The sequence below is a fragment of the Variovorax sp. AC194 genome, assembly GCF_979257995.1.
Window position 1 is genome coordinate 2866706 of sequence record NZ_OZ409823.1, and the last position, 54654, is coordinate 2921359.

Genomic DNA, 54654 nt, shown 5'->3' on the forward strand with positions numbered 1-54654 from the left:
ACCAGCTTGCCGTCGTCGGGCATCTCGCGCACGTTGGGGTGCGGCCAGTCGGTGCCCCAGAGCACACGGTCGGGCGCGGCGGCGATCAGTTGCCGCGCGAACGGCACGGCATCCGCATACGGCTGGCCTTGCGTGGAGAGCGTTTGCGAAATGCGCTCCGCACCGCTCACCTTGACCCACGCGCGCTCGTCGCGCATCAAGTCCAGCATCATCGCGCAGGCCTGCTGCCCGAGGCCGTGCTCGACCATCGTGCGGCCCATGTGGTCGATCACGAAGGGCACGGGCAGCGTGTCCAGAAACGCGCGGTAGGTGACCAGGTCTTCCGCATCCAGGTGCAGCACCAGGTGCCAGCCCAGTGGCTCGATGCGCTCGGCCATGCGCAGCACGGTCGGCAGGTCGGGCGCGCCGCCCAGGTGCTGCACGAAGTTGAAGCGCACCGAGCGCACGCCGGCCTTGTGCAGCGCGCCGAGCTCGGCATCGCTCACGCCCGCGCCCACCATCGCGACGCCGCGGTAGCTGTCGGGCGATTGCGCGATGGCATCGAGCATCGCGCGGTTGTCGTGGCCGTGCACGCTGGCCTGCACAAGCACGACGCGCTCGATGCCCAGCAGTGCGTGCAGCGCGCGCAGCTTGGCGGCGGGCGCATCGGGCGGCGTGTAGCGGCGGTTCTCCGAATACGGAAACACGTCGCCAGGACCGAACACGTGGCAATGCGCGTCGCAGGCGCCCGCGGGCAGGCGGAGCGCGGGCGCGCTCGGGTGGGGGTGGGGTGGGGCGATGGTCTTCATGGCGGGGCTCATTGCCTGGGAATGCCGGCGCGCTGGATCACGCCCGACCAGCGCTTGATTTCGCTCTCCAGCAGCCGCGCCTGCTCCTGCGGCGTGCTGCCGCGCGGCTCCACGCCCAGGTTCTGCAGGCGCTTCTTCACTTCGGGTGAAGCGAGTGAGGCGAGCGCTTCCTGGTTCAACCGCGCGATCACCTCGGCCGGTGTGCCGGCAGGCGCGGCCAGCGCGTTCCACGAGGCGACCTGGAACCCCGGCGTGCCGCTCTCCGCAACAGTCGGCACATCGGGCAGGCCGCTCGCGCGCTTCTCGCCCATCACGGCCAGCGCGCGCAGCGCCTTGCCTTCGATCTGCGAGAGCACGGGGGAAGAATCTCCACCGCCACATCGACCTGGTTGCCGCGCAGCGCGGTCACCACGGCCGGCGTGCCGTTGAAGGGCACCACCTGCGCGTCGATGCCGAGAGACGTCTTGAGCAATTCGCCCGCCAGGTGCTGGGTGCTCCCGACGTTGATGGTGCCGATGTTGAGCTTGCCGGGGTTCGCCTTGGCGTAGGACACCAGCTCGGCCAGCGTCTTGAACTTGCCGTTGCCCGGCGCGAGGATCGCCATGTCGAAGTAGCCGAGCATCGAGATCGGCGCGAAGTCCTTCACCGTGTCGTAGGGCAGCGACTTGAAAAGGCCCACGCTCACCGCGTTGGCGTTGGACATCAAGAGCAGCGTGTGGCCATCGGCAGGCGCCTTGGCCACGGTGTCCGATGCCACCACGCCACCGGCGCCGGGCTTGTTGTCCACGACGATGCTCTGGCCCATCGATTCGGACATCTTCTGCGCGACGCTGCGCGCAACCAGGTCGGCCACGCCGCCCGCGCCGAAGGGCACCACGAGGCGAATGGGGCGGGAGGAAAGCGGCCGGGGCGCCGCGAAGGCGGCGGGGCTGGCAGCCAGGGTCAGCATCAGGCTGACGAAGCTGCGGCGGGAATGTCTCATGGGTCTCCTGGGAAAAGTGTGCAGGCCGGTCATGCGGTCATGCGGTCTTGCGCCGCGATGCCGAACTATTCCCGCTCGCCCGCCGCGGGGCAATATCGTGTGCGCACTGGGAGATATAGCGATCCGGCATGGCACCGGTTCGCTGCCTTGAGCTCAGTCCAGCCGAAGCGATCCGAGCCGCGCAACGACAAGGTCATGCAGCGTCTGCGCCGCCACCGACAGGCTGCCCTCGCGCCGCTGCACCAGGTACAGCGTGCGCGTGAGCGCCGGCAAGGGCAACGGCCGCGTTACCAGCGTCTCGCGCCGGAAGTGAAAGAGCGTGAGCGCAGGCACCACGCTGATGCCGAGCCCGGCTTCCACAAGGCCCATGACGGTGGCCAGGTGCTCCACCTCGAACACCGCGTTCAGCCGCAGCGGATGCAGCGCCGCATCGAGCGCCTGCCGCACGCTGCTGTTGCGCGCCATCTGGATGAAGGGCCACGGCGCGATCTTCTTGACCGTGAGGCGCGCCTCGTGCGCGAGCGGATGGTCCGCGCGGCACACCAGGTGAAAGCGATCGGTGCAGAGCTTGCGCGCGCGCAGGTCGCTGTCGGCCGCCGCGCCCGAGGCCGCGAGCGCGAAGTCGGCCTGGCCGCTGCGCACCAGCGCCACGCAGGCATCGGACAGCGCATCGTCCAGGTCGATGCGGATGCCGGGCCAGGCCTGCATGAACTCCGCGAACACCGTGGGCAGCCACCCCGCCGCGAGCGAGGGCAGTGCCGCGATGCGCACGCGCCCCTTGCGCCGCTCCACATGGTCGGCCAGGTCGCCCATGGCGCTGCCCATGTCGTCGAGCAGGCGCCGCGCCGCGCCCTCGAAGAGCAGGCCCTCGGGCGTGAGCTGCACGCTGCGCGTGTCGCGGTCGAAGAGGCGCGTGCCCACGGCATCTTCGAGCGTGCGGATCAACGCGCTGAACGCGGGCTGCGACAGGTGGCTGGTCTGCGCCGCGCGCGTGAAGTTGCGGTGCTCGGCCAGCGCGAGAAAGGCGCGCAGCTGCCGCGTGGAGAGGTCGGGCGTCTTTCGCATGTCGAGCCTTCGCTGGTGCCGGTTATTTGAAATGCAGATCAATCGATCCGAATTTCCGATTTTACGGATCACAGCCATTTGCCTACATTGCACCTCGATGAATGCCCAATCACTGCCCCCTTTGCTGATCGGCTGCGCGGCTGGTTTCTCCGGCGACCGCACCGATGCGGCCGGGCCGGTGGTCGAGACGCTGATCGCGCGGCTCGCCGACGGACCCACGGGACAGCGCGCCTTCCTGATCTTCGAGACGCTGGCCGAACGCACGCTGGCGCTCGCGCAACTGCGCCGCCGCGACAACCCCGAGGCCGGCTACGAGCCGCTGCTCGATGCGATGCTGCGGCCGGTGCTCGCGCGTTGCCTTGCGCACGGCATCCGCATCGTGAGCAACTTCGGCGCGGCCCATCCGCGTGCCGCGGCGCGGCACATCGCCCGCATGGCGCGCGAGCTCGGTGCCGATGCGCCGCGCATCGCGGTGGTGGAGGGCGACGACCTCTCGGGCGAAGCACACCGCGCGCTCCTGAAAGACGCACTCGGCGCGCAGGTCGAAGGCTTGCGCGTCGTGAGCGCCAATGCGTACATCGGCGCCGAGCCCATCGCCGCCGCGCTCGATGCGGGCGCGCAGATCGTCGTGTGCGGCCGCGTGGCCGACCCCTCGCTCACCGTCGGCCCGGCCCTCTCGCACTTCGGCTGGCGCGCCGACGACTGGCACCGCCTCGGCCGCGCGACCATGGCGGGCCACCTGCTCGAATGCGGCGCGCAGGTCTGCGGCGGCTACTTCGCCGACCCCGGCTACAAGGACGTGCCGGGGCTCGAAGCCGTGGGCTTTCCGATCGCCGAGATCGACGCCGACGGCCACTGCACCATCGGCAAGGCCGACCACACCGGCGGCCTCGTGAGCGAAGCCACGGTGAAGGAGCAATTGCTCTACGAAGTGCACGACCCGAGCGCCTACCTCACGCCCGACGTGGTCGCCGACATCGCCGAAGCCGAGGTGCGCGCGCTGCCGGGCAAGGACCGCGTCGAGCTCTCCGGCGTGCGCGGCCATGCGCGGCCGAGCCACTACAAGGTCAACGTCTGCCACGAAGGCGGCTGGCTCGCCGAGGGAGAAATCTCCTACGCCGGCCCGCGCGCCGAAGCCCGCGCCCGGCTCGCGGCGGACGTGCTGCGCCAACGGCTCGACGGCCTCGCGCTGCGCGTGGACCTCATCGGCGCGCTCAGCATCCTCGGCGACGACGCCGGCCGCGCGCTCGCCGACACGCCCGACATGGGCCTGCGCGATGTGCGCCTGCGCGTCGCCGCCACGCACGCCGACCGCGCACAGGCCGAGCGCCTGGCGCGCGAGGTGATGGCGCTCTACACCTGCGGCCCCGCGGGCGGCGGCGGCGTGCGCACCGCGCTCACGCCGCGGCTGAACACGCTCTCTTGCCTGCTGCCGCGCGAATCGGTGCCGGTGCGATTCGAACTGCTCGATGCGAAGGCGCTGGCATGAACACGACAGACGACATGATCGAAGTGCCGCTCTACCGCGCCGCGCACGGCCGCACCGGCGACAAGGGCGACCGCTCCAACATCAGCGTGATCGCATGGCGTGCCGAGTTCTATCCGCTGCTGCTCGAACAGCTCACGCCCGAGCGCGTGGCCGCGCAGTTCCGCCACCGCGCGCCCTCGCAGGTGCAGCGCTTCGAGTTGCCGAAGCTGCACGCGATGAACTTCGTGCTCGATGCGGTGCTCGACGGTGGCGTGAACGATGCGCTGAACCTCGATGCGCATGGCAAGGCGCTCTCGTTCCTGCTGCTCGACATGCCGGTGCGGATACCGCGCGCGCTCGAACCGCTGCTCGCCGGACCGTAGCCGCTGCGTTCCCCTTTTCCTTACCCATCCATCCGGAGACAAAACAATGAAACGATTTCCCCTCGCCGCTGTAACCGCGATAACCGCGGCCCTCGCGCTGGCCCCGCTGCTCGGCCACGCGCAGGCCTTCCCCGAGAAGTCCATCACCTTCGTCGTGCCCTTCGCGGCCGGCACCGCCACCGACCAGATCGCGCGCGCGCTCGGCAATGCCATCACGGCCGAGACCAAGCAGCCCGTCATCATCGACAACAAGGCCGGCGCGAGCGGCTTCATCGCCTCGCAGAACGTGGCCAAGGCGCCGGCCGATGGCTACACCGTGCTCATCACCACCAACACCACGCACGCGGCCAACGAGCACTTGTTCAAGAAGCTGCCCTACGACCCGGTGAAAGACTTCGCCCCCGTCGCCGCGCTCGGCAAGGGCGGGCAGATCATGGTGGTGAACCCCTCGTTCCCCGCCAAGACCGTGGCCGAGTTCGTCGCGCTCGCGAAGAAGGAGCCGGGCAAGTACAGCTTCGGCAGCGGCAGTTCTTCCAGCCGCATGGCGGGCGAGCTGCTGCAGCAGATGGCCGACATCAAGCTGCTGCACGTGCCCTACAAGAGCAACACGCTGGCCGTGACCGATCTGCTGGGCGGGCAGATCCACATGATGATCACCGACACCGCCACGGGCCTTCCCCAAGTCAAGGGCGGCAAGCTGCGCGCGCTGGGCATGTCGAGCGCCAGCCGCTCGCCGCTCGCGCCCGACGTGCCCACCATTTCCGAGGCCGGCGTGAAGGGCTACGAGATGGGCTACTGGTTCGCCGCCTACGCGCCCGCGAAGACGCCGCCCGCCGTCGTCAAGCGCCTGAACGAACTGCTCGTGAAGGCCGCGAAGAGCGAGTCGGCGAAGACCGCGTTCTACGAACCCACCGGCACCGAGGTGTTCACCACCTCGCCCGAGGAGCTGGCCAAATTTCAGGCCGGCGAATCGCAGAAGTGGGGCCGCATCGTGAAGGCGGCCGGCATCGAGGCCGAGTGATCGCCGCGGCGTGATGCACACGCCGTAGCGGAGACCGGCGCCGCGCGAACACAGAACACCACAACAGGAGACAAACCATGAAACGCTGGAGCCTCGCGGCTGCCACGGTGGCTTCGGCCGCCCTTTTTCTGAGTGCCTGCGGCGGAAGCGGCGGCGGCGGCGGGGGCTTCGTGCTGCCGCCGGTCGCCGGCAATCCACCACCCGCCACGCAACCCCCGGCCGCCACCGCGCCGAAATTCAAGCTCGCCATCAGCAAGACCGAAGACGTGCCCGGCACCTTCGGCACTGCGGGCACCTACGAGAAGATCAGCGGCACCTTCACCGGCGAGGTCGACCCGAAGGACGCGCGCAACGCCATCATTCAAGACCTGCAGCTCGCGCCGCTCAACGCCAACGGCAAGGTCGAGTACGCGTCGGACTTCGTGCTCTTCAAGCCCAAGGACATGACCAAGGCCAGCGGCGTGCTGCGCTACGACGCGCCCAACCGCGGCAACATCGTGAACCTCGATCCGTACTTCGCCGCGCGCGGCTACGTGTTCCTCACGGCCGCGTGGCAGGGCGACGTGCCCGCGGCCGCCGGCAAGCTCACGCTCAACGTGCCGGTGGCGAAGAACGCCGATGGCAGCAGCATCACCGGCACCTACCGCGCCGAACTGCTGCCCACGGTGGCGACGAACGATTCGCTGCCGCTCCCCGGCGGCCCCTTCAACGCCGCGATGCAGGCCTATGCGACCGCGAGCCTGGACAACACGAAGCCCGGCTACGTGCTCACGCGCCGCATCAACGAGGGCGACGCGCGCCAGCTCATTCCCGCGAGCGAATGGAAGTTCGCCAAGTGCGGCGCGGGCGCACCGTTCCCCGGCACGCCCGATGAGACCAACGTGTGCCTCAAGGACAAATGGGACCCGGCCTACATGTACGAGCTGGTCTACATCGCGAAGGACCCGAAGGTGATGGGCCTGGGCCTCGCGGCGCTGCGCGACATGATCACGTTCTTTCATCGCGATGCGAGCGATGCGGCGGGCACGGCCAACCCCGTGGCCGCAGCCATCAAGAACACCATCGCCTCGGGCGTCTCGCAGTGCGGCAACTTCATGAAGACCTTCGTGCACCTGGGCTTCAACGAGGACCGCGCGGGCCAGAAAGTGTTCGACGGCGTGTTCGCGCAAATCGCGGCGCGGCAGACCAACATCAACATGCGCTTCTCCATCCCCGGTGGCGGCGGCGGCGTGCGCAGCGACCACACGGCCTTCGGCCAGGCCGGCACGCGCGGCCTCTCGAAGGACTACGTGGACGACGTGGCCCAGCGCCGCGGCGGCATCCTCTCGCGCTGCGAGGCGAGCGGCACCTGCCCCAAGCTCTTCATCGGCTTCAGCGGCACCGAGTTCTATGTGCTGCAGGGCTCGCCGCTGCTCACCGACGCATGGGGCACCACCGACCTCGTGCAGCCGGCCAATGCGCGCGTGTACTACTACGCGAGCACGCACCACCTGCTGGGCCTGGCATCGCTGCCGGGCGCGAGCGCCGGCGCGCTCTACGCGACCAACGCGAACGCGGCCGTCATCCCCGTCGTGCGCGCCCTCTACCAGAACCTCGAGGAATGGGTCGTGAGCGGCACCACGCCGCCCGACAGCCAGGTGCCCAAGCTCGCCGATGCCACGCTCGTGCGCCCGGCGCAGGTCAAGTTTCCGGCCATTCCGGGCGCGAACTACACGGGCCTGGTCAACACCTTCTCGCTGCTCGACTGGGGCCCCGGCTACCGCCCGCAGGACGAGACCGGCATCGCCACCCAGGTGCCGCCCGCATACCTGGGCCGCGACTACGCGATCCTCGTGCCGCAGGTGGATGCGGACGGCAACGACATCGCCGGCATCCGCAGCCTCGACGTGGCCGTGCCCGTGGGCACCAACACCGGCTGGAACTACACCAACAAGCCCGGCACCATCGACCAGGCGGGGCTCTTCGGCGCGTACTTTCCATTCGTGAAAACGGCCGCGCAGCGTGCGGGCACGACGGACGCGCGGCTCTCGCTGCAAGAGCGCTACACCGACCAGGCCGGCTACGTCGCGGCAATCACGAGCGCCGCCAACGACCTCGTGGCCAGGCGCTTCATGCTGCGCGTGGACGCCGATGCGGCGATTGCGAACGCCACAGCCAACCCCGTGCTGCCCTAGTCAATCCGCCGCGTTCGCAACGTGCGCCGCGAACCCCGTGCGGCCCGGCGCAATGTCGGGCCGCAGGGTGAGATCGGGGATCTCGTAGTCGCCCGCGTTCTGCGGGCGGAACGCGATGGGCTTAGTCGTCCACAGCGCATCGAGCCGGCCGCCGAGGTCTTCGGTGATCCGCGCATAAGCCGCGCCGTCGACCTTGCCCGTGCGGTGCACCACGAAGGGCGGCAGCACCTCGAAGCCCGGGTAGTAGAGGATGCCGTGGTGGATGGGAAACAGCAGCTCGTCCATCGGCCCGTTGATGCCCCGCGGGCCGTAGTGCGGCGCCCAGCCGCCGGTGGTGACCACCAGCATCGCGCGCTTGCCCGCCATCACGCCCTGGCCGAAGCGGTCGCCCCAGTGCGTGTCGGAGTGCTCGCCCACGCCGTAGGCAAAGCCATGGGCATACACGCGCTCGACCCAGCCCTTGAGGATCGCGGGCATTGAATACCACCAGAGCGGAAACTGGAAGATCACCGCATCGGCCCACAGCAGCCTGGCCTGCTCGCCGGCGATGTCGGCGGGCTGCGTGCCGCCCTCGAACGCGCGCTGCGAATCGAGCACCGGATCGAAGTGCGCGCCGGGCGCCAGGTGCGCGAAGTCCGCCGCATCGAGCGGCGCCTTCCATTGCATCGCATAGAGATCGGACACCCGCACCTCGTGCCCGGCTTGCGTGAGGCGATCGACCATGAAGTTTTTCAGCGAACCGTTGAGCGAACGGGCTTCGGGGTGGGCGTGGACGAGGAGGACTTTCACGATGGATTCGCCTATGGAATGAAGAACATGCACGCAGGTTAGGAGCGGTGGCGATATATTGGAAATGAATAGATCGAATTCCAGCCATTGCCATGAACAATTTCAGCCGCCTCGACCTCAACCTGCTCTTGACGCTCGACGTGCTGCTCACCGAGCGCAACGTCACCCGCGCCGCCGAGCGCCTGAACCTCTCGCAGCCTTCGGTGAGCGTGCAGCTGGCCAAGCTGCGCGAGGCTTTTGCCGACCCCCTGCTGGTGCCCGCGCAGCGCGGCATGCGGCCCACGGCGCGCGCCGACGAATTGCGCGGGCCCCTGCGCGAAGCGCTGGAATCATTGGGCCGCGCAGTGGCGCCCACCAAGCCCTTCGACCCCGCCGAGGCGACCACCACCTGGCGCGTGGCCGCGGCCGACTATGCGGAGTCGGCCATCCTGCTGCCCGCGCTCGCGGGCCTGCGCAAGGCCGCGCCGAACACGCGGCTGGCCATGGTGGAGGCGGTGCCCTCGCGCATGGCGCGGCAGCTGGAGCATGGGGAGATCGACCTGTTCTTTCACACCAGCGTGGGCGCGCCGCAGGGGCTGCACCGCCGGGTGCTGTTCAACGAGCGCTACGTGCTGGCGGGGAGGGCGGGGCATCCGCGCCTGAAGCGCCGCCCGACGCTCGCGCAGTTCTGCGCGCTGGAGCATGTGGTGGTGTCGCTGGCCGGCGGCGGCTTCGCCGGGCCGACGGACGATGCACTGGCGCAGAGGGGCTTGACGCGGCGCGTGGCGCTGTCGGTGCCGCACTTTCTTTTCATGATGTCGGTGCTGGCGCAGACCGATATGGTGGCGATGCTGCCGGAGCGATTGGCGCGTGGCGCTGCGGGGCTACGGGTGGTGGAGGCGCCGCTGGAAGTGCCGGGGTATGAGATGGCGATGCTGTGGCATGAAAGGCGGCATCGGGATGCGGGGCATCGGTGGGTTAGGGAGCGGATTGCGGGGAGTTGTGGAGGGGCGAGGTGAATGCGATCGACGAGGACGGGTTTTCGAGCGACATGCGGGCTCATCCGTTCGCAGTTTTTCGTTATCGTCAATGGGTGAGATGATGGAAAGAGTACGGAGTTTTCTATTTTTTGAGGCACTGTTCCAGCTGTCACTCATTCCGCCTCACCTACCTTCTTCGTGGTCAACATGCGCTTGCTCCATTTCAGTTCTTCGGGTTTGCAGATCTGGCAGCATGGCCATTTGTATGGGCAAAGTGAGCCGGGCTCGCGAAACGTATGGTTCGGACCGCGGGTTCGGAAGATCGCTTTGCAAGGTACTGTTTGCGTCCTAAGGCGGATCGCCGAGACTGCCAAACCTTTCTGATTGCGGAACTCGCTACATGCCTGCCGCTTTTCCACTCGTCGATCGCAACCACCACATCAGCACCGCATCTAAGCACGTGCTGGACAATGCCCACCCCGTGACTTGGATGCTCGATTCCAGGGAGGGCCCCAATGACTTCGGGTATGACTTTGAGGTGCAGGTCGCGCCCGACAATCAGGTACAAAGGACCTTCCGCCTGCAACTTAAGGGCACGCAGTCACCCACGATTTCCGCCGATGGCGGCACCCTTTCCATTGGTCTAAAAGTCAGGACCCTTAATCTATACGCTCAATCGGCCGATGAGGTGATGCTGGTGGTCGTTGTAGTCTCCCTTCAGCCGAACGGCAAGGTCGACCACGCAAGCAGCAGGATCTACTGGACTTGGATTTCCGATGAGATCGAGCGTCTGCGGGGCAACCGATATGCAGTGGACCTCGACGGTGGGCAGGAAGAGGTGACCCTAAAACTATCTGTGGCCCAAGTCCTGACGCCCGATGTCGATGTCACTCCGTATCTGGGCCAGCGTCTTCGCAGCGCACGAGCCATGGAGGACCTGACCGCCCTTGCCCTGGAGACCAGACCATCGTCGGGTGGCCAGGCTGAGCCACTTGAGCAATTGCTTATCAACGTTCGCAAGCACCCCGAGTTGCTGTCGATCTCCTTTGAAGGCGAACTCGAGTTGCCACGTGATGGCGTGGGCAAGGAGATCGCCGAGGGTCTGGCCTATGTGCGCGCTGGGCGAACCACGCTGGCTGAAGGCGTGGTGCGAAGCATTGAACGCACAAGACTATCGGGATCGCCAAACCTGACGGCCGGGTTTTTGAGTCTCGAAGGAAAAATCGCGGTGCAGCGGAGGCAACGTGAACACGCGTTGTCACTTTTTCAGCAGGCCTATGCCGCGCATCCGATCGAGAGGCATCTATTGCCGGTTGCCGAGCTTCAGTTTTTTGATGCCATTGATCGGGATGACAAGGTGGGGATTGAAGCGGTCGCCGCTTCACTGAAAACTGTGAAAACCGACGATGGATTGAGCCTGTTGGTGCGCGTTTGCACGTGCGTAGGGGATCACGAAGCAGCTCAGAATGCTATCGAGAGGATTTCGATCAAGGTCAAGCGGGTTCAGGCGGAATTGGTTTTATGGTCCAGTCAACGCAAGTGGGCTGAGGTTAGAGGTGCCGCTGAGACGGCCATCGGGTCGTGTTTGACAAGTAGCCCCCATGATCTCGTCGGCCTGCAGTTGCTCGCTGCGCGCGCTGCATGGCAACAAGCCTTGGCCAATAGCCCTAAAGGGGGCGACGTTGTTGAAACGCTGCCGCTTACGGGACTGCCGGGCCTGGATTGGGGGGCTGCGACCATTGCCTGGGAGCACGCGTTAGCGTGTCTGCGTCAGCTCCAAGAGCTTGGGTGGCCCATCAATGTGGAGTTACTGGCACCCATCGTTGTGGTTGTCGCGGGGGCCATCGGTAAACATAGTGAAGCGCTGCCCCTTTTGCGAGAGGCCGCATCCGCGCGGCCGGAATACCTCGACCTCCAGGAAAACTTGGAACTACTGGCCATCGGTGCCGGAAATTCTGGTGTTGCCTTCGAGGCCAATATGCGTCAACCGGACGGGCACGCCGTGCTGGTGCGACGTACTTGCATCTTGTTCCAGTCCAAGGACTACGCGTCATGCTTGACTGCAGCGCTTCTAGTTTTGGATTCGATGCAGATGCCGGTGTCGCAAACCCCAACGGCGTTAGCACTCGGGGCGGCGGCGGCTGCCAAGCTGTCTCGTATCAGGGATCGCGACCGGCTTCGCGCACCGTTACAGGCTGAATTCCGCTATCGAGAGTTCGCGTTTTTGGCAGACTTCGCCACCGCCTCGTTGCTGCCCGGCAGTAGTTCGTCAAGCCCGTTAGATGTCCTGCGCAGCGGTATCGCGCTGTGTCCAGACTCTAAGGTGTTGGCGTCGAATCTCTTTTCCAACCTCCCCGTCGACGAACCGGATGCAGCCCGAGAAGCCATTGACCTGGCCCGACGGTTAGGTCAGGACGTAGCGCTGTCCGTAGCGGATCAGGTCCGGCTCATAAACGCTCATTTTGCGCTCGAACAATGGCAAGAAGCCGAGTTGGAGGCAGATGCCGCGCTCACCCAGTTTGGCGCTTCCGAAACGCTCTACGGCATGCTGGCGATTGCGCTTGAAATGCAGGGCCGAACGGGTGATGCGGTCACCGCTTTCGAGCACGCACTCAACCTCGGATCCAATCGAATCTCAACACTTCGGAACTACCTCAGTATTTGTCTGCGTCTTGGAAGATTGAAAGAGGCGCGCGGAGCAATTGAACGACTGCTTGCAGTGGACACTGACCGCGAAGAGCGTATAGAGCTTCTACGCTTGAATGCCTTGCTCTTGGTTCAGTTGGGATTCGTGGACGATGCACTCGGTGTTGTCAAAGCAGTTGGCGCCTTGGTCAACACGGAGGTCGAGGCCGAAGAGGGGATGTATCTAATTCTCTTCGCTGGGTTGACGTTGGTTCATCCAAGCCTAAATAAAGAGGAACTGAAGGCCTTTGATGAGCGCGCGACCCGCTTCGAGCGCGCTTGGCCTATCTCTCAGATCTTCCGCCGTGTTACCGCACCAGTGCAGGGAACTCAGGGTTTCAGCAACTTGCACGACTTGGTCGATGCCGTGACAGGCGGTGATTCGCGCGCTCGCATGCGCGAATACACCGAGAGAGAGCGCGGAATTCGTACTGGCGAGATGCCCGTACCGTTCGTCATGCGTCCGTCCTATGCGCTGCATTACATCGGTGATGTCTTTACGCTTTGGCATGCAGCCAAGCTTTCAAAGCCTGACGACGTGCAGTTGCATCTATCGATGCACCGGCCAAACGAGTTTCAATCGACTCAGATTAGGCAAGACGTGCCGCTGCTTGATCTCACCGCGCTGCTTGTGCTCCATGATCTGGGGCTTTTTTCGGTGCTTTTTGGGCTATTTAGGCGAATCGCGATCCCAAGGCGAACGATTAGCTACATCAGCCAATTCAGTCGAGGTTGGCTTGTGAGCGCAATAGCGAGCGAGAAGGCCACAGCATTGCTGGGGGTTATCAATGCCAATCTTGAACACATCGATCAGCCATCTTCTGAACGGGTGGTCGCGAAGACGGTCAGCCAACGGGACGTGTTGCTCGACTATATGGAGTTGGCTGCCACAGGGAGATGGGTAGCTTATTCCGACGATGTAATAGCACGAGCCATGGCTACTCTTGATACGCCGAAATTAAAGGTTTTTAGTACGTTGGAACTGATGCGACTCGCCGATGAGGAAAAACTCCTTTCTGAGTTCGAGGTGGCTCAACTATTGGCGCAACTCGCGAGATGGAATGTCGGCATCTCAGTGCAATCGCGGTACTTGATTGCTGCTCTAGATGGTGCGGTATCTGATGCAGAGAGAATTTCGCCGTACGAGCGTCTGGAGCGCTTTCGCCGGCACGAGCCATTTGTCACCCTGGCAAGGGCGATCTGGTATCCGGGTAAGCAGCCTGCAGAACTGGTCTTGCACATGGCGTCCGTGATCGCCGAGGCCTTGCGCACAGGGCGTTCAGACGAGGACAGCGTTGCAGCCGTTTGGGCGTTCTGGTTAATAAGACTTCGGGTCATGTCAAACGTGGAGCCGGAGCTTTTGCAAGATCTCTTTCCGTATTGCCTTATCCAAGTGGTGAACCTTCTTCCAACTGGCGCAGAAACACGGGCGGTGCATACGGCGCTGCGTACGCTTGAGCTGGCGGCGGAGACTGATCGGATGTCGCAAGATCAAGAGCAGCACTTCATCGGACGTGTGGGCGTGAGCTTGGCTTCGTTGGCTGAAAAGAACTTTACGATGGTCGATGGAGTGCGGAACCGGTTGATGAGCGTCTGGCCGCGCGGCACACGAAGCGGTGACTTGTTTGAGTCCTCCTACTTCTCTTCGCTCCAGCAACAAATTGCCGGTCCAGAAACGGCCCATTCGTGAATAGATCACCGGCGTATTGCTGCAGCACATCTGGCGCAGCCGGCTGAGTACTGGCTGCTGACGTGACCTCGCGAGTCGCTGCAGGCTTTGGCGTATAGGTGTCCTTTCGGCGAGCGCCTCGTGCACTGGAGGTTGAATTCCAGTACAGCGTTCACCTAAAGTGACTGCCTTAACAACCGGGCATCTTCTGCCCGGCGCAGGCGATGGATAGGATTTTCGGCTTCCTATCCCTCGAGACAACAATCAATGAAGAAGCGCTTCCTGGCGATCGCAATGGCGATCTCGGCCATCGCCGCACTCCCTGCCTTCGCCGAGTATCCCGACAAGCCGATCACGCTCGTGGTGCCGTTCGCCGCCGGCGGGCCGACCGACAAGGTGGCGCGTGACTTCGCCGAGGCGATGCGCAAGCAACTTGGCAACGTCGCCATCGCCGTGGACAACAGCGGCGGCGCGGGCGGCACGCTCGGCGCGGCCAAGGCGGCGCGCGCGGCCAACGACGGCTACACGCTGCTGCTGCACCACGTGAGCATGGCGACCTCGCCCGCGCTGTACCGCAAGCTCCCCTACGACACGCTCAACGGCTTCGAGTACCTGGGCCTCATCAACGAAGTGCCGATGACGGTCATCAGCAAGAAGACGCTGCCGGCCACCAACTTCGCCGAGCTGCGCAAGTGGCTCGAAGCCAACGCGAGCAAGACCAACCTGGCCAACGCGGGCATCGGCTCGGCCTCGCACCTGTGCGGGCTGATGCTGCAGAGCGCGCTGAAGATCGACGTGCAGACCATCCCCTACAAGGGCACGGCGCCGGCGATGACCGACCTCATCGGCGGCCAGGTCGACGTGATGTGCGACCAGACCACCAACACCACCGCGCAGATCGAAGGCGACATGGTGCGCGCCTATGCGGTCACGACGCAAAAGCGCCTGAAGACGCCCGCGCTGGCCGCGCTGCCGACGCTGGACGAGAGCGGGCTGAAGGGCTTCAACGTGAGCATCTGGCACGGCCTCTTCGCGCCCAAGGGCACGCCCAAGGCGATCACCGACAAGCTCAACGCGGCGCTGAAGGTGGCGCTGAAAGACCCGGCCTTCGTCAAGAGCCAGGAGGGCCTGGGCGCGGTCATCATCAGCGACGCTCGGGTCAATGGGCCGGAGCACAAGAAGTTCGTCGAGGCCGAGATCCAGAAGTGGGGCGCGGTCATCAAGGCGGCCGGGCAGACCGCGGAGTGATGCGCATGAAAAACGTCATGTCGAATCCGAATCGCCTCCGGGTGCAGCTTCTCGCGCTGGCCGTGCTGGCGCCGTTCGCGGGCGCCGCCCTGGCCGCTTCGCCGAAGTTCTCGGTCGAACTCGTGGGCGGCCGCATCAAGGGCGACGACACGCTGAAAGTGAAGCAGGGCGACCAGGTGCAGGTGAGCGTGGTGAGCGACCAGCCCCTGGTGCTGCACCTGCACGGCTACGACATCGAGACGAAGGTGGCGCCGCCCGCGCCCGCGCTCATGGCCTTCAAGGCCGACCTGGCGGGGCGCTTTCCGGTGCACGAGCATCGCGAGGGGGCGGGCAATCACCGCGCGGTGATGTTCATCGAAGTCCACCCGTAGGCGCGCTCTGAACTCCTTTCGATCCGCCTTCGGCTTCGCCGCGGCGTGCGTGGCCGGACGCGCCAACGCGCATGGCTTCGGCCAGCGCTTCGACCTGCCGCTGCCGCTGTGGCTCTGGCTCACGGGGGCGGGCGCGACGCTCGTGCTGACCTTCGTGGCGCTCGCGTTGTTCGCGCGGCGGCGCGACTTCGGCGCGGCGTTCCTCCGCAGCCTCGACCTGCTGCAATTCGCGGCGCTGCGCCGCGCGGCGCATCCGCTCGCGGTGGTGCTGCGCATCATCAGCTGCGCGGTGTTCGCGCTGACGCTGGCCACCGGCTTCCTCGGCAACGACGATGCGTATGCGAACCTGATCGTCACGATGGTCTGGGTGTTGTGGTGGGTCGGCATGGCGTTCTTCTGCGCGCTCGTCGGCGACCTGTGGGAAGTCGTCAATCCGCTGCCCACGGTGTACCGCGCGGTCGCCCGCGCCATCGCACGCGTGACCGGCCGGCGCGAATCGCTGAACCTGCCGTGGCCCGCGTGGCTGGGCGCATGGCCCGCGGTCATTCTGTTCTTCGCGTTCGCGTGGGCCGAGCTGGTCTGGCAGGACAAGGACGTGCCCCGCGCGCTCGCCTCCGCCTTGCTGGCCTACGCGGCGTTGAGCTGGTGCGGCATGCTGCTGTTCGGCGTGGAGGCGTGGCGCAGCCGCGCCGATGCCTTCGCGATGGTGTTCCGCGTGCTCGGCCGCTTCGCGCCGCTCGAGCTGCGCAGTTCGACGCCGACGGAGCCCGCACGCTTGCGCCTGCGTCCTTACGCCGCGGGCTTGCTGACGGAGGGGGAGGTGCCCAACTCGGTCGCCGCGTTCGTGCTCTTGATGCTCGCCACGGTCACCTTCGACGGCTTCCACGAAACGCCGCTGATGGACAGCATCGGCACCGCCGCGCAGACTGCGCGCCCGGTGGCCGAAGCGCTGTTCGCGCTGTCTTCCGCCACGGGCATGGACGAGACGCAGTGGCTCAACACCGTGGTGCTGCTGCTGTTTCCGCTCGCCTTCGTGCTGATCTTTCGCATCGTGAGCGCGTGCATGCTGCGCCTGGCCGGCAGCTCGGCGCATGCGGACCTGAATGCGATGGTGTGGAGCCTGGTGCCGATCGCCGTGGCCTACCACCTCGCGCACTACGCATCGCTGCTGCTGACCACGGGGCAGTTCATCGTTCCGCTCGCGTCGGACCCGTTCGGCTGGGGCTGGAACCTGTTCGGCACGCGCGGGCAGGCCGTCAACCTGGGCATCGTGAGCCCGGCCGGGTACTGGTACACGGCCGTCACGCTGATCGTCGTGGGCCACGTGCTGGCGGTCATCGTCGCGCACATCGAGGCGACGCGCCGCTTCGCGAGCCATCGCGCGGCGCTGCTGAGCCAGGTGCCGATGCTCGTGCTGATGGTGGCTTACACGAGCCTGAGCCTCTGGATCATGGCGCAGCCCATCGTGGGCTGATCGCCGTCTTTCGCTTCATCTGATATCGCCCTTTCGCCGGGCACCTCGCCGCTGATGCGGCAGGTGCCCGGCGCTCAGCGCTCTTTGCCGTTGCGCCAACTCAGGGCTCGCGAACTCCAATCGTCGATCGCAGCCATGTCGATATCGCCCGGCCCATGGCTCAGCGCGAGCCATCGCGCAATGAAGCAGCGGCCGCAGCACGAAGCGAGAGCGGCAAACCTCCGGCATCGACAAAGCAAGCGAGCCGGCCGAAGCCAAAAGAAAAGCCCCCGGCTCATCGCGAGCCAGGGGCTTTTTAGGGGGAGGGCCGCCGATGCGACCCGGGATCTGGATCAGCTCTTCACATTCGCCACCGACAGCTTCCCGCCGCCCTGCAGATAACCGTTGGTCGTGAACGAGCAGCCCTCGGTGCAGGTCAGCGAGAAGAAGCCCTTGTTCGCGCCGTTGTCGGTCACCTGAAGGCGGAACTTCGCCGGCTGGTCGTTGAAGGTGCCTTCGCCGTCGATCTGCACCGAGTTCTTCGTCGCCGTGACCTGCGCGCCATCCGCATCGATGGCCGAGCCCAGGCGCGTGACCGAGGTCAGCTGCACCTTGTTGCCCACGCCGTCGATGGCGAGGCTGGCGGTCGGGCCGTTCTTGCCGCGGCTGGCTTCCAGCGAAACCGTGACGTCGCCCTGTGCCGTGGCCACTTTGCCCTTGACGCTCGCGCTGCGGCTCATGCACGCGTTGTACTGCGGGTTGGTCAGCTCGATCGACACCAGGCCGCCCTGGTTCCAGCCCGTGTAGTACAGGCAGTTCTCGGCGTCATAGCGCGGGTCAGGGCGCGAGAAGTCCATCTTGCTGGGCGTGTTGCGGCGTGCGACGTAGTAGCCGATTTCCTTCGGGCTCGTCGGGTCGGTCCAGTCGGCGAAGCGGATGCCGCCCGAGGCCGCCGCGTACACCGCCACACGCATGTTGTTGCGGTCGTCGAAGTTCAGGTAGTGAACCATCGGCACGTTGCCGCCTTGCGCCACCAGCGTCGGGCAGACGCTCGCCTTGTTCGCGTCCTGCTCGAAGGTGCCGACGATCTTGGGGTGCTTCTCGTCGGAGATGTCGATCATGCGGCCGAAGCTCTGCTGCTTGCACTGGTTGGGCAGGCCGTTGGTGTCGCTGGTCGTCAGGGCATACGACTCGTCGGTCGAGACGATGTATTCCTTGCCGTTGACGTGCCGCACCCACTCGGTCGCATGCGTCGCCGAGGTCGAGGTCATGCGCGCATAGCCGCCTTGCTCGAACTCGGGGTCGGGCTGCTGGTCGCACCACGAGAGGAAGCTCACGTACTTCAGCTTCGGATCGGCCACGCGCTTGACGATGTCGCTCGAGTCCATGACCAGCAGGCCGTTGGCGCAGCTCTGGTCGCGCCAGAACGTCGTGCTCGCGGTCGGCAGGTTGCCGGCCACCTGGCCGCCGCCGCCGTACACCGCCAGGTAGATGCGCGTGCCGTCGGGGTTGGTGCTGACGTCGTGCACGTTGGTCGCGGCCATGATCCGCCAGTTCTTGTTGCTCTTCACCTCGTCGGGCAACTGCGAGCGGTTCCAGCTCAGCAGCAGCTTGGGGTTCTTCGGATCGTCCAGGCTGGTGATGTGCAGGTCGACGCGCTTGTTGTCGATGGTGTAGTTGGCAAAGTTCTCGTCGGTGGGCGATGTGCCGCCCGTGATGAGCGTCGTGCCGCCGTCCTTGGCCGTGGTGCCGAAGGGCACGCCGTACCAGGTCTTGCCGTCCGGCGAGAGCCAGCCGTCGTGGTGGCCGCCGGAGGACTGGTAGCTCGCGTTCAGCGGCACGGGGTGCAGGCAGTCGCTGACGTCGTAGACGTCCACCATCTTGTTGTCCTTGTAGCCGGCCACCAGGAGGTCGCCCGAGAGCTCCAGGCCCGAGTAGGCTTCGAGCGCCGCGGGGGTGCGCAGGATCTTTCCGTTCGGGTTGACGGGTGTGGCGGCGCTGGTCTCTTCACCGAACTTGTTGGTGCTCGTTGCCGCGACGCTGGCCGACGGTGCGGTGCCCACGACCGTGGTGTCGCCGCTCGCGGGCACGACCTGCATCCTGGAGGGCGTCTTCATGTCGAACACGATGATGCCGGTGGTGAGCGCCGCATCGCCGCCGGCCGCGCCGTCGCGGTTGGAGGCGTAGGCGCAGCGCGTCGAGCCCTTGGCCTTGATCTGCAGGTCGCCGAAGGCGCCGCGGCCGAACAGCGTGTGCTGCGCGACCTTTCTCGCGCCGCACCAGTAGCCCTGGAAGCCATCGGGGTTGGCGGTCGCGTCGTACATGGCCGACTTGGGAATGTGGCCGTTGACGCCCGGCTCGCCCTGGTCGCCGAGTCCGGGCTCGCAGATCCTGGGGGGTGTCACGTAGTCCTGCGCCACGGGCGTGGTGTCGGCGGGTGGCTGCCCGGCGCCGGCGGGCGGCTGTGCGGGCGGAATGATGAATGGCGGCGCGCCGCCGCTGTCGTTGCTGCCGCCGCACGCGGCCAGCAGCAGCGCGCTGGTGAGGGACGCGATCAACAACAGGTTGGCTTTGGAGGGTTGTCTTCTTTTCATGGTTCTTCTTTCTCTGTCAAAAAAACACGGGGAGCAGGGGAGCGGGGGAGCGTCTTTGGCTCAATGTCCGAAGGGGGCGGGGTCTCCCGCCCATGCCGGCTCCACGTCCGGGGCATGAGGAGGAGGTGCGCGGGACGGTGCCGGCACTGCGACGGTTCTGTCGGCTTCGATCACGATGGCCTGGCCCGCGCCGGCGAGCACGACGTTGTCGGCGCCGATCGCGCTGACGGTGAGGCCCTCGACGTGCGCACCGACGCGCAGTTGCACAAGCTGCGCGTCGGCCGTGCGACGCATGAGCGCGAAGCTGTCGACGCCATCGGCCGCCACGACCGTGCCGACGAGCTTGAGCGACGATACGGACAGTGCGGCATCGACCGGCTTCGCGGCCGGCGGCATCGGCGCTGGAGCGATCGGCGGGACCGGTGCGGATGCGAACGGCGCGGTCGGCGCCATCGGCGTTGGCACCACCGCGTCCTCGGACGACGGCCACCACCACTGTGCTGCCACGACGACAACGAGCGCCGTCACGAGCCACAAGAGCCAGCGGGTGCGAGTCGTCACGGAAGCCGGCATGTCGGGGTGAATGTGGTGTGGAGTGGCCGGAGAGATTAGTTGTGAATCCGGTGCTTCAGAAGATGACCAACGGTTGACTCGTTCATCGCAGGTGAGCACATGAATCGACGCGACGCGCCTGCCGCAAAGCCCCGCGGACACTCGCGCTGCGGCACGAAAGTCGCGCGGTTTTCTTCGCGCTCGCACGCCGATCGCGATGCGTTGCCGGCCCTTGAACGCGCGCGTTGCGCCGGTAACATCGCCGACTTTCAGAACAGGCAAGAGACAACGATGTTGCTGACGACAAGGAGCCTGGCCGGCGTGCGCGCGTCAGCGATGGCCGCGGCCTTGCTGCTCACGCAGCACGTGGCGGCCGATACGGTGCGCCTCGATGGGGTGCAGATCGCCGGGCACGACGCGGTCGACCCCGCGGTGCGGCGCTTCACCGCCAAGGTGACCCGCGTGGGCCAGGCCGGCAAGGCGGGGCGCATTTCCACGCTGCGCTTCGAGCCGATCGGCCCGGGCATGGTGGCGCCCAAGCGCAACGAGTTGCGCGGCTGGCGGCTGACCTTCATCCGCGGAAAGATGTTCGGCAAGACCTTGTGGCTCAAGAGCAATACGCCCGACGAGCTGACGGTGCGCAACACCGATCCCTCGATGGAAGGCGTGACCGAGGGCGACATCGTCGTCATCGAGCTGATCGACCCCAAGCTGGTCGATGCCAATGCGTAAGTCACCGCGCGAAAGGACGACGAACACGACGATCACGATGATCGGCCGCGGTGCGCGCTTGCTGCTCGCCGCTGCGAGCGTGACTCTGGCCGGCACGGCGTGGGCGCAGACCGTGAAGCTGCCGGCCGATGCGGTGGACGGCTTTCACGCCGCGCTCAAGCGCAAGGACACGGGCGGCGCGCTCTCGTACCTGGACCGTTCGCTGCTGGTGTTCGAGTTCGGCGTGACGGACCCGACCGTCGAGGCCTATGCGCTCAGCCACCTGCCGGGCGACATCGACATGGCTGCCGTGTCCGACTGGGCCTTGCAGGCCCGGCGCGTGGGCGGCAGCGGCAACGAGCGCTGGGTGCTCAGCACCTACCGCGTCACCGGCAAGCTGCCCGATGGCAAGCCGATCGACCAGGTGATGCAGGAGACGGCGATCGTGCGCCGCGCGGGCGAGAGCTTTCGCATCGTTCACTTCCACTGGTCGAGCGACAAGGTCTGGGCGCAACCGCCGCGGGTCGCCGCGCCCTGAAGGCACTCGTTCCGCGATGGGGCGCAGCCCTTCGCGTCCGGTGTGCACACCAGCAGTTAACTCGTTCACCGCAGGTAGTCATGTTGGCTGTCGCATTCACGAACTTCGAGCATTTGCACAGCGTGGCGGGTGTTGCGCTGCGCCCCTGCGCGCGCTTGCGATTGCACTGCGCCGAATGGGTCATTGCCGGATAATCGTTTAGATCACAACGAAAACTACATACGAGACACTGTGCGCGAGGCCCATTTAAGAGATTTGATAGCCGTCATCGAAACAGGCAGTGTTCGATCCGCCGCGCGCAAGCTCGGCCTTGCGCAGGCCGCCGTCAGCAAGAACCTCACCGCGCTCGAAAAATCATTGGGCGTGCCGTTGCTGGTGCGATCCGCGCGCGGTGTAGAGCCCACGGAATTCGGTCGCATCGTGCTGCGCCGCGCACGCATCGTCGATGCGGAGCTGCGCCACATGCAGGAGGAGATCGACAGCCTCAGCGGCGACACGCACAAGCTCATCACGGTGGGCCTCTCGGCCACCGCGGAGTCCATGCTGCTGCCGGTGGCCGTGGCGCGTTTTCGCGAGCACACGCCCAATGCGCTGGTCAGCGTGCTCGGCGGCCGCTCGTCGTCGACGATCGCGGCGCTGCGCGAAGCGAAGATCGATTTCGCGGTCGGCCCGCTGCCCACCGACCAGAGCGTCTCCGACCTGCACACCGAGCAGCTGTGCAGCTCCGACCTGGGCGTCGTCGTGCGCGCGGGCCACCCGGCGGCCGATGCGCGCGACCTCGCGAGCCTGGTGCCCTACGGCTGGCTCTACAGCGTGCAGCAGACCGGCGGGCCGGGGATCGTCTCGCTCATGCGCAAACACGGCCTGCCCGATCCGACGCTGGTGGCGCATTGCGATTCGTCGAGCGCGTTGATCTCCATGCTGCTGCAAAGCGACTGCGTGACCCTCAACAGCCTGGCCGCGCTGGAGCCGCTGCGGGCAGAGGGGCTCTTGAAGGTGCTGCCCATCGCGCTCGACCTGCCGCCGGCCGTGCAGTACCTGATGACCCCGACAATGCGGCCGCTGACCGCACCGGCCGCGGCGCTCGCGGCCGAGTTCCGGCGCGCGTCGCGCAGGCTGCGGCGGTGAACGGCGCTACGTCGGTCACGCGGCGCGCGATGCTCGCCGCCATGGCGGCGGCCGGCCTGTGCGGCCGCGACGCGTCGGCCGCCAACGGAACGGGCAGGGCATTGCGCATGATCGTGCCGCAGGCGCCCGGTGGTGCCGCCGACTTCATGGCGCGCCTTGTCGCCAAGGACCTCGCGGGCACGCTCGAGCGGCCGGTGTTCATCGACAACCGCCCGGGTGGCGGCATGATCATCGGCACGCAGGCGGTGGCAACGGCCGCCCCCGATGGCAACACCTTCGGCATCGTGTTCTCGCCGCACGCCGTGAACCAGGCGATGCGCCAGCACATGCCGTACAACGCGCTGACCGATTTCAAGCCCGTCCTGCTCGGCGGCCATTCGATCGTCGTGCTGGTCGCGCAGGCGGACTTCGCGGCCCGCAGCGTGGCCGAGGTGATCGCGCTGGCGCAACGCGCCGATCCGCCGCTGCAGTACGCATCGCTGGGCATCGGCTCGGTGTCGCACCTGGCCGGCGAGCTGCTCGCCATCGAGGCCGATGTGCCGCTCGCGCATGTGCCCTACAACGGCAGCTCGCAGGTCTACCGCGCGCTGATGGGCGGCGACTTGCCACTCGCGTTCGTGACGCTGGAGTCCGCGCTGCCGCACCTGCGGGCCCGGCGCATTCGGGCACTGGGCATCACGAGCGCGCGGCGGGCCGCGGCGTATCCGCAGTTGCCCGCCATTGCGGAGTCGGTGCCCGGCTTCGAACTGGTCGGCTTCTACGGCTTCGTCGCGCCGGCCCGCACGCCGTCGCGCTTTGTCGACACGCTGAGCACCGAGATCGCGAAGACCTTGCAGACCCCGCACATCCGCGACCGGCTGGCGGGCGACGGCGTCGTCGTTTCGGTCGAGCCGCCGGAGGTCTTCGCGGCGTTCCTGCGACAGCAGATCGAGAAGTACGCGGCGCTGGCCAAGCGCACGGGGATCAGGCTGGACTGAGCGGGGCGCTTGCTGCGCTTGTTGCGCGTGCCAGCTCTCCATCCCCACTGCGCTGCTACTTCTTCTTCGCGAATTTCAGGTGGATCACGTCCGGCGTCGCGACCGTCTTCACCATGGCCAGGCCCTGCAGGGCGTTGGCGTCATCGAACAGGCGCTCGCCGCCGCCGAGCAACGTGGGCGCCAGGTGAAGCTGCACTTCATCGACCAGGCCGGCCTTCAGGTACTGCTGCGCGGCGTGGGCACCGCCCGCCAATGCCACGTCCTTTCCGCCGGCCGCGCGCCGCGCCTGGTCCAGCGCACTCTCGATGCCATCGGTGACGAACGTGAAGGTCGTGCCGCCCTCCAAGACCAACGGGTCGCGCGCGTGGTGCGTCAGCACGAACACCGGGTGGCGAAACGGCGGCGTGTCGCCCCACCAGCCGTTCCACGGATCGGTCTCGCTCCACGGACCCGGCCCGCCGCCGAACATGTTGCGGCCCATGATGGTCGCGCCGATGTTGGCGAGCTCTTCCTCCATCACCGGCGTGCTCTCGTTCGCCACGCCGCCCTCCATGCCATGCGGGCGCCGCCATGCCTCCAGTTGAAACACCCACTCGTGCAATCGCTCGCCGCCGGTGCCCAGCGGCTCCTTCAAACTCTGGTTCGGACCGGCGACATAACCGTCCAGCGACATCGAAATTCTCAAGCGAAGCTTTGACATGCGGATCACTCCTTGGTGCAGGGCATTGAGGAAACAAGAAGGGCGACCGACTTGTTCGGATTGCGGATCGAGCGGCGAGTCTAGAAGTTGCGGATTCGAGTGGCAATGACAACGAAGCCACGGTTTCTGCCAATGGGCGGGCTGGCATTCAGTTGGCGGCGTTGAGTCATCGAACCGAACAGCGCGAGCGGCTACAGTCGGGCCACAGCCGACCTTCCGCTTGAGACCCTGTACTTTGCCCTCGATGCCCACCATCCTTCATCTCGTCGGCCCGGGTGGCTCGGGCAAGACCTCGGTGGGGCCTTTGTTGGGCAGCCTCCTGAGTTGGCAGTTTCTCGACCTCGATACAGAGTTCATGCGCAGCGAGGGAGACATAGCCCAGTGCATCGGCACTCATGGGTACGAAGGCTATGCACGGCGAAATCTATCGGTCTACCTCGCGCTCAAGCAGACCATGAGCGTGCCAACCGTCCTGGCACTGTCTTCGGGCTTTTTGACCTACGACGCGGACATCGATCCGCGGTATGCGGGAGTGCGTCGCGACATAGAGGAGGGCCCGCTCACCGCGCTGCTCCTGCCTTCGTTCGAGCTGGAATCCTGCGTCGACATCATCGTCAAGCGGCAACTCGCACGGCCTTATCTGGCAGGCAACAGCGTGCGAGAGGAGCAACGAATACGGGAGCGATTCCCGCGTTTCATTGCACTCCAATGCACTCGATTTCGAAGCGATGCTTCGCCGATGCAGGTCGCTTCGCAGGTCGAGTGCTTTGCCAGATCGAGGTTGCCGGCGCTTGCTTGCGAGCAGGGTCCATGAGCGCTCAGGGCGCTTCGCGTGGACAGTTCGGGCGGCTACAGTCGGTCATGCCCGGTACCCTCGAAAAATGAAACTCACACTCTCAACTTGGTTTGTCGGACTGGGTTATGTCCTGATGGCAGCCGGCATTCTTGTGCTGCTCCCGTTCGGTGATCTTCTGCCGATCGACCTGTTCGGCGGCCCGCATCATTACTACCGCGTGGTCCCAACTGAGCACAGCTGGATCGTGGAAGCATCGTTGATTGGAAGCGGCATCTTGCTGGTGCTGCTTGGACGAGCATTGCGCACCAAGGGTCAATGATGGCCGTTGACCAGAAGCAGCCGGTGGACACGCCGCTGCGACTGCACAGACGCGGCATGACCGCGAGCCGTTGCCCATCGGCCGTGAACGGCCGAAAGCCATGAGGCGGTGCGCCGCTAGGTTCGCCTTGGTCTTCGCGGTCGCTGCCATGCACGGCCTGCTTCTCGGCTACCTGAACCTCGCGAGCCGTCCGCGTGCGCCGGCGGTGGCCGACGCGCAGCGCATCGCGGTGCAGATGATCGCTGTCGAGCCTCTGCGTCCGCCCGCCATGCCGACCCCGGCCTTGCCGCCGAGATCATCCCAAGTGCCATCGACGGCCCCCGCGCCGGCCGCACGCGCACCAGTCGCACGCGCTCGCTCGCGGCCCGACACCGCGCCCGCTGTCCAGAGCGATGCGCCGAGCATCGCTGCGACCGAACCCGCCGCGCCGGTGACGCCCGACCTGCCGTCAACGGCGCAGCCGCGACCGCTCGATCTGAACTCCGAAGCCACGCGCCGCGCCTTGCGCGACATGGACAGGAGCCGCCCGCGTTCGTTCGCGGAGCAGGCCAACGGCACGCTCGGCAACACGCCTCGATCGTCGTTCGACACCCGTCTGGGCGCAGGCATCGCCACCGCGCGCAAGGGCGACTGCCAGCGTGGCGAGTTCAAGCCGTGGGCCGTCGATGTGGGCTTGGGAGAGGAATACAAACTGCCCTTGCCAGGCGTGGTCCGCGCCCTGGCCGAGGGCGAGTGCGCTCCGCTGGGGCGTTAGGCACACACCCCGTCGTCTACCAGTTCCTTGGGATAGGCAGCGCCCGCCTCGCTGCATAGCATCCCGTAACTGAACGAAACGGGGACGGGCTTGTGATTCAAACGAGGAGTCTGCAGCGCCTTGCTGCGTGGAATGCGGCGTGGGTGTTCGCATGGGTGCTGACAGCATGCGGTGGTGGAGGAGGTGGGGGCGGCGGCGGTGGTGGCATCGGTCTGCTGCCCATCGTGCCGGCCACGAGCTTCAGCATCGGCGGCAGCGTCTCGGGCCTGAACGGCACGCTGGTGCTGCGCAACAACGGCAAGGGCGATCTCACTCTCCAGGCCGACGGCGCCTTCAGCTTCGCCGACCCGGTGACGGCCGGCAACCCCTATGCAGTGAGCATCGCCCAACAACCCGAGGGCCAGACCTGCGCGGTGAGTGCGGGCCAGGGCACGGCCGCGGCGAACGTCACGGACGTGCGCGTGGCATGCGCGGCCGCCACGCACACGGTGGGCGGCACGCTCTCGGGGCTGGCTGGCGGCACGCTGGTGCTGCGCAACAACGGCGCGGACGCATTGAGCCTCACGGCCGATGGCGCTTTCGCGTTCGCACAGGCGCTGCCCGAAGGCGCGGTGTACGACGTGACCGTGCACACGCAACCGGCCGGGCAGCTTTGCACGCTCTCCAGCGCCAGCGGCACGGTCGATGCAGCCATCGCCTCGGTCGTGGCCCTGTGCGCCGCCGACCCGTTGTCGTTGCCGCCGCCCATTCCCGCGCCGCCCACCGTGGGCTATGCGCCCAAGTCGTTCCTGTTCAGTTGGCCGGCCATCGCCAACGCCACCTACTACCGCCTGGGCGAAGACCCGGGTGCCACGGGCAGCTTCACCGTGCGGGCCGACAACCTCGGCAGCACCACCTATGCGCTGCAGGACCTGGCACTGACCCAGCCGCCGGCCGCCTGGCGCTATGCCCTGCAGGCCTGCAATGCCAACGGCTGCAGCCCGTGGTCGCTGCCGGTCACGGCGGATGGCAACAAGGCGATCGGCTATTTCAAGCCAGCGGCCTCCACCGGCATCCGCAACTTCGGTCAAGGCATCGCCCTGTCCCCGGACGGCAGCTTCATGGCCGTCGGCGCTTCGGCCACCGTGGAACTGTTCACGCGCAGCGGGGGCCAATGGCAATGGGCGCAGACGCTGAGCTTCCAGGTCGCGAGCTATCCCAGGCCCGTGATCTCCAACGACGGCACCTTGCTGGCGGGCATGTTCGGCCACGATGGCGCGTTTGGCGACCAGGGCCTGGTGCAGGTGTTCTCCAAGACGCCATCGGGCTGGACGCAGGCCGACGAATGGAATCCGCCAGTGCCTCGCTCCATCGGCAACTTCGGCGCGTTCCTCGGCATCTCGCGCGACGGCACGGTGGCCGTGGTCGGAGAGTACGTGAGCCCCAAGGGCGGGAGCTTTCACGTGTACCGCAAGACAGGCGGCACCTGGGCGAGAGAGGCCACCATCGAGCCCGAGCATCCGCAGCCGGGCGGGCTGTTCGGCGTGCAGGCCAAGATCTCGGCCGATGCCAGCACGATCGTGGTGGGCGCGCAGTACGAACGCAGCGGCTCGCTCACCGATGAAACCGACACGAGCATGGCCAACGCCGGCGCGGCATTCGTCTATGGCTACGACACAGGCACAGGCACGTGGACCAAGCGTGCGTACCTCAAGGCACCGGTGCCCAGGATCGACGATCTGTTCGGGACCTCCACCGCCATCTCGGGCGATGGCGACACGGTGGTCATCGGCGCGCGCAACGAGTCGGTCGCCGGCGTGATTCGCGCGGGCGTCGCCTACGTGTTCCGGCGCAACGCGGGCGCCTACACGCTCTCCCAGACGATTCCGTCGCCCCAGCCCACGCCGAATGCCACCTTCGGGGGCTTCGGCATGGCGCTCACGCCAGACGGCACTGTCATGGCGATCGCCGCGCGCGGCGACTCGAGCAGTGGAACAGGGGTCGACGCCGACGCGACGCAGGGCGCGGCCCCGACGGCCGGCGCGGTCCACCTGTACAGCCTGGCAGGCGCGCAGTTCGTCCACACGAGGTACCTGAAGGCACCCAACACCGGAAGTGGCGATTTGTTCGGCGACGTGCTCGACATCACGGCAGACGGCCGGACGGTCGCGGTGGGGGCGACGGGAGAAGCCAGCGCCGCGAGCGGCATCGGAGGCAATCAAACGGACAACAGCGCTCTTAACCGGGGGGCGGCGTACCTCTACTAGGAAACGGATACGGGAGCGCGGAGGTCGAGCGCTCCGGCCCACGGTCAGCCAGAACTGTCTTGCGCTTCGGAGCTGCCGGAAACGGAGTCCACGGCGGAAAGAATGTAGCCATGCCCGTAGGCGGCCTGAAGAATGAATCCGTTTTCCGCACGCAGATCGAGCCTTCGGCGCACGTTGGTCACGCACACGTCGATCGTCCGGTTCTTTCCTTGGGGCGGCGGCGTCGTCTTCCAGACCGTGGCCCACAGCCAGTCGCGGCTGACGATCTTGCCGACGTTGCGAAACATCGCCTGGGCCAGGCCGAACTGACGGGGCTGCAGGCTGATCGGGCGGCCTCGAAGCAGCACGACCTGCTCCGCTTCGAGAAACTGGTAATGGCCCATGGTGATGCTGCGCTCGTGCAGTTCCTGCGACACGGCCCTAGCGTTTTTCAGCAATGCGTCGATGCGCCACCTCAATTCGCTCTCCGACATCTGCGAAGTGACGATGTCGACGAGTTGACTGTTCGAGGCTCGTTCACAGTGGGCAGGCCATCCCGACGGCTGGGCAACGAGAAGGACAGGCAAGTGGAGCGCTTCGCTCACGGCGTGCACGTTGTGCAAGGAGGTCTTGTCGACGCGAAAGCTCGTGAGGACAAGATCGAAGCGCTGCCCGCAGACAAGGGCGCCCAACAGCTCGACGATGTCGGCGAAGTACTGCGGCGAATGACCCAGCGCTTCGATCTTTCGTCCAAGCTCGCAGCGCTGGAGCTCCGGGTCATTGACCACGGCCACGGATGACGGCTCTGCAAGAGGAATGACTTTTCCTTGATTCCTTGAGGGTGACGAGGTGCAAGCAGGTGCAGTGCACGTGCGGCGGGCGCGGCGCGGGTGCGCAGCGCGCATCCCAAGCTTCCGGCGCAATGCACGGAAGCAGGCTTGAACGAGTCAACTTTGCCGCAATCCGGCGCGGTGGAAAAGTATCAGTTGCGCGATGATTTTGCGGCGCAGGAGAATGGTTCTCATGTGTCGCGACCCGACGCGACCCGACGCTCCGCGGCGTTTCACCGAGCGGAACGCAGCGCCTCAAACCCCGATCCCTTTGCGGACCTCACTCCGCATCGAGCCGGTCCCTTCGCATGGCACGCCAGAGCGCGAGGTCGTAGGCGATCTTCAGCAGCCCGCATGCGATGAGCGGCAGCGAAATCCATCCGGCTGCGAAGAGCGCGCCGCTCAAGGTCGGGCTGAGGGCCGCCGCCAGGCTGCGGGGCACCGCCGTGAAGCTGGCGGCCGCCGCGCGCTCGGGCGGCGTCACGACGGCCATCACGTAGGCAGTGCGCGTGGGAACGTCCATGGACGAGAGCGCGCTGCGGATCGTCAACAGCCCCAGCGCGATCGGCAGGTTGGGCGACAGCGCCGCGAGCACAAGGCAGACATTGGCCGGCAGGTGCGTGAAGACCATGGTGTTGAGCAACCCGATGCGCTGCGCGACCACCGGCGCCGCCAGTTGCGATGCCGCGCCCAGCAAGCCGGTCCAGAAGAAGAACACGCCGGCCTGCGTGAGAGAAAAGCCGAATCGCTCCAGGAGCCACAACGACATGAGCGCGTTGACCACCAGCCCGCCGGCGAACGCGTCGATGCTGAAGAGCGCGGCCAATCGAATCACGACGGGGCGCGAAGGCCCCAGCGGCGCCGGCGCCACCGGCACGCGGCCCCCATCGTTCGCGCCGGCCTGGGCTGGAAGGCGCCGATAGATCCAGAAAACGATCAGGCCGATCACGGCATACACCACGAACATGCCGCGCAGTGCATCGATCCGCGCAAGCGCGCTGTGCCGCGCCAGCCAGTCCGGCACGGCAGCGGCCAGCGCGCCGAGCGCCGCGCACAGCGCGCCCAGCAGGCTGTAGCGCGCGAAGAGGGCGGTGCGCGCATGGCCTTGGGCGGCCGCGGCGAGGCGGGCGTGCTCCAGGGGAAGGAACACGCTGACGTCGCCGGAACTGGGATTGAGCGTGCCGACCAGCGCCACGACCAGCAGCGGCCAGAACGAGGACAGGCCCGCAAAGCCCAGGCCGGTGGCGGCCATCAGCAGCGCCGCGCCGCGCAGCAGCCGGCCGCCCGCGAACCGGTATCCCCAGGCGCCGACCGCGAGCGTGGCGAGCGCCGAGCCCAGCATCGTCGCGGTGCTGACGATGCCTACCTCCAGCGTCCCGAGGCCGATCGACAGCAGGTAGGCCGGCAGCAGCACCGCCATGTACCCGTCGGCGAAGGCGCGAAGCCCGCGCGCGACCAGCAAGGGCAGCGCCTCGGGGTCCACGCCGGAAGGCAGCAGGCGCGCGAGACCCGTGCGCGCGCGAGGCTCGATAAGGGTGCGCATCGAAGGCACCTAGCGCAGCACGGGCAGCCACAAGGTCACCGCCAACCCGATGGCCGCGCAGGCACCGAGCAGCGGCATCACGCCGACCTTGAAGCGGAACAAGGCAACGGCCGCCGCGACGGCAATCACCGCGGACACCGCGTCGAAGCGGCCGCCAAAGCCCTGCGGCCAGAGCACGTGGTACGCGAAGAAGAGCGCCAGGTTGAGGATCACGCCGACCACCGCCGCGGTGATCGCCGACAGCGGCGCCGTGAAGCCCAGCTTGCCGTGCGTGGCCTCGATGGCGGGCCCGCCCGCGAGGATGAAGATGAACGATGGCAGGAAGGTGAAGAAGGTCACGACCGTTGCGGCCAGCGCGCCCGCCAGGAACAGCGAATCCGGCCCCAGCACCTGTTGCAGCCATCCACCGACGAAGCCGACGAACGCCACCACCATGATGAGCGGCCCGGGCGTCGTTTCGCCCAGGGCGAGTCCATCGATCATCTGTGCGCCCGACAGCCACTGGTGGTGTTCGACGGCGCCCTGGTAGACGTAGGGCAGCACCGCGTAGGCGCCGCCGAAGGTCAGCAATGCCGCCTTGGTGAAGAACCAGCCCATCTGCGTGAGCGTACCCTGCAGTCCCTGCGTGGCGATCAGCACGCCCATGGCCAGCAGCCACAGCGCAAGCCCGATCGCGAGCACCTTGAGCAGCCGCGCGCGCGAGAAGCGCGCGTGCGGCGGCGTGGGCGTGTCGTCGTCGATCAGCGCCGGGCCGTAGCTTTGTTTCGCGTTGCCATGCCCGCCACCGAGCGCGAAAACCCCGGGTGCCCAGCGCGCCCCGAAATGGCCGATGAGGCCCGCGGCCAGCACGATCGCTGGAAAGGGCGTGCCGAACGCAAAGATCGCCACGAACGCGGCGGCAGCGATGCCCCACATCCACCGGTTCTTCAACGCGCGGCCGCCGATGCGATGCGCCGCGTGCAGCACCAGCGCGGTGACGGCCGGCTTGATGCCGTAGAAGATGCCGGCCACCACCGGCACGTTGCCAAAGCGCAGGTAGATCCACGACAGCGCGATGAGGATGAACAGCGAAGGCAGCACGAACAGCGCGCCCGCAACGATGCCGCCGCGCGTGCGGTGCATCAGCCAGCCGATGTAGGTGGCCAGCTGCTGGGCCTCGGGGCCGGGCAGCAGCATGCAGAAGTTCAGTGCGTGAAGAAAGCGTTTCTCGCTGATCCAGCGCCGCCGCTCGACCAGCTCGGTGTGCATGATCGCGATCTGCCCGGCAGGGCCGCCGAAGCTGATGAAGCCGAGCTTCAGCCAGAAGCGCAGGGCGTCTGCGAAGGAAACGGATTGGAGGGGCGCGGAGGGCGCGAGGGAGGCGTTGGTCGAGGCGTCGGGCGAGGCGGTGTCCACGGAAGGCTCCGTTGTGAGGTCACCAGCGCTTGGACGGGACACCGTCTTGCTTTGCAGACCGGGAGGCTGTTTTCCCGATGGGCGGGATCGTAGCAGACCCGAAATAGCGAACCGCGATGCGCGCGGATCGCTCGGTCGCATCGGCAATGCGGGCGAAAGGAGCCGATCTCAATCACGCAGCGCGATCCCTCGCAGGGCTTCTGAGCAAGCTCACCACACTCCCTGCCAACGCAGCCACAGCCCCCACCGCCAGCCCCCAGTGCACCGCACTGTGCGACGGCATCAACCCGAACATCAAGCTCATCAACAGGCTGCCGAGCGTCAACCCCGTGAGCCGTGCGGTGCCTTGCGCGCCACCGGCCGCGCCGCTGCGTTCCTTGGGCGCCGAGAGCAGCATGTTCTGGTTGTTGGGCGTCTGGAAAAAGCCGAAGCCCAGCCCCGCGAGGCTCGTGAAAATCGCGATCGGCAAGGCCGTGTTGCCGTGCAGCGGCCACAGCGCGCACAGCGCCAGGCCGCTCGCGAAGCAGGCGCCTCCGGCCGCGCACAGCCAGGCGCTCGGCACGCGCTGGGCCAGGCGCGCCGACAGCGGCGCGGCCAGCATCACCGCCAAAGGCCAGGGCGTCATCAGAAGGCCGGCGGTCACCGCGCTCTGGCCGAGTTCGTGCTGGATGTAGAACGGCAGCGCCACAAGGGCCGCCATCTGGCCGGTGAAGCAGCACACCGAGGCAATGACCGAGACCCGAAACGAATGCACGCGCAGCAGGTCGAGCGGGATCAACGGCGCCGCCTTCGGCATCTCGCGCCGCACCAGCAGCACCATGCACACGACCGACAGCACGAGCAGCGCGCCGCCGTGCAACGGCTGCGTCATCAGCCGGTCGCTCCCCAGCACGAAGGAAGCGAACATGACCGCGTTCAGCGCGATGCTCCATACATCGATGGGGCGCGCTGAGCGCGGCGGGTTGGGCAACCCCGCGCAGGCGGCGAGCACGAGCAGCCCGATCGGCAGATTCACCGCAAAGAGCCACGGCCAACTCGCTGCGGAGAGTATGAAAGCGCCAAGGGTCGGGCCCGCCGCCGAAGCGGCCGCGACGGCGAGCGCATTCCAGCCGATCGAGCGCGCCAGCAATCGGCGCGGGTACGTGAAGCGCAACAGCGCCAGCCCGAGCGGCATCACGGCCGCGCTGCCCAGGCCCTGAAGGCACCGCGCGGCCACGAGCCATGGCAATGACGGGGCCAACGCGCACAGCACCGACGCCGCGGTGAACAGCGCGACGCCGCCGGCGAACACGCGCCGGTACCCGAAACGCTCGCCAATGGCGGAAGCCGGCAACAGGAACATGACCACGGCCAGCTGGTAGGCCGTGATGATCCACACCGCATCGGCCGGTGTCGCCTGCAATTGCTGCGCGATGTTCGGCAGCGCGATGTTGGCGATGGCGCCATCGAGCACCACCAGCACGCCCGCGCCCAGGATCGCGGCGACGGCGGCGAAGCGCCGCGGCAGGGGCAGGCCATCGGCGTCGTGCACCGCCTGGGTTTCGACGGTGCGCGCAATGGCGGAAGAAGAGGGGTTCGTTCGAAACGTGGATGACAACATGGTGTGACGACTGGAGGAGACACGCTCAATCGCGCCAGGCCAGCTTAGGACCGCACCCATCGCTTGCACAGCGCGTGGCGCGCAAGGTGTCCCTGCACGCGGCGCCTGTCGAAACCGGCGCGGCCGTGCTAGCTTCGGGCATGCCAACGGATGCCGACCTGAACCTGCTGTTTGCGCTGAACGCACTTCTTTCCGAGGGCAGCGTCGCCAAAGCCGCCGAGCGCCTGGGCCTGAGCGAGTCGGCCATGAGCCGCGCGCTCGCGCGGCTGCGCGAATCGACCGGCGACGAGTTGCTCGTGCGCGCGGGCCGCGCCATGGTGCTCACGCCGCACGCGCTGGCACTGCGCGACCGTGTGAGGGAGCTGGTGCAGGAATCGCGCGCGGTTCTTCAGCCCGCCGACGCGCGCATGGACCCCCGCACGCTCCGGCAGCTGTTCACCATACGGGCCAACGACGGCTTCATCGAGGCCTTCGCGCACCAGCTGGTGGCGCGCGCCGCGCACGAAGCACCCGGCGTTCGCCTGCGCTTCGCGCCCAAGCCCGACAAGGACGTGCGTCCTCTTCGCGAAGGACTGCTCGACCTGGACGTCGGCGTTCTCGGCGAATCGGGCCCGGAGGTGCGCGTGCAGATGCTCTATCGCGACCGGTTCATCGCGGTGGTGCGGCAGGGCCATCCGCTGCTCGCCGAAGCCGAGGTCACCGCCGAGCGCTACGCCGCCTGCGACCACGTGGTCACGTCACGCCACGGCCGCACCGTGGGGCCGGTGGACGACGCGCTCGCAGCGATGGGCCTCGCGCGCAACACCGCGGTCGTGGTGCCCAGCTTCAGCACCGCCCTGTCGGTCGCGGCCGCGACCGATCTGGTGGCGTTGATACCGTCGTCGTACTTCGAATACCAGAGGGCGCGGGGCACGCTGTGCGCGTTCCCGCTGCCGGTTGCCACGGCGCAGATCACCGTCTCGCAGATGTGGCATCCGCGCCTGGACCGGGATCCGGCGCACCGGTGGCTGCGCGGGCTGGTGCTGCAGGTGTGCAGGCCGCCGGATGCGCAGGCAGGCCCAGCGTGAGTGCATGCGCCATGGCCCGGGTCAATGCGGGTGCGCCGGCACTGCGTAGCCCAGCGGTCCCAGCGCGGCCTGGATGCGCCCCATCTGTGCCTCGCTGACCAGCTGGCCCAGCAGCTTCTGGAAGCGCGGCTCCAGCGTGCCTGGTCGCCGAGCCAGTGGTCGCGGCTCACCTCCAGCATCTTCGCGCCGATGAAGCGCTCGACCAGGCCGAACATGTTGGCGTAGGTGCGGCCCTGCACCTGGCTGAAGAAACGGTGCTCGGCCGGGGCCAGGAAAGGCAGCTCGTCGGCCAGCGAGAGGCCATCGGGCAGGAAGGTGTGCGCCAGGTCGAAAGTGCGGCCGCGGATCACGTCGCGGTCGATGTCCCAGCGGATGCGCTTGGAGGCCTCGATGGTCCGGGCGTAGCGGGAAACTTCGGCGGGGGCGGGGTGGGTTTGCATGGCAGTTCCTTTCGAGCGAGAGCCGTCGGGTCGACGTGACCGAAGGATTCACCCGCGCGGGCGGCGGCGCATGGGGCGCCTGTCCCACGCCCGCGACAGGAAAAGATCGCTCACACACCCGCGTGGGACCGATGGCCCAGGCGCGAGACAATCGGCCATGCCCGGTGCACAGCGTCCACCTCCGCTTCCGCTTCCGCGCCAGAGCCTGCGCTTTTGCACCGCGGCCGACGGCACCCGCATCGCGATCGCGTCGATCGGCACCGGCGCGCCGCTGGTGCGTTGCGCGCATTGGCTCAGCCACGTCGAGCACGACCTGCACAGCCCCGTGTGGCGGCCGTGGCTGGCCGAGCTCGCGCGCGATCACCAGTACATCCGCTACGACCAGCGCGGCTGCGGCCTGTCGGACAGCACGGTGACCGACTTCTCGCTCGATGCCTGGGTCGGCGACCTGGAGGCCGTGGTCGACAGCCTGGGCCTGCGGCGCTTTCCGCTGATCGGCATGTCGCAAGGCGGCGCGGTGGCGATCGCCTACGCGGTGCGCCATCCCGACAAGGTCTCGCACCTGGTGCTGCCCGGCGCCTACGCGCGCGGCGCGCTGCAGCGCGCCACCGGCAGCGCCGAACGCCTGGAAGCCGAGACCCTGGTCAACCTGATCCGGCTGGGCTGGGGACGCGACAACGCCGCCTTCCGCCAGGTGTTCACCAACCAGTTCATTCCCGGCGGAACGCCCACGCAGCACCAGTGGTGGAACGAGCTGGAGCGCCTGACCGCGAGCCCCGAGAACGCCGCGCGCACGCTCGAGGCGTTCCACCGCATCGACGTGACCGAGCTCGCGCGCCAGTTGCGCGTGCCCACGCTGGTGCTGCACGCACGCGGCGATGCGCGCGTGCCGTTCGATGAGGGGCTGCGGCTGGCGGCGCTCATTCCGGGGGCACGCTTCGTGCCCCTGGACAGCGACAACCACGTGCTGCTGGACACCGAGCCGGCGTGGGCCACCTTCCTGGCCGAGCTGCGTACCTTTCTCGGCACCCACCCGGCCGATGCCGATGCAGGCAAGCGCGCCGGCGATGCAGCGCTGACCCGGGCCGAAAGCGAGGTATTGCGCCTCGTGGCCACGGGCCTGGACAACCATGCCATTGCCCGGCACTTGCACAAGAGCGAGAAGACGGTGCGCAACCAGCTGTCGAGCATCCTCGACAAGCTGGGTGTGCATACCCGCGCCGAAGCGATCGTGTGGGCCCGCGACCGGCCTGCGTGACCCCGTCAGGAGATTCGAGCCACCCCAAAAATCGTGAAATAAGTCTCAAAATTCAAGAATTGCCCGGCTGGATGTAGTCCATTGGTATTGGTCTTGCGTACTTAAGGCTCGGCTTCGGTTTCGAAGCGCACGCGCCTCATGAGGGCGCCAACCCAAGGGAACACTGTCAAAAAGACGGTCAAAGACCAATGACGCACGAAGATCAAATACGGGCCGCCGAGGCCGCCGGACGGCTCGGTGACATCGATGTCCTGGACACGCAGATATCCGGCATCTGCTCGATGCTCCACGCCCTCTACATGGCGCATCCGGCACCCGAACAAGTCCGCCAGCAGTTCGATCGGCTTCTTTCCAAACTGCTCAACTCGCCCTACGTGGCGGACGAACCCGATCGCGCGCTCGTCCTGCAAGCGACGGCTGCTGCCCTGCTCAGGAATCGCTAGAAGCCGAAGCCCGGCCGGCCCGTTCGAGATGGGGCCCTCTCAGGCTGGCGCATCCACCGTCTTCTGCTGCACGCGCCGCCACGCCGCCGGCGGCAGGCCTGTAGCCCGCTTGAAGGCACGCGCGAACGCCGCCTCCGACTCGTAGCCCACTTCCAGCGCCACCGCGGCCACGGGCGAATGGCTTTCGCGCAGCAGGCGGGCGCCGCATTGCATGCGCCAGTTCGTGAGGTACTGCATGGGCGCCAAGTGGGTCAGCGCCACGAAACGTTCATGCAGCGCGGAGCGCGACAGGCCCACCTGCCGTCCCAGCTCTTCCACCGTCCAGTGTGCGGACGGGTCGCCGTGCATCAGTCCGATCGCACGCCCGATCTGCCGGTCGCGCAGCGCACCGAGCCAGCCCTGCGCCTCCTCCGGCAACGACTCCAGGTAGCGCCGCGCACCGTCGACGAAAACCATCTCGCTGATGCGCTGCAACAGCGCCGCGCCGCCCGCGCGCGCGTCCACGGATTCGGAGGCCGCGTGCGCCAGCATCGGCGCGACCCAGGCGCCCACGCCCTCGGCGCGCAGGTGCAGCAGCCGGGGCAGGGCGTCGATCAGCGGATTGAACGGCCGCAGGTCGCAGGCGATGAAGCCGCACACGATGACGGTGCTGGCCTCCTCGGGCGGCAGCAACCCCAGCTCGACCATGTTCCCGCGGTAGGTCACCGGCAGCGGCCGGTCGTCCTTGCGCATCTGGAACAGCCACTCGCCGCCGGCCTCCGGCTTGAGGCCCGGCGCGCTGGAGACCACGTGCGCGTCGCCGTGGGGCAGCATGACGATGTCGCCGGCAGCCAGCCGCAGCGGCGGCTCGCCGTGCACCGCGATCCAGCCCTCGCCCTTGACGAACAGGTGGTACTCGATGACGTGCTCGGCCCCCGGCATCACGGCCGGCGCGAGCTCGCGCGAATCCGGCGCCATGGCGGCCCACTGGTCGCGGCAGCTGACGTGGAAAAACACCGAACCCCGCAGCCGCACGCTGCGCAGCACGTCGGACAGCGGATCGATCGCTGTCATGGGCCCGCCGCGCCCCTATCGGCGGACGCACGGGCAAACCGGCGCGACAACGGGTGAAGTGCCCGAGGGCGCCGGCGGGAATCATCGGCATACCGACTGCGGCTGCAGCGGCATTCAACGTCCACCTCGAAGGAATTCATCATCATGTCCACCATGACCGCTCCCTCGTCCACCCCCGCCGCTGTTGCGGCTCCTGCGGCTCCTGCGGCTGCACCGGACTATGCCGCCATCAAGCAGCGCCAGCAAGCCACTTGGGCCAGCGGGGACTACACCATCGTCGGCACCACGCTGCAGATCGTGGGCGAGACCCTGGCCGAGGCCGCCGACGTGCGCGCCGACGAACGCGTGCTCGACGTGGCGGCCGGCAACGGCAATGCGACGCTGGCCGCCGCGCGCCGCTTCGCCCGGGTGACCTCCACCGACTACGTGCAGGCGCTGCTGGACAAGGGGCGCGCCCGCGCCGCCGCCGAAGGGCTGGACGTCACCTTCGAGATCGCCGACGCCGAGGCGTTGCCCTATGCGGACGCCACCTTCGACGTCGTGCTCTCGACCTTCGGCGTCATGTTCGCGCCCGACCATGCGAGCGCCGCGCGCGAGATGCTGCGCGTGGTGCGCCCCGGCGGGCGCATCGCGCTGGCCAACTGGACCCCGGAGGGCTTCATCGGCCGCCTCTTCAAGATCATCGGCACCCACGTGGCACCGCCCGCGGGCGTGCGCTCGCCCGCGCTCTGGGGCTCCGAGCCGCACCTGGTCGCGTTGTTCGGACCGCGCGCCCGCGACCTGCACGTCGCGCACAGGAAGTTTCACTTTCGCTACCGCTCGGCCGCGCACTTCGTGCAGGTCTTCCGCGAGTTCTACGGGCCGACGCACAAGGCCTTCGGCGCGCTGGATGCGGCGGGGCAGGCGGCGCTGCAGCGGGACATCACTGCGTTGCTCGAAGAGCTGGACATCGGTGGCGGGCGCGGGCTGGTGGTGCCCAGCGAATACGCGGAGGCCGTGATCACCGTGGCGTAATGGCCCACCTCAAGGCGCCGGTACCCGGAGTCGACGATCTGTTCTGTCGACACGACGAACGATTGCGGCGCGTACGCACCCTCAGCCTACTTCTTGCGCCCCTGCTTGCTGAACCCTTCATGGTCGGTGTGCGAGACCTTCTCGCCCACCGAGCACTGGCTGCTGAACGTGATCTTCTGCGAGTCGCCGAAGTAGGTGGCGTACAGGTGCCACAGCTGGCCGTCCAGGCCGAAGGTGATGTGCAACTGGTAGTTGGAGCCCCCGCGCCGGCCGGCCGTGCCCGGTTTCTCGACCCACTGGTGCAGGCCCTTGATGACGATCACGTCGCGCGAATCCGAATTCACATAGTCGCCCAACTTGCTCGCGCCGGGGCCGCCCGGATAGCAGTTCTGCGCGCCGGGGCGCGCGAACAGCTCCTTCATCTTGGCTTCGTTGTTGTAGTCGTCGATCAGCAGCCTGTCGTAGCTGCGGCCGGGGTTCAGGCCCAGCAGTGCGGTGTTGTTCCAGGCCCTGTGGCTGGTGTAGTTGCGGTAGAGCAGATTCGTTCCATCGTGGAAAGTCACGGACATCACGGCACTCCAGAGAACCTGAAGGGGTGGATTCTTATCGTGTTCTTTTGGCGGATGAAGTCGACCGAACGGCCTATCTCCACCGGCTTGCAGGCCTGCCGCGCTGACCGCGCCGCACGCGTCGGCAACGCGTTCAGGTGTTGAAGAAGCAGCGCGCCGTGGCCATCATCCGGACGTTCTTCGTCGCGTTGACCGATGGCGTGTGCAAGAGGCGAAGGTCCATCAGGAACACGTCGCCCGCGCGGCCTGACATCTCGACGATGCCGATGCCCAGCTGCGCAAGGCTGCGCGCCATGTCCCCGTTTGTTGTCTTCAACACCTCCCGGAGCCGGGAGGCCGAAGGCCGCCCCGGCATGTCGACGCGATGCGATCCGGCCAGCGCCAACGTCGCGCCGCCGCAGGGCGCCACGTCGTCGATCAGGAAGAAGGCCTGCACGCCCGGCAACGGGCCCTGCGGTCTTGCCGCGATGTCCACATGCCAGTTCAATCCCTCGAGCGTCCAGGTGCCTTGATGGGGCGGCGACAGCAGCAGCTGCGGGTCCTGGATGCCCGTCGGCGCGCGCCCGCCCAGCTGGGCGATGCGCTCGATGAGGCTCGGCGTCACCAGCGCCGCATGCAAGCCCGGAACCTTCACGAGCGCGGAGAGTTTTCCGATCTGCTGGAAGACAGGCAGTCTCTGCAGCGAACCCAACGGGCTCTTTCCGCCGGGCAATGCCTTCAGCCGCTTGAGCTCGTCGAGCAGCTTCTGCCGGATGCCCGCGATCTGCTTCTTCGGATGGAAGCCTTCCAGCCGCAAGTACCCTTGGTCAACGAAAAGGTTGGTTGGCGATGCGTTCATTCATTGCTCGCTTGAAGCTGCAGCGGTTCGCCCATAAAGTCGAGCCGCATGGAGATGAGGATACGGGCGTCGAACAACAGCCGTCGAGCCCGGTTCGCGAAGTTTGGCATGCAGAATGCGAGCGATCGAGCCGCGAATATCTGGAGGAAAAAAGATGTCGAGAGCCTGGTGCAGAACCATGGTGGTGGCGACGACGAGCGTCATCATCATGAGCGCAGCCGCAGCGCAAACCAACGAGCCGCCCCCTGTGTTCACCCGCGCGCGCCTCGCGTCTTCGTTCGATGAGCCCGGCGGAAAGCACTACGTGCGATTGAAGCTGCTGCCCAGGTCCAAGATGCCCTTCACGACGCAGACCTTCAGGCTGCCCGACCGCTCGCTGCTGGCCGATATTCCCGATGGCACCTGGGTCAAGTTCACCGCCAGGCGCATCGACGGTGAGAACACCGTGACGTCGATCCACACCATCGCGGAGTGCCAGCGCTTTCAGCCGTGCGACTGAGGCCGGCCACGAGCCGCCACTCACCGCACATTTCAATTCAGCATGCAAAAGAAACTCAGAAAACTCGCAGAAGAATCCGCCGATAAGGGCCGTTGGGCCCTGGCCGCCGCGGCTGCACGCGCTTCGATCAGCGACACCATCGACGACCATATCAACGTGCTCGGCGCCATGCACGAAGTCGGCCTCTTGAAGAACAGCCTCGCGCCATTTGCCAAGGTCTGGCGCGACAACGCATCGGCTTTTGCCGCCGCCTGCGCAACGCGGCTCGACCAAGGAGATGCGGACTACTGGGCGCTTGCCGCGCTGCTCGGCATGAAGATTTCCGACGTCGCGCCCGCGTTCATCGGCATGGGCTTCGAACTGCTGGCCATCACGCGCATTCCGGCATTCAAGGACCCCGAGCTGCACGTCGCAACACTCGCCCGTCGCCAGGCCGGCAGCCCCGAAGTGCTGACGGCACCCATCGACCTCGGCTGGAACACGAAGACAGGCGAGTTGCTGGACGTGAGCCGCTGGCGAGCGGTCATTCTGGATGAATACACACGAGAGGCACCGCAATTGAGCGGCAGCGGGTTTGGCAGTTACTACATGCGCGCCAAGCTGCCCTTCGGTTGCTGGCGTGTGCTGCACGACAAGTTTTCGCTGAATGCGGATGCCGCGGTCGTGCCTGATTCAACGCTCTGGAAATGAATGGACGAAAGGCAGTGACGCATGTCTCGAATGAGCCTCTACACATTCGTACTTGAATTTGAAGGTGGGACCTATGTGTCCCAAGCGGAGGCCGTGTCGGTCGAACTGGCACCATCTGCATGGGCAGAGGGCATTGTGCCTGGGACGATTCGAGGAATGGCCGACGCTTCTGTTCAAGAATTGCGTGAGGCAATTGCAGAGGAAGTGCCGGTGCAACTCGACGGGCTGCAAGAGGTGTGGTGTATCAGCACGCTCGTTCGCGGCCGAATGGCCCTTGTTCATTTCGTGTCGACCGCGCGAAAATTTTGACTGCGATCGATGCGTGATTCAACTTCGGTTTCTGCGGCGAATTTCTTCTTCGTTTCGCGAGGATTTCTGAGTGCGTTGGCTCTCTGTGCGGTCAGTCTTGGTGCAAGTTCTCAGAACACTGTTGCGGCGAAGAATTGTGATCTGTCGGCGCCGCCTCGCGCAGCTGCGGTCAACTCAATCCATGGCCAGTTCATCTTCATCTACCCCCGGGAAATTGAGAAGGAATACAGCGGCTGCAGAACCGTGTGGACTCACCTCAATGCTGTGCTTGCACAGACGAGGTTCAGCCGCGGGCAATTGAACTCCGTCGAGTTATTCGAGCCTGAGAGCGGCAAGGTGGCCATCAGGTGCACCTATGCCAACGGTGCTCTTAGAACGCGAAATACCGGCTGTCCCGCTTATGAAGATGCGAGACAAGGCTTCAGAACGATGCCTATCGACGTAGAGCCAAGTGTCCTGCCCGTGCCACCCGAGCAGGACCCCCGCCGCGACTAGACGACCCGGGCGACCCACTTCCTCCAGCGATCCAGATCAGCAAACAGCATGAGAGCGTCAACATGACAAGCGCCGAAGAACCTCTGAGCCGGAGCGATGACTCGATCCTTGGCGAACTTTCCTGGAATGAATCCGCTTGGGTTGGCACCGTCGAACTCGGCGCGCATCGCGTTCGCCTTGTCATCGATCTGGATGAGGAGAACCCTGCCCGCGCGCAGCAGGCCGAATCCATCGAGTACGCCAAGGCGCTGCTTGCCAAAGTGCTGAAGAACGAGGCGAGCCTAAGGCTGCAGTGTGCGCGGGAGATTGCAGAGGCCGCAGGCTCCCAGGCCTCGGAGGAGGACCGGCACAGGTATCTGGCCGAGGTGCCGTCGGCTGCGGCCTCCATGGCGCCGCAGGTGCTTTGCATCGAATTTCCCGAGGGTGGTCATCTGGAATACCGGGACGCAAGCGAGAAGTTCTACGGCAATTCGATTGTCGTGATTCGCTTTGACAGCGAGGGCCAGTATGAAGAGGCCGAAGTCGAACTCTCGGACCACGAATAGGCTCTCTGGGCCATGAGTGCGCTCGGTGTTTCTTTGGGAGGCATTTCGCAGAAACCCGGGCATCGGGTACGGTCGGACCAAACACATGAACGAAGTCAACCCTTACTGGAAAAACCTTGAGGCGGCCCTGTCCGACACGTCGGGGATCATCGTTCCCAAAGGTGAAGACGAAGCGACGTACTTTGAAAGCCTTCGTTCGAGCATTCGAGCGCACGCCACGGCCGCAGAGAAGGTGTCGGCCACAGTTGTCGAACCGGGATTTCGCCATCGGCAACCGGGGTCCAGGATCAGCGGATACCTCCTTGCGAGATCGGAGGGCTACTGGTTGGTCTTCGAGCCCGATGAAGGCGAGTACTACTGTTTTTGGGGACCGGATGCGGACAGCCTTGGCGCCTACGGCGTCTGCGGCAATCCGCTTTATTGCTGGTGGGATTGAGGATCGGGTCGCGAGCAGTTTGCGAGGGCTTGAAGTTGGTCGCCGCCGTCAACGGCCGTGGTCGGCCAGAACCAGACATTCGCCGAGGTGGCCGAATTCGCGTGAAGCCGACGTTCGCGGCGCATTTACACCAAGAGGATGGGGGGCTCGGAAACGCGGCGTTATTTTCTACACCGCATCTTCCGGCATGCCATCAACACCAAATTCCACACCGCGCTCTTCCAGCTTCGCGCGCGCTGCGTGATGCACTACGCCGCGTTTGCGCGTATCAGGCTCCAACAGCCTGCGCAGGGTCGCCTGGCTGACGTTGGCATTGCGCACCACTTCCATTCGGACGCCCCAGAATTTGTCATTCGCGAAACGATCCAAGATCTCTGCGTCTGCACCCGGGTTCATGGCCGCCACGGAGCGGATCGATTGATTGGGGTCAGTCAAAAACGGCTCAAGCTCAACTGCATTGGCTGCACCACTGGCAGCAACGTAGCGACGCTCCTCTGCATTTTTCTGTTCGGTTGTCTTCTTGACCATTGCGCACTCAAAGGGATGAACGCATCCAGCTTCGCATACGCCACGGCTGATGCATACGAATTCCGGCTGCGCTGGTCGGATAACCATCCTGAGGTTGGACCCATCATCCAAGGATTCGAGTGACCGCTGTACGCCCTCGACGATGACGGGTGTGGGTACTTTCGCGACGGCGCCGCGAGCGCCATGGGGGCGGGCGTCCAGCTCGGAGTGCGGCTGCACATTCGGACCCGCCCTTAAAAAATGCGCGCCAGGGACATGGTTTGCGTTTGCGGGAGCCGCCGGAGGCAAGCTTGCTCATAACGTGCGATCCGCAGGCAGTCCGGGCCTGCCCGATCGCCTGAGCGTCAGCGGTTTGATCGAGAAAGGCCACAGCATCCCCGTTCAGTGACGCCCCTGAAGAACCCACCCCCATGAAGCTATCGACACGACATCACCCTGAAGAGATGGAGAAAGACCAGGCATTCGAGGCCCACCATGCGACGCGCGGCGCGTTCTGGAAGAACAAGCTCATCGCGGCTTCTGTGCCGGTGCTTGTCACCAGCATCCTCATGTCGTGGGGCGCCTACGAGCTGCGGATGCTATGGATCAGCTACGCGTCCGCACCCAGTTCCAATCGCTCGGGGGCGGCGAGCATGTCATTTCGCAACGTCGCGATCCGCGGCGCTTTGACAACGCTCGGCCAAAGCAACGTGGCGCCGGCTGGCCCCGTCCACGCATCGTTTCAGACCAACCGTCCCTGAGGTGACGCTGTACTGGCAGATGGTGGACTCATCCTCGCGGTCGGTGCGAATGTTGAACAGGTACATTCGGCCAGAAGCAGACGTTTACAGGTGACCCAGCATGACCACCGAGCCGCAGAGTTGGCCGTTCGACAGTCCACCCAATGTGGTTTGTTTCACGGTGCGGTCCATCGTTGATGGCGAAAAGCCCGTCCTTATGGCATCACGCGATGCAGACGATGGAGGATGGCAGTTCCTGACGGGGGATGCGTTCCACATGGCAGAAGCAATGCTGGTCACTTTGGAGAGCATGGTCGCGCGGGACCAGACGCTGCTTGAGCTTGCAGCAATGCAGCCAGGCTGGATGGCTTGGCGTGAGGCGCCCGATGCTCCTTGGAGCCGCCAGGCCGAAGCCCAGCAAACAGAAGAGTAAGGCAGCGGACACAACGCGGCCAAAACCAGCCAATTAGCTGGTCACTTAAATAAACCCCCTTAACCCTTGATCGAGGGCAGGACTTGTCAGTTTGCGCGTCGCTGCCCGCCAGCCTGCTCCACGTACTCTACAAACCCGTCGAAGGCATCCAACAAGGGCTGGAACCGCGCCGCACCGCCTTCCAGTTGGCACAAGGCATAGCAGGTCGCCTCCAGCGTGGACAGTTGGTCGGGCCCATGGGCTTTGCGGATACGGTAATGCGAAGGCGGCAGGTTGCGCAGGGCCAAGCGGGGCAACTGTTGCAGTGGCGGGCTTTGGTAGAGCATCTTTCGGCTTTTGCGCCAGGTGCCGTCAAGCACGACCAGGCGCAGGCGCGACTGGGCTTGCGTCCACTCGGGCGGTAGCGGGGGTGGGACCCGCAGGTCCGGGGCGGTATCTTGCAGGCTGTCCGGGTACAGCAGCAGCGTGTGCTTGCCGTCCACCGGCCAGACTGGCACGGCAAATGCCTCACCCACCACCACGCGGCAGTGCGCCAAGCTGAGGTGCAGCAGGCGGGCACTGCCTTTGGCCTGGTGTACCTCCAGCGGGTGCTGCAGCACCAGTACCTCCACCGCGTGGGCGGTGGGCGCGACCCAGCGGCAAATGCAGGCACTGAGCGGGCGCAGGCAAGCGGTGCACTGGGGGCGTGGGACTAAAGCGGGAGACATCGCGGGATTTTATTCAGCGTGCCTGGCTGGACGATGCATGGAGGGAGATGTCGCTTAGCGTTGGCGCGACGACCGGCAGCTTTGGACGATGTCGGAAGACCGCAGTGGGCCCTTTGTGCCAGCGGTGCGTGAGGCTACAGTCGGCCAAAACCGGTCACTCGCCGGCGCGGCTGAATCTTCACCGATGGCAACATCCAGACCATTAAAACTTCCGTTGGCTACCCTGCAAGAGGCGGCTCGGCTTGCGACCCGGACTGCGCTTGAGCCGTTCGAGCGCATTCCAGACGACACCAAGCTCACACTAGGAACATCCTGGGACGGGGACGAGGCAGTTTTCGAGCTGTACATCGCGAAGGAGCGGCCCAAGGATGCGGTGGTGCTCACGGAGGCCCGTGTGAATCAATATGACGGGCAAGTGCGGTCCGTCCGCGTTTTTGAGGAAGCGATGGCGAGCGTGACGGCGAAGCGGAAGGCACAGACCTGAATCGGCCAATGGCCGACTTTCACAGTCTCGGTCTTCGTTGAAAACAGAAAAGGAAAAAGGCCCATGGAAGCAGAAGCGATTGTTGCGAATTGGAAGCGTCGACTGGTTGCCCTGGCAGAAAACCCTCCTTACGTCTTCAGCCGAACGCCTCAGAACCTGATCGAAGAATATCAGTCGAACCAGATAGGTTTCATTGGCTTCACTGAAGCTGAAATCTCGAACGCTGAGCTGCTTCTGCGAGGGAGATTCCCTGCTGTATTCCGCGAATATCTTCTCCAGATGGGGCGCTCGCCTGGACGTTTGTTCAGAGGCAGTGAGCTGGCCGATTTGGTCGAGCTTGAAGAGTTTCGCGTCAGCGCCGAAGAATTGATAAGGGAAACTGGCGCATCTGTAGCCCTACCTCCAAGTGCAGCGGTCTTCTTGTTTCATCAAGGCTACTGCTTTACTTATGTTCTAGCAGATGGCAGCTTTGATAGCTCGCCGATGCAGTGGAGCGAGCAGGATCGTGAGCCAACCTCGGTGGCAGCCACCTTTGCAGATATGGTGAGCGCCGAACTACAACTGATGGAAGCGAACGATCTGAGCTCTCATAAGTCTGGGGGCTTTTGGCTCACTGTCTATCCTGGGGGCGCGACACACGAACAGCACCCTGCGCGGGCGAGCGGCGTACGACCATTGGACATGGTTCCTCGCTGACAAGCCAAGTCGCGGCATCGATGTCGGTCCTGGCGTGAAACTCGTTCGCAGGCCTCGTTCAGCCCCTCAACTGATCGAACGCTCGACCTCAGCTTGTCGAACGACTCCCTCGTGATCGGGGGAGGCGCCTGTCTGCTCTTCATCGGTGACCGCATTCGGGCCGCACAGCAATCGATCCCCGAGCGTCCGCTCTATCGGCAAGGCTGATCGAGTCCTTCGGACCTGTTCACCACGTTGGCGCGACCGGCTACAGTCGGCCAAGAACCGACTTTACGCAGCGTCGCAAGAAAAGACGTTGTACCCGCGATTGCCGCTGTGCTTTCGACAATTTGGTCAGCGAGGATACGGTTCGTATAACGCCAGTTCGTCCTCGAAGCCCTCTGATTGAAGACTCATGAGGAGGTAAAAATTGATGCGCTCCAACGATACCGAGCGGGTCAATAAAATGGGCTTCCCCTCTTTGTAATTTCGCTTGGCCTCTTCGTGGAAGGCTTGAGAAATAGACCACTGACCGAGATTTGCCCAGTGGTCATTGGCGTAGTCGATTCGTTCCTCAATCGCTGCAGCGATCTTCGAGAACGTGAGGAAGTATTGACCTCCAGATTCTGTAGGTGGCTGCGCGTCTTCGAGGGAAATTTCGTCTGGCCATTCACGCATGAGCATTCCCACTAGCTCCGAGAACCGCATGGTGCCAACTTGCTTTTTTTCGGTCATCAAGGCTTACCTGTCGAAGTTACGCGGCAAGGTAGCACACCTCAATCGAACGGCAGCTTTGGAGCGCGGCGTACAGCCGCTTTGGGCCCCATAGCTGAAGTTAACCTGCAGCCAACAGAAGCGTCGAACCCCGGTGGGCCCCTTCATAATCAAGACCTACCCCCGCTTGTTCAAGATGCCTACCTTTCGTCATGGATAAATTCACGCTGCAACAGCAGGTGCTGGAACGGCTCGCCGAAGACCTGATGCAAGCCGAACAGGCAGTGCGGGCGGCCCATGAAACGGCGACTCACGCAGAGAACATCGCCGAAAACAAATACGACACCTTGGGACTCGAAGCCGCCTACCTGGCCACCGGCCAGGCTCGTCGCGCCGAAGCCATCCGCCAGGCAATGGCCAATTGGCGCCAATTCCGCCCGCGTCCCTACGATGCCAGCAAAGGTATACAGCTCGGCGCGCTGGTCTGCCTGGTCGATTCCGACGACAAGCAGCAACAGCTCTTTCTCGGTCCGGATGGGGGCAGCATGAAGTTGCTCAGCGGCGCTCAGCGCGTTCAGGTCATCAGCAGCGAAACACCTTTGGGCATGGCCATGCTGGGCAAATGCGAGGGTGACGAGGTGTCGATACAGGTGGCTCTGATCCGACAGCAGTTCGAGGTGCTGCGGGTTCATTGAGCCGCGAGCAGTTTCACGTCGAATTGGCCGAGGTCGGCAGACGTTCGGGCATCGTGAACGCGCCGGCTGGCCGGCCAGGTCAGCAGTACGACCGGCCCCCTTAGGCTTCTGATACGTAAATTTTCAGCTGATCTGATTCTGTACGTTCCAGCCTGGAAGAGGAACACTCGACATCACGATGAGAGTGCTTCTGTGGTGCCGGCAGAGTACCCCGACTTTCGACGCACTTTGCGGATGCCCATTCAGCTCACCGCAAGCGTTTCATCAGATTGATTTTTCCGTATCTTCATCGGCCTATTGAGCTACTCGCCGCACTTTGGCACTTCGCCGTCTGTCCCCATCAACAGCCTTAAATCATGAATTCAATCCCTATCTCATTTGTTATTTTCAAGATTCTCGTGCTCAGCGTGGGCATGTATTTAGCCGTCAAGTGGCATTACGACCGGGGACAGAAGGACAAGAATCAAAAGACAGCTGCAGTGGTATTGACATCCATCAAGGTGGGCACGGCGTTCGTCGCTTCTGCGTTCCTCATGCTGTTCCTCACCTTTGAATTTTGCAATTGGATAGGTCTGGACCTGGCCATGCGGTGATTGGAATTTTCGGTCGATAGCCCGGATGCAATGCGACTAGCGGCACGATCATTTAGCTTTGGAGGCTTTGGTTTCCATCGAGCGGCAGCGGCCAGAGCCGCTGAACGCCTGTCTGCAGCGGGTCAGTAGGCACCCATGTAGTCGCGCTTTCCGATCTCGATACCGTTGTGCCGCAAGATGGCATAAGTGGTGGTCACGTGGAAGAAAAACTGCGGCAGTCCATAGTGCAGAAGATAGGCGCTTGCGGTCAGCTTCTTTTCCTTGGGGGTGCCGGGGCGCAATACGATCTCGCGGCTCTCGCTTGAATCGAATTGCTCAGGCTTGAAGGAGCCGATATGGGCCAAGGCTTTGGCGATCAACGCTTGCAGGTCGGCGAAGCTCGCCTCGGTGTCGGGCCAGGACGGCACCTCGGCACCAGCCAGGCGGGAGGCAATGCCCTTGGAGAAGTCTGCGGCGATCTGTACCTGACGTACCAGCGGAAACATGTCGGGGAACAGCCGCGCCTGCAGCAGCGCATTGGGATCGATATTTTTCTGCGTCGCGTGGTCTTCGGCCTTCTTGAGCACATCGGACAGGGCGCGCAGCATCTGCTGCAGGACGGGAACGGAGGCGTTGTACAACGGGCTGGTCATGGTGAGTTCACTTCTAAGATTGGGCGCGATGGCCGGAGTTGGCGTGGCAGAGGCCCTGCCGACCATGCAAGGCTAACAGCACAGGGTGAACCGAATCGCCGCCCGCAATGCAGCGCGAGCCCCCGCACCCTTCACGCCGCATCCGCCGCCGGCACGCCTAGCGCATACCGCGTCGGCGAGCACCCCACATGCCGCGCGAAGGCCGCACTGAACGTGCTCGCCGAGTTGTACCCCACGCGCTCCGCAATCGAAGCCACGCTGCCCGCGTTGCGGCGCAGCAGGTCCTTCGCGAGCGCCATGCGCCAGGCGAGCAGGTACGCCATCGGCGCCACGCCGACCGTGCGGCCGAAGCGCTCGAAGAAGGTCGAGCGCGAGAGCGCGGCCCGGGTGGCGAGTTCGGCGACCGACCAGTCGTGCATCGGCCGCTCGTGCATCGCGCGGATCGCGACCGAGAGGCGTTCGTCGGCCAGCCCGCGCACGAGGCCCGGTGACGCGCTCGTGCCCGCGGTGGAGCGCAGCGCCTCGATGAGCAGCACCTCCAGCAGCCGCGCGAGCACCACCTCGCGCGCGGGCCGCTGCTCGCGCGATTCTTCGCGCACCAGCTGCACGAGCGTGGCCAGCCGGTGCTCGCCCCGCACGTGCACGAACTGCGGCAGCAGCGCGACGAGCAGCGACGCATCCTGCGAGCCGAAGCTGCAGTGGCCGGCCAGCATGCGGGTGTCGATCGGGCCGTCTTGCGCGCCGACCCTGAATTCGCCATTGCCCAATGCGACGGGCTGCGTGTTGGTGTGGGAGCGGGCGCCCGCACGGGGCCCCTGGAGGCTGAAGACTTCGATGCGGCGGGTCGCGGGAATCAGGGCGAAGTCGCCCGAGAGGAGCTCGATCGGCGCGCGCCCGTTGATGGCGATGCGGCATCCGCCTTCCAGGATCACGCAGTAGAAGGGCTCGCCCGCATCCGAGCCGGTGATGTGCCACGGGCCGGCGCCGAACACGAGCTTGGAGAAGCGCGCACCGGGCTGCAGCAGCGTGACCACCTCGGCGAGCGGATCGACCATGTCCGGACTATTTCACATGAGATTCGGACTCGGGATTCTAGTGCGTCCGGCTTTGGCGGCCTATCGTCGGGCCATGACCAATAACCACCCCGACCAACCCGACCAACCCGACCAACCCGACCACACCTCCATGAAAACCGTCCTCATCACCGGCTGCTCCTCCGGCTTCGGCCTGGAGATCGCCCGCTACTTCCTGGCCCGCGACTGGCAGGTCGTCGCCACCATGCGCACGCCGCGCAGCGACGTGCTGCCGCCTTCGGAGCACCTGCGCGTGCTGGCGCTCGACGTCACCGATCCGCGGAGCATCCGCGACGCCGTCGAGGCCGCCGGGCCGATCGACGTGCTGGTGAACAACGCCGGCTTCGGCGCGGCTTCGCCGGTCGAGCTCACGCCACTGGAAACCGTGCGCGAACTCTTCGAGACCAACACCCTGGGCACGATCGCCGTGACGCAGGCGGTGCTGCCGCAGATGCGGCAGCGCGGCTCGGGCGTGGTGGTCAACGTCACCTCCAGCGTCACGCTCAAGGCGCTGCCGCTGAACGCGTCGTACCGCGCGAGCAAGGCGGCCGTCAACGCGTTCACCGAGGCGATGGCGGTGGAGCTCGCGCGGTTCGGCGTGTGCGCGCGCCTCGTGCTGCCGGGCCAGTCGCCCGAGACCCGTTTTCGCGACAACGCACAGCGCCGCATCCACGGCTTCGACCACCCGGCCTATGCGGACCTCGTGAAGCAAACGATGGCAAGGCTGGGCGGCACCACGGGCCCGAAGACCCGCCCGCTGGATGTGGCCGAGGCCGTGTGGCGCGCGGCGACCGATCCCTCGTGCCCGATGCAGATTGCGGCCGGTGCGGATGCGAAGGCGTGGGCGGCGGAGGTCGCGGCGAAGCAACCGTGAGGCCCTGTGGCGAGGCGCCGTGCGCTCGCTACCCCTCTGCCATGTCCTCATGAATGCAGAGGTAGTTCCCCTCCGTGTCCTTGAACCACGCCGCCTTCTCCGAGCCGAGCACGCACACATGGTCGACGGTCTTGAGCCCGGGGAAGTCGTAGTCCTCGAACACCACCCCCGCGCGCTTGAGGTTCGCGACGCTGGCCGCGATGTCGTCGACCCGAAAGCTGATCGCCGTGTGGTCGGCCTTGGTGCCTTCGGGTTTGGGAAAGAGCGACAGCGTGCTGCCGCCCACCGCGTAGACGAACTTGCCGTCGGGCTTGAGGCCCCCGGGCTTCAGGCCCAGGCACCCTTCGTAGAAGGCGCGGGCGCGGTCCATGTCCTTGACGGGGAGCATGGTCGTGACGGACGAGTCGGACAACATGGGAGGTCCTTTCGCACAAGTCGGCGCGCAGCGGTGGCCGCTTGGCGTGCATCACCTTGGCTGGCCGGCCGGCAACCAGCTTACGCCCACGCCTCGCGCGATGCCATCCCCTCGCGCCCGGGTGCGATGCCATTCACTTTCGACCGGGTGGCCGCTATGGAAAGAGCCTGGCCGCAACGTCCGTGAACGACACCAGGTCGGTGCCGGGGTGCGTCTGCGTGTAGGTGGTTTCCGTGATCACGAACTGCGGGTAGGCGCGCGACTGCAGCCGCTTGTACATGTCGTCCACGTTGTCGAAGTTGCACTCCAGCGGGCTGTCGCAGCGCGTGAGCACCAGCGTGGCGGGCAGCGGCTTGGTGCCCCAGGCATCGAACATCTGCTGCTCCAGCGCGTTGTTCTCCGTCGCCTGCGAATCGAACGAAGCCTCGAACGCGAGAAAGTGCGAGAACGTGAGCGTGCCGCTCGCCCCCTCCATGAAGAGCGCCAGGCCCGTCATGCTCCCGCTCCACGACAGGCCCGTGAGCATGCGCTTGGCCGCGTCGGCCCGGTACTTCGCCTCGATGAACGGCACCAGCTCCTGCACGAGGAAGTCGTGGTACGCGCGAGCGCCGGGCAAGAGGTAGTCCTGCTCGCGGCGCGCGGTGCCGCCGATGCCGATGAGGATCGCCTGCGCGTGCCGCTTCTCCAGCACGCTCTTGAAGTTCTCGAAGCGCGTGCCCGGCGCGTTGAAGACCGCATCGCCATCCATCGCATAGATGACCGGGTACGCGGCCACCGAGCCGCCGTCGTACGAGGCCGGCAGGTAGATCTGGAGCGGGTAGGTGGCGCCCGTCCTGGCCGACACGATGCTGTCTTCGACGACGCGGCCCGTTGCCTCGGGCACGGGCACGGGCACGGCCACGGGCTCGGGCGCCGGCGGCGCGGGCTCGGCGGGCGCGGGCTGCGGCGCGACGGCGGCGGGCGGCATGACGGCCACCAGCCCCGCGAGGCTGCCGCCGCCACCACCGCCCCCGCCGCCGCCTCCGCAGGCGGCGAGCACCAGCAGAGTCGCCCAGCCCACGGTGGACAGGAAGCGGCACACCAATCGTCCAGGCTGCATTTCGATTCCCGGTTGTGAGGGGGACAGGGATGAGCAAGGGCGCCGTGCACGCGGTCGTCCAACCGCTGCGGCGGGCCCTTTCGAAAAGAGTGCCATGCGATGCCTGCGAGCCTTGTGAAAGCTGGGTAGTTGGCAAGTGCAAGACTCGTTTCAATGCGTCGCGCCGCGCACGCATAGACTGCCGGGCAGAACGGCATCGGCCTTGCGCTTCGCGCGGCGCGTCGATGCCGCACGCCGATGACACCATGGTTTCATTGGTGCCGTTGGTCTCATCGAACCCGCGAGGACATCGACCATGCAAACGCAGCAGCACATCCGCTCGGCACTCGATCGCCACTGGCTCGCCTCCGCCGCGGGCGACCAGGCCGCCGAGCACGAGATCTATCACGACGATGCCGTGTGCACCTACCCGCAATCGGGCGAGGTCATCCGCGGCCGCCGCAACCTTCAGGCGCTTCGCAGCCATCACCCCGGCAAGCCCTCGGGCTTCGCGGTGCGGCGCATCACGGGGGAGGGCAGCGTGTGGGTCACCGAGTACCAGATCGACTACGCGGGCAAGAGCGCCTTCACCGTGAGCATCATGGAGTTTCGCGACGGCAAGGTGGCGCGCGAGACGCAGTACTTCGCCGATCCGTTCGATGCGCCCGCATGGCGCGCGCAGTGGGTCGGGCCAGCGGAGTGATCGAGCGGGCGGCCCGCCACATCGCGGCCCGCCCCGTCCCGGCCCACAACTTCGCGGCTAGATCAGCCCGCGCGTCGACGCCTTCAACGTCGCGGCCGCGCGCGTCGAACATTCGAGCTTGATGAACACCCGCTCCACATGCGTTCGCACCGTGCGCGGGCTGATGCCCAGCGCGCGCGCGACTTCCTTGGTGTTCTCGCCCCTGCTGATGCAGCGCAAAACCTCCAGCTCGCGCTCCGACAACGAGGGCTCGCCGCCCTTCGGCGCCACAGGCTTCGCGGGCGCATGTGACATCGCGATGGCCAGCAGCGCATCGACAACGTGCGCATCGAAGCGGCCCGCCGCTGCGTCCTGCTTCATGCAGTCGAGCGCCTCTGCTTCAGTGAATTCGGCCCGCCACGGACGCCGCGTGCGAAGCGACACCCACCGCTCGGCCGCCGCCACGAATTGCCCTTCCACCGGCATCGCCGTGCCCGAGCGCCCGCGGAAATAACCCGAGCCATCGCGCCGCTCGAACGCGAAGGATGCAATCTCCGCTTCATGCGCGAGCCCGTCGATTTGCCCCGCGGCGCGCGAGGTCCAGTACGGCACGAGCCGCAGCCGTTCGAGCGACGAAGCCGGCAGCGGCTCGGGCGCGTTCCAGATCGCGTTGGGCACCGACGCCCGCCCGATGCCGTGGATCAGCCCGGCCTTGTAGGTGCGGTGGCACAGCGCCGCATCGAGGCCCGCGCGTGCGCTGCCATCGCGCGCCAGCTGGGCCACGCGGCGGGAGTAGCCCGTCATCCACGGCAGCTTCAGATCGATGACGTCGCCCACGAGCTCGAGGCCAACGCGGCGAAGCATCGCGGGATGGTCGGCTGCATCGGCTGCATCGGAGATGTCGGCCACGTCGGCCGCGTCGGTCCACGGCGGGGTGGGCGAATCCAGCGTCGCGAGCCACGCCGAAACCCGCGGCGCG

The 54654-nt window shown here is 65.9% G+C and carries 56 protein-coding genes and 2 pseudogenes (2 of these 58 only partly in view); 34 read left to right on the forward strand and 24 right to left on the reverse strand.

What is annotated here, in order from left to right; genetic code table 11:
• The 3 genes and pseudogenes from ACZYRS_RS13740 to ACZYRS_RS13750 form a co-directional block, all read right to left on the reverse strand.
• Window positions 1–788: the 5' portion of an amidohydrolase family protein gene (locus tag ACZYRS_RS13740; RefSeq protein ID WP_198786023.1), read on the reverse strand. It extends 88 nt beyond the left edge of the window; 788 of the gene's 876 nt are visible here — the first part of the coding sequence; its start codon is at window positions 786–788; the stop codon falls past the left edge of the window.
• An 8-nt stretch (window positions 789–796) separates the two neighbouring features.
• A pseudogene (locus ACZYRS_RS13745) lies at window positions 797–1737 on the reverse strand (tripartite tricarboxylate transporter substrate binding protein).
• A gap of 186 nt (window positions 1738–1923) precedes the next feature.
• On the reverse strand, window positions 1924–2835 hold the full coding sequence (locus tag ACZYRS_RS13750; RefSeq protein WP_198786025.1) for a LysR family transcriptional regulator: 912 nt from the start codon (window positions 2833–2835) through the stop codon (window positions 1924–1926).
• A 97-nt stretch (window positions 2836–2932) separates the two neighbouring features.
• Here ACZYRS_RS13750 and ACZYRS_RS13755 point away from each other — a divergent pair, with 97 nt between their 5' ends.
• From ACZYRS_RS13755 to ACZYRS_RS13770, 4 genes are all read left to right on the forward strand, one after another.
• Window positions 2933–4324, forward strand: a complete 1392-nt coding sequence (locus ACZYRS_RS13755; protein WP_463419701.1) for an acyclic terpene utilization AtuA family protein — start codon at window positions 2933–2935, stop codon at window positions 4322–4324.
• Window positions 4321–4686, forward strand: coding sequence for an AtuA-related protein (locus tag ACZYRS_RS13760; protein WP_463419702.1), 366 nt, complete (start codon window positions 4321–4323; stop codon window positions 4684–4686). The genes ACZYRS_RS13755 and ACZYRS_RS13760 overlap by 4 nt, the downstream gene beginning before the upstream one ends.
• Before the next feature lie 46 nt (window positions 4687–4732).
• Complete coding sequence (locus tag ACZYRS_RS13765; RefSeq protein WP_463419703.1) at window positions 4733–5707, forward strand: Bug family tripartite tricarboxylate transporter substrate binding protein; 975 nt, start codon at window positions 4733–4735, stop codon at window positions 5705–5707.
• 77 nt (window positions 5708–5784) lie between these two features.
• The gene (locus tag ACZYRS_RS13770; RefSeq protein WP_463419704.1) at window positions 5785–7881 is read left to right on the forward strand and encodes an alpha/beta hydrolase domain-containing protein; all 2097 of its coding nucleotides are present in this window, start codon (window positions 5785–5787) and stop codon (window positions 7879–7881) included.
• Here ACZYRS_RS13770 and ACZYRS_RS13775 read toward each other — a convergent pair whose 3' ends face one another.
• Window positions 7882–8670, reverse strand: coding sequence for an NAD(P)H-dependent oxidoreductase (locus ACZYRS_RS13775; RefSeq protein ID WP_463419705.1), 789 nt, complete (start codon window positions 8668–8670; stop codon window positions 7882–7884).
• A gap of 92 nt (window positions 8671–8762) precedes the next feature.
• Between ACZYRS_RS13775 and ACZYRS_RS13780 the strand changes: the two genes are divergently transcribed.
• From ACZYRS_RS13780 to ACZYRS_RS13800, 5 genes are all read left to right on the forward strand, one after another.
• Window positions 8763–9668 carry a LysR family transcriptional regulator gene (locus ACZYRS_RS13780; protein ID WP_463419706.1) on the forward strand — a complete coding sequence of 302 codons (906 nt, stop codon included), beginning with the start codon at window positions 8763–8765 and terminating at the stop codon, window positions 9666–9668.
• Between the two features lie 361 nt (window positions 9669–10029).
• Entirely contained in the window at window positions 10030–14004 is a 3975-nt protein-coding gene (locus ACZYRS_RS13785) for a DUF4365 domain-containing protein (RefSeq protein WP_463419707.1), read from the forward strand.
• Window positions 14005–14250: 246 nt separating this feature from the next.
• A complete protein-coding gene (locus ACZYRS_RS13790) occupies window positions 14251–15231 on the forward strand; it encodes a tripartite tricarboxylate transporter substrate-binding protein (protein WP_198786037.1) in 981 nt (326 codons plus the stop codon).
• 17 nt (window positions 15232–15248) lie between these two features.
• On the forward strand, window positions 15249–15602 hold the full coding sequence (locus ACZYRS_RS13795; RefSeq protein WP_463419708.1) for a cupredoxin domain-containing protein: 354 nt from the start codon (window positions 15249–15251) through the stop codon (window positions 15600–15602).
• Between the two features lie 49 nt (window positions 15603–15651).
• A complete protein-coding gene (locus tag ACZYRS_RS13800) occupies window positions 15652–17076 on the forward strand; it encodes a hypothetical protein (RefSeq protein ID WP_463419709.1) in 1425 nt (474 codons plus the stop codon).
• 332 nt (window positions 17077–17408) lie between these two features.
• On the opposite strand, the gene ACZYRS_RS13805 is transcribed toward ACZYRS_RS13800, so the two are convergent.
• Together ACZYRS_RS13805 and ACZYRS_RS13810 are read right to left on the reverse strand one after the other, a co-directional pair.
• Complete coding sequence (locus ACZYRS_RS13805; RefSeq protein ID WP_463419710.1) at window positions 17409–19649, reverse strand: LVIVD repeat-containing protein; 2241 nt, start codon at window positions 19647–19649, stop codon at window positions 17409–17411.
• Between the two features lie 60 nt (window positions 19650–19709).
• A complete protein-coding gene (locus ACZYRS_RS13810; RefSeq protein ID WP_463419711.1) occupies window positions 19710–20210 on the reverse strand; it encodes a hypothetical protein in 501 nt (166 codons plus the stop codon).
• 282 nt (window positions 20211–20492) lie between these two features.
• Here ACZYRS_RS13810 and ACZYRS_RS13815 point away from each other — a divergent pair, with 282 nt between their 5' ends.
• The 4 genes from ACZYRS_RS13815 (at window position 20493) to ACZYRS_RS13830 (ending at window position 23555) form a co-directional block, all read left to right on the forward strand.
• Window positions 20493–20933 (forward strand): hypothetical protein, encoded by a 441-nt coding sequence (locus ACZYRS_RS13815; RefSeq protein WP_463419712.1) that lies wholly within the window; start codon window positions 20493–20495, stop codon window positions 20931–20933.
• Window positions 20926–21450 (forward strand): Cif family virulence factor, encoded by a 525-nt coding sequence (locus ACZYRS_RS13820; RefSeq protein ID WP_463419713.1) that lies wholly within the window; start codon window positions 20926–20928, stop codon window positions 21448–21450. The genes ACZYRS_RS13815 and ACZYRS_RS13820 overlap by 8 nt, the downstream gene beginning before the upstream one ends.
• 255 nt (window positions 21451–21705) lie before the next feature.
• Window positions 21706–22578 (forward strand): LysR family transcriptional regulator, encoded by an 873-nt coding sequence (locus ACZYRS_RS13825; protein WP_198786044.1) that lies wholly within the window; start codon window positions 21706–21708, stop codon window positions 22576–22578.
• Window positions 22575–23555, forward strand: coding sequence for a tripartite tricarboxylate transporter substrate-binding protein (locus tag ACZYRS_RS13830; protein ID WP_463419714.1), 981 nt, complete (start codon window positions 22575–22577; stop codon window positions 23553–23555). The genes ACZYRS_RS13825 and ACZYRS_RS13830 overlap by 4 nt, the downstream gene beginning before the upstream one ends.
• A gap of 55 nt (window positions 23556–23610) precedes the next feature.
• Here the strand turns inward: ACZYRS_RS13830 and ACZYRS_RS13835 are convergent, their stop codons facing one another.
• Window positions 23611–24255 carry a dihydrofolate reductase family protein gene (locus ACZYRS_RS13835; protein ID WP_463419715.1) on the reverse strand — a complete coding sequence of 215 codons (645 nt, stop codon included), beginning with the start codon at window positions 24253–24255 and terminating at the stop codon, window positions 23611–23613.
• A 244-nt stretch (window positions 24256–24499) separates the two neighbouring features.
• Here ACZYRS_RS13835 and ACZYRS_RS13840 point away from each other — a divergent pair, with 244 nt between their 5' ends.
• From ACZYRS_RS13840 to ACZYRS_RS13855, 4 genes are all read left to right on the forward strand, one after another.
• On the forward strand, window positions 24500–25069 hold the full coding sequence (locus ACZYRS_RS13840) for a shikimate kinase (RefSeq protein ID WP_463419716.1): 570 nt from the start codon (window positions 24500–24502) through the stop codon (window positions 25067–25069).
• A 67-nt stretch (window positions 25070–25136) separates the two neighbouring features.
• Entirely contained in the window at window positions 25137–25370 is a 234-nt protein-coding gene (locus tag ACZYRS_RS13845) for a hypothetical protein (RefSeq protein WP_463419717.1), read from the forward strand.
• A gap of 148 nt (window positions 25371–25518) precedes the next feature.
• A complete protein-coding gene (locus ACZYRS_RS13850) occupies window positions 25519–26124 on the forward strand; it encodes a hypothetical protein (protein WP_463419718.1) in 606 nt (201 codons plus the stop codon).
• A 155-nt stretch (window positions 26125–26279) separates the two neighbouring features.
• Window positions 26280–28370 (forward strand): hypothetical protein, encoded by a 2091-nt coding sequence (locus ACZYRS_RS13855; protein WP_463419719.1) that lies wholly within the window; start codon window positions 26280–26282, stop codon window positions 28368–28370.
• 44 nt (window positions 28371–28414) lie between these two features.
• Here the strand turns inward: ACZYRS_RS13855 and ACZYRS_RS13860 are convergent, their stop codons facing one another.
• The 4 genes from ACZYRS_RS13860 to ACZYRS_RS13875 all read right to left on the reverse strand — a co-directional run bounded on the left by ACZYRS_RS13860 (window position 28415) and on the right by ACZYRS_RS13875 (window position 33717).
• On the reverse strand, window positions 28415–29143 hold the full coding sequence (locus tag ACZYRS_RS13860; protein ID WP_463419720.1) for a winged helix-turn-helix domain-containing protein: 729 nt from the start codon (window positions 29141–29143) through the stop codon (window positions 28415–28417).
• Between the two features lie 316 nt (window positions 29144–29459).
• Window positions 29460–30722, reverse strand: coding sequence for an MFS transporter (locus tag ACZYRS_RS13865; protein WP_463419721.1), 1263 nt, complete (start codon window positions 30720–30722; stop codon window positions 29460–29462).
• Window positions 30723–30731: 9 nt separating this feature from the next.
• A complete protein-coding gene (chrA, locus tag ACZYRS_RS13870) occupies window positions 30732–32117 on the reverse strand; it encodes a chromate efflux transporter (protein WP_463419722.1) in 1386 nt (461 codons plus the stop codon).
• A gap of 172 nt (window positions 32118–32289) precedes the next feature.
• Window positions 32290–33717 carry an MFS transporter gene (locus ACZYRS_RS13875; RefSeq protein ID WP_463419723.1) on the reverse strand — a complete coding sequence of 476 codons (1428 nt, stop codon included), beginning with the start codon at window positions 33715–33717 and terminating at the stop codon, window positions 32290–32292.
• Window positions 33718–33857: 140 nt separating this feature from the next.
• On the opposite strand from ACZYRS_RS13875, the gene ACZYRS_RS13880 reads away from it, so the two are divergent.
• Window positions 33858–34784, forward strand: a complete 927-nt coding sequence (locus tag ACZYRS_RS13880; RefSeq protein WP_463419724.1) for a LysR family transcriptional regulator — start codon at window positions 33858–33860, stop codon at window positions 34782–34784.
• Window positions 34785–34924: 140 nt separating this feature from the next.
• Here the strand turns inward: ACZYRS_RS13880 and ACZYRS_RS13885 are convergent.
• Window positions 34925–35224 (reverse strand): annotated as a pseudogene (locus ACZYRS_RS13885) (hypothetical protein); the annotation flags it as partial.
• 157 nt (window positions 35225–35381) lie between these two features.
• Here ACZYRS_RS13885 and ACZYRS_RS13890 point away from each other — a divergent pair.
• Together ACZYRS_RS13890 and ACZYRS_RS13895 are read left to right on the forward strand one after the other, a co-directional pair.
• The gene (locus ACZYRS_RS13890) at window positions 35382–36482 is read left to right on the forward strand and encodes an alpha/beta fold hydrolase (RefSeq protein ID WP_463419725.1); all 1101 of its coding nucleotides are present in this window, start codon (window positions 35382–35384) and stop codon (window positions 36480–36482) included.
• Between the two features lie 188 nt (window positions 36483–36670).
• Entirely contained in the window at window positions 36671–36925 is a 255-nt protein-coding gene (locus ACZYRS_RS13895) for a hypothetical protein (RefSeq protein WP_463419726.1), read from the forward strand.
• A 39-nt stretch (window positions 36926–36964) separates the two neighbouring features.
• Here the strand turns inward: ACZYRS_RS13895 and ACZYRS_RS13900 are convergent, their stop codons facing one another.
• Window positions 36965–37978, reverse strand: a complete 1014-nt coding sequence (locus ACZYRS_RS13900) for an AraC family transcriptional regulator (RefSeq protein ID WP_463419727.1) — start codon at window positions 37976–37978, stop codon at window positions 36965–36967.
• A gap of 153 nt (window positions 37979–38131) precedes the next feature.
• Between ACZYRS_RS13900 and ACZYRS_RS13905 the strand changes: the two genes are divergently transcribed.
• Window positions 38132–38992: a class I SAM-dependent methyltransferase gene (locus ACZYRS_RS13905; RefSeq protein ID WP_463422486.1), complete on the forward strand. Its 861-nt coding sequence runs from the start codon at window positions 38132–38134 to the stop codon at window positions 38990–38992.
• An 86-nt stretch (window positions 38993–39078) separates the two neighbouring features.
• On the opposite strand, the gene ACZYRS_RS13910 is transcribed toward ACZYRS_RS13905, so the two are convergent.
• The 3 genes from ACZYRS_RS13910 to ACZYRS_RS13920 form a co-directional block, all read right to left on the reverse strand.
• Window positions 39079–39561, reverse strand: coding sequence for a hypothetical protein (locus tag ACZYRS_RS13910; protein ID WP_463419728.1), 483 nt, complete (start codon window positions 39559–39561; stop codon window positions 39079–39081).
• Window positions 39562–39694: 133 nt separating this feature from the next.
• Window positions 39695–40399, reverse strand: a complete 705-nt coding sequence (locus ACZYRS_RS13915) for a phytanoyl-CoA dioxygenase family protein (protein ID WP_463419729.1) — start codon at window positions 40397–40399, stop codon at window positions 39695–39697.
• The gene (locus ACZYRS_RS13920) at window positions 40400–40603 is read right to left on the reverse strand and encodes a hypothetical protein (RefSeq protein WP_463419730.1); all 204 of its coding nucleotides are present in this window, start codon (window positions 40601–40603) and stop codon (window positions 40400–40402) included.
• 4 nt (window positions 40604–40607) lie between these two features.
• Between ACZYRS_RS13920 and ACZYRS_RS13925 the strand changes: the two genes are divergently transcribed.
• The 5 genes from ACZYRS_RS13925 to ACZYRS_RS13945 all read left to right on the forward strand — a co-directional run bounded on the left by ACZYRS_RS13925 (window position 40608) and on the right by ACZYRS_RS13945 (window position 43373).
• Window positions 40608–40898, forward strand: coding sequence for a copper-binding protein (locus tag ACZYRS_RS13925; RefSeq protein ID WP_463419731.1), 291 nt, complete (start codon window positions 40608–40610; stop codon window positions 40896–40898).
• 42 nt (window positions 40899–40940) lie between these two features.
• A complete protein-coding gene (locus ACZYRS_RS13930; RefSeq protein WP_463419732.1) occupies window positions 40941–41588 on the forward strand; it encodes a hypothetical protein in 648 nt (215 codons plus the stop codon).
• A 30-nt stretch (window positions 41589–41618) separates the two neighbouring features.
• Entirely contained in the window at window positions 41619–41897 is a 279-nt protein-coding gene (locus ACZYRS_RS13935) for a hypothetical protein (RefSeq protein ID WP_463419733.1), read from the forward strand.
• 557 nt (window positions 41898–42454) lie between these two features.
• On the forward strand, window positions 42455–42937 hold the full coding sequence (locus ACZYRS_RS13940; protein WP_463419734.1) for a hypothetical protein: 483 nt from the start codon (window positions 42455–42457) through the stop codon (window positions 42935–42937).
• A gap of 85 nt (window positions 42938–43022) precedes the next feature.
• The gene (locus ACZYRS_RS13945) at window positions 43023–43373 is read left to right on the forward strand and encodes a hypothetical protein (RefSeq protein ID WP_463419735.1); all 351 of its coding nucleotides are present in this window, start codon (window positions 43023–43025) and stop codon (window positions 43371–43373) included.
• A gap of 168 nt (window positions 43374–43541) precedes the next feature.
• Here the strand turns inward: ACZYRS_RS13945 and ACZYRS_RS13950 are convergent, their stop codons facing one another.
• On the reverse strand, window positions 43542–43901 hold the full coding sequence (locus tag ACZYRS_RS13950) for a hypothetical protein (protein ID WP_463419736.1): 360 nt from the start codon (window positions 43899–43901) through the stop codon (window positions 43542–43544).
• 410 nt (window positions 43902–44311) lie between these two features.
• On the opposite strand from ACZYRS_RS13950, the gene ACZYRS_RS13955 reads away from it, so the two are divergent.
• Window positions 44312–44641, forward strand: a complete 330-nt coding sequence (locus ACZYRS_RS13955; protein ID WP_463419737.1) for a hypothetical protein — start codon at window positions 44312–44314, stop codon at window positions 44639–44641.
• Between the two features lie 100 nt (window positions 44642–44741).
• Window positions 44742–45053, forward strand: coding sequence for a hypothetical protein (locus tag ACZYRS_RS13960; protein ID WP_463419738.1), 312 nt, complete (start codon window positions 44742–44744; stop codon window positions 45051–45053).
• An 86-nt stretch (window positions 45054–45139) separates the two neighbouring features.
• On the opposite strand, the gene ACZYRS_RS13965 is transcribed toward ACZYRS_RS13960, so the two are convergent.
• Window positions 45140–45760 (reverse strand): tRNA-uridine aminocarboxypropyltransferase, encoded by a 621-nt coding sequence (locus ACZYRS_RS13965; protein WP_463419739.1) that lies wholly within the window; start codon window positions 45758–45760, stop codon window positions 45140–45142.
• A 184-nt stretch (window positions 45761–45944) separates the two neighbouring features.
• Here ACZYRS_RS13965 and ACZYRS_RS13970 point away from each other — a divergent pair, with 184 nt between their 5' ends.
• Together ACZYRS_RS13970 and ACZYRS_RS13975 are read left to right on the forward strand one after the other, a co-directional pair.
• Window positions 45945–46244, forward strand: coding sequence for a hypothetical protein (locus ACZYRS_RS13970; protein WP_463419740.1), 300 nt, complete (start codon window positions 45945–45947; stop codon window positions 46242–46244).
• 63 nt (window positions 46245–46307) lie between these two features.
• Entirely contained in the window at window positions 46308–46940 is a 633-nt protein-coding gene (locus ACZYRS_RS13975) for an SMI1/KNR4 family protein (protein ID WP_463419741.1), read from the forward strand.
• Window positions 46941–47273: 333 nt separating this feature from the next.
• On the opposite strand, the gene ACZYRS_RS13980 is transcribed toward ACZYRS_RS13975, so the two are convergent.
• Entirely contained in the window at window positions 47274–47657 is a 384-nt protein-coding gene (locus ACZYRS_RS13980; protein ID WP_463419742.1) for a hypothetical protein, read from the reverse strand.
• Window positions 47658–47845: 188 nt separating this feature from the next.
• Between ACZYRS_RS13980 and ACZYRS_RS13985 the strand changes: the two genes are divergently transcribed.
• Together ACZYRS_RS13985 and ACZYRS_RS13990 are read left to right on the forward strand one after the other, a co-directional pair.
• Entirely contained in the window at window positions 47846–48328 is a 483-nt protein-coding gene (locus tag ACZYRS_RS13985; protein ID WP_463419743.1) for a GreA/GreB family elongation factor, read from the forward strand.
• Between the two features lie 356 nt (window positions 48329–48684).
• On the forward strand, window positions 48685–48921 hold the full coding sequence (locus ACZYRS_RS13990; protein WP_198786074.1) for a hypothetical protein: 237 nt from the start codon (window positions 48685–48687) through the stop codon (window positions 48919–48921).
• Window positions 48922–49043: 122 nt separating this feature from the next.
• Here ACZYRS_RS13990 and ACZYRS_RS13995 read toward each other — a convergent pair whose 3' ends face one another.
• Window positions 49044–49553 carry a DUF1993 domain-containing protein gene (locus tag ACZYRS_RS13995; protein WP_463419744.1) on the reverse strand — a complete coding sequence of 170 codons (510 nt, stop codon included), beginning with the start codon at window positions 49551–49553 and terminating at the stop codon, window positions 49044–49046.
• Between the two features lie 131 nt (window positions 49554–49684).
• Complete coding sequence (locus ACZYRS_RS14000) at window positions 49685–50608, reverse strand: AraC family transcriptional regulator (RefSeq protein ID WP_463419745.1); 924 nt, start codon at window positions 50606–50608, stop codon at window positions 49685–49687.
• 130 nt (window positions 50609–50738) lie between these two features.
• Between ACZYRS_RS14000 and ACZYRS_RS14005 the strand changes: the two genes are divergently transcribed.
• Complete coding sequence (locus tag ACZYRS_RS14005) at window positions 50739–51500, forward strand: SDR family oxidoreductase (protein ID WP_463419746.1); 762 nt, start codon at window positions 50739–50741, stop codon at window positions 51498–51500.
• Between the two features lie 28 nt (window positions 51501–51528).
• Here the strand turns inward: ACZYRS_RS14005 and ACZYRS_RS14010 are convergent, their stop codons facing one another.
• Both ACZYRS_RS14010 and ACZYRS_RS14015 read right to left on the reverse strand, forming a co-directional pair.
• Window positions 51529–51915, reverse strand: a complete 387-nt coding sequence (locus tag ACZYRS_RS14010) for a VOC family protein (protein WP_463419747.1) — start codon at window positions 51913–51915, stop codon at window positions 51529–51531.
• A gap of 154 nt (window positions 51916–52069) precedes the next feature.
• Entirely contained in the window at window positions 52070–53014 is a 945-nt protein-coding gene (locus ACZYRS_RS14015; RefSeq protein WP_463419748.1) for an alpha/beta hydrolase, read from the reverse strand.
• Window positions 53015–53309: 295 nt separating this feature from the next.
• Between ACZYRS_RS14015 and ACZYRS_RS14020 the strand changes: the two genes are divergently transcribed.
• Window positions 53310–53696, forward strand: coding sequence for a nuclear transport factor 2 family protein (locus tag ACZYRS_RS14020; protein WP_463419749.1), 387 nt, complete (start codon window positions 53310–53312; stop codon window positions 53694–53696).
• A gap of 57 nt (window positions 53697–53753) precedes the next feature.
• On the opposite strand, the gene ACZYRS_RS14025 is transcribed toward ACZYRS_RS14020, so the two are convergent.
• Window positions 53754–54654, reverse strand: partial view of an HD domain-containing phosphohydrolase gene (locus ACZYRS_RS14025; protein WP_463419750.1) — the 3' portion only. The gene runs 626 nt beyond the window's last position; the window shows 901 of its 1527 coding nt (coding positions 627–1527); the start codon falls outside the window, past its right edge — the gene reads right to left on this strand; its stop codon occupies window positions 53754–53756.

Excerpts from the sequence above, each read along its gene's own strand:
- ACZYRS_RS13910 (WP_463419728.1), bottom strand. The coding sequence starts at position 39,561 with ATGTCCGTGACTTTCCACGATGGAACGAATCTGCTCTACCGCAACTAC.
- ACZYRS_RS13780 (WP_463419706.1), top strand. The coding sequence starts at position 8,763 with ATGAACAATTTCAGCCGCCTCGACCTCAACCTGCTCTTGACGCTCGAC.
- ACZYRS_RS13865 (WP_463419721.1), bottom strand. The coding sequence starts at position 30,722 with ATGCGCACCCTTATCGAGCCTCGCGCGCGCACGGGTCTCGCGCGCCTG.
- ACZYRS_RS13805 (WP_463419710.1), bottom strand. The coding sequence starts at position 19,649 with ATGAAAAGAAGACAACCCTCCAAAGCCAACCTGTTGTTGATCGCGTCC.
- ACZYRS_RS13765 (WP_463419703.1), top strand. The coding sequence starts at position 4,733 with ATGAAACGATTTCCCCTCGCCGCTGTAACCGCGATAACCGCGGCCCTC.
- ACZYRS_RS13845 (WP_463419717.1), top strand. The coding sequence starts at position 25,137 with ATGAAACTCACACTCTCAACTTGGTTTGTCGGACTGGGTTATGTCCTG.
- ACZYRS_RS13975 (WP_463419741.1), top strand. The coding sequence starts at position 46,308 with ATGGAAGCAGAAGCGATTGTTGCGAATTGGAAGCGTCGACTGGTTGCC.
- ACZYRS_RS13760 (WP_463419702.1), top strand. The coding sequence starts at position 4,321 with ATGAACACGACAGACGACATGATCGAAGTGCCGCTCTACCGCGCCGCG.
- ACZYRS_RS13820 (WP_463419713.1), top strand. The coding sequence starts at position 20,926 with ATGCGTAAGTCACCGCGCGAAAGGACGACGAACACGACGATCACGATG.
- ACZYRS_RS14005 (WP_463419746.1), top strand. The coding sequence starts at position 50,739 with ATGAAAACCGTCCTCATCACCGGCTGCTCCTCCGGCTTCGGCCTGGAG.
- ACZYRS_RS13985 (WP_463419743.1), top strand. The coding sequence starts at position 47,846 with ATGGATAAATTCACGCTGCAACAGCAGGTGCTGGAACGGCTCGCCGAA.
- ACZYRS_RS13955 (WP_463419737.1), top strand. The coding sequence starts at position 44,312 with ATGAAGCTATCGACACGACATCACCCTGAAGAGATGGAGAAAGACCAG.
- ACZYRS_RS13925 (WP_463419731.1), top strand. The coding sequence starts at position 40,608 with ATGAGCGCAGCCGCAGCGCAAACCAACGAGCCGCCCCCTGTGTTCACC.
- ACZYRS_RS13890 (WP_463419725.1), top strand. The coding sequence starts at position 35,382 with ATGCCCGGTGCACAGCGTCCACCTCCGCTTCCGCTTCCGCGCCAGAGC.
- ACZYRS_RS13755 (WP_463419701.1), top strand. The coding sequence starts at position 2,933 with ATGAATGCCCAATCACTGCCCCCTTTGCTGATCGGCTGCGCGGCTGGT.
- ACZYRS_RS13900 (WP_463419727.1), bottom strand. The coding sequence starts at position 37,978 with ATGACAGCGATCGATCCGCTGTCCGACGTGCTGCGCAGCGTGCGGCTG.
- ACZYRS_RS13815 (WP_463419712.1), top strand. The coding sequence starts at position 20,493 with ATGTTGCTGACGACAAGGAGCCTGGCCGGCGTGCGCGCGTCAGCGATG.
- ACZYRS_RS14020 (WP_463419749.1), top strand. The coding sequence starts at position 53,310 with ATGCAAACGCAGCAGCACATCCGCTCGGCACTCGATCGCCACTGGCTC.
- ACZYRS_RS13930 (WP_463419732.1), top strand. The coding sequence starts at position 40,941 with ATGCAAAAGAAACTCAGAAAACTCGCAGAAGAATCCGCCGATAAGGGC.
- ACZYRS_RS13950 (WP_463419736.1), bottom strand. The coding sequence starts at position 43,901 with ATGGTCAAGAAGACAACCGAACAGAAAAATGCAGAGGAGCGTCGCTAC.
- ACZYRS_RS13960 (WP_463419738.1), top strand. The coding sequence starts at position 44,742 with ATGACCACCGAGCCGCAGAGTTGGCCGTTCGACAGTCCACCCAATGTG.
- ACZYRS_RS14015 (WP_463419748.1), bottom strand. The coding sequence starts at position 53,014 with ATGCAGCCTGGACGATTGGTGTGCCGCTTCCTGTCCACCGTGGGCTGG.
- ACZYRS_RS13915 (WP_463419729.1), bottom strand. The coding sequence starts at position 40,399 with ATGAACGCATCGCCAACCAACCTTTTCGTTGACCAAGGGTACTTGCGG.
- ACZYRS_RS13770 (WP_463419704.1), top strand. The coding sequence starts at position 5,785 with ATGAAACGCTGGAGCCTCGCGGCTGCCACGGTGGCTTCGGCCGCCCTT.
- ACZYRS_RS13920 (WP_463419730.1), bottom strand. The coding sequence starts at position 40,603 with ATGACGCTCGTCGTCGCCACCACCATGGTTCTGCACCAGGCTCTCGAC.
- ACZYRS_RS13790 (WP_198786037.1), top strand. The coding sequence starts at position 14,251 with ATGAAGAAGCGCTTCCTGGCGATCGCAATGGCGATCTCGGCCATCGCC.
- ACZYRS_RS13965 (WP_463419739.1), bottom strand. The coding sequence starts at position 45,760 with ATGTCTCCCGCTTTAGTCCCACGCCCCCAGTGCACCGCTTGCCTGCGC.
- ACZYRS_RS13840 (WP_463419716.1), top strand. The coding sequence starts at position 24,500 with ATGCCCACCATCCTTCATCTCGTCGGCCCGGGTGGCTCGGGCAAGACC.
- ACZYRS_RS13990 (WP_198786074.1), top strand. The coding sequence starts at position 48,685 with ATGAATTCAATCCCTATCTCATTTGTTATTTTCAAGATTCTCGTGCTC.
- ACZYRS_RS14000 (WP_463419745.1), bottom strand. The coding sequence starts at position 50,608 with ATGGTCGATCCGCTCGCCGAGGTGGTCACGCTGCTGCAGCCCGGTGCG.
- ACZYRS_RS13935 (WP_463419733.1), top strand. The coding sequence starts at position 41,619 with ATGAGCCTCTACACATTCGTACTTGAATTTGAAGGTGGGACCTATGTG.
- ACZYRS_RS13850 (WP_463419718.1), top strand. The coding sequence starts at position 25,519 with ATGCACGGCCTGCTTCTCGGCTACCTGAACCTCGCGAGCCGTCCGCGT.
- ACZYRS_RS13945 (WP_463419735.1), top strand. The coding sequence starts at position 43,023 with ATGAACGAAGTCAACCCTTACTGGAAAAACCTTGAGGCGGCCCTGTCC.
- ACZYRS_RS13795 (WP_463419708.1), top strand. The coding sequence starts at position 15,249 with ATGTCGAATCCGAATCGCCTCCGGGTGCAGCTTCTCGCGCTGGCCGTG.
- ACZYRS_RS13875 (WP_463419723.1), bottom strand. The coding sequence starts at position 33,717 with ATGTTGTCATCCACGTTTCGAACGAACCCCTCTTCTTCCGCCATTGCG.
- ACZYRS_RS13905 (WP_463422486.1), top strand. The coding sequence starts at position 38,132 with ATGACCGCTCCCTCGTCCACCCCCGCCGCTGTTGCGGCTCCTGCGGCT.
- ACZYRS_RS13785 (WP_463419707.1), top strand. The coding sequence starts at position 10,030 with ATGCCTGCCGCTTTTCCACTCGTCGATCGCAACCACCACATCAGCACC.
- ACZYRS_RS14010 (WP_463419747.1), bottom strand. The coding sequence starts at position 51,915 with ATGTTGTCCGACTCGTCCGTCACGACCATGCTCCCCGTCAAGGACATG.
- ACZYRS_RS13970 (WP_463419740.1), top strand. The coding sequence starts at position 45,945 with ATGGCAACATCCAGACCATTAAAACTTCCGTTGGCTACCCTGCAAGAG.
- ACZYRS_RS13835 (WP_463419715.1), bottom strand. The coding sequence starts at position 24,255 with ATGTCAAAGCTTCGCTTGAGAATTTCGATGTCGCTGGACGGTTATGTC.
- ACZYRS_RS13895 (WP_463419726.1), top strand. The coding sequence starts at position 36,671 with ATGACGCACGAAGATCAAATACGGGCCGCCGAGGCCGCCGGACGGCTC.
- ACZYRS_RS13995 (WP_463419744.1), bottom strand. The coding sequence starts at position 49,553 with ATGACCAGCCCGTTGTACAACGCCTCCGTTCCCGTCCTGCAGCAGATG.
- ACZYRS_RS13880 (WP_463419724.1), top strand. The coding sequence starts at position 33,858 with ATGCCAACGGATGCCGACCTGAACCTGCTGTTTGCGCTGAACGCACTT.
- ACZYRS_RS13750 (WP_198786025.1), bottom strand. The coding sequence starts at position 2,835 with ATGCGAAAGACGCCCGACCTCTCCACGCGGCAGCTGCGCGCCTTTCTC.
- ACZYRS_RS13940 (WP_463419734.1), top strand. The coding sequence starts at position 42,455 with ATGACAAGCGCCGAAGAACCTCTGAGCCGGAGCGATGACTCGATCCTT.